The sequence below is a fragment of the Bacillus bingmayongensis genome (genome assembly GCF_000299035.1).
Taxonomy (GTDB): domain Bacteria; phylum Bacillota; class Bacilli; order Bacillales; family Bacillaceae_G; genus Bacillus_A; species Bacillus_A bingmayongensis.
In genome coordinates this window covers 114,560-172,230 of the sequence record NZ_AKCS01000005.1, presented here as the reverse complement: position 1 = coordinate 172,230, position 57,671 = coordinate 114,560, and the positions used below count along the sequence as shown (strand labels likewise).

Here is a 57,671-nt window from a genome sequence, read left to right as displayed (position 1 = left end):
ATAAAATCAATGAAAACTGCTTCTTTACATTTAAGAAAGGGTGTTGCGAAGCGGCTTCTTCAACATATAATTGAGGAAGCAAAGCGACGTGGTTACCAGAGGTTAAGTTTAGAAACAGGATCTATGGATGTATTCAAACCAGCTAGAAATTTGTATACAAGTATAGGATTTCAATATTGCAAACCGTTTTCGGAATATAAAGAGGATCCAAATAGTGTGTTTATGACAATGGAATTGATATGTAATTAAATAGTTTTTAATATGTATACTGCTGTTTTTCAAAGTTATATAAATTAAATGTTAGTTTAAAATAAAATTCAACTTCACCCCTTTGGATAAAATTATCTAAAGGGGTATTTTCGGTAACAAGGTATTTAGTTATATTTACAGCATATCATCCCATGAACTTTGACCATTGTAGGATATACCATGCTGCTCTTCCGCCATTTTCATAGGGTCCTCGTGAGAAAGAGTAAATACCATTTTTGGTTTTTCATCTTTAATGTACAAGATGTAAATAGTATCGTGGATCAGATCTATTGGTTGACCCGGGATTTTTTCAAGGCGCATCGTACCCTTTGTTTTCACCATTGTATAGTAAGGATTGAGAGGAATCTCTTCAACTGGGGTCGTTTTGACGAATTGAAAACCCAAGGAATGTAAGTATTCCTGACTTTTTTCAGTCCCTGCCAGATAATCTTCTTTTGAGACTATCTGAAGAGCGCCACTAGGATCGGCACCCACCAGGGGATTACTTACATGAGGAGCCAGAAGATCTGGCTCAAACGCATTATGCGCCCGATTGAACTCCTCAAAGTATGTTCGGATTTTATCACTTACTTGATTCATGGTTCTTCACCAATCCTTTCTTAATCAATAAAGTCTTCTTTTTCCCGTTTTTATCCTCTCTTTTTCTCAATCATCCTATTTGAGAGAGAGGGTGGTTGAGAACTTTATATGTGTATTCTATTTTTGTAAGGTTTACATTATGTAACAATATCGAAATTCAACATATCTACGAACCTAAAAAATCCAAAAAGGATTTTTTTATTTATAAGGAGTACGGTCACATGCCTATCAAGCTAAGAAAACAAGTTACCTTAAAAACGAAAAATGAGCTACATTGCTTATAGCAAAATATAATAAGCTAAATTTTATTTTTGAGGACTGCAAAGGATCAGCTTGATACAAATTGGTGATATTTCAGTAAGAAATGTGCTCATTTTCTTACTACTGGTAATAGAATTTATGTAAATAATCAAAGAAACATCTTTATTTAATGAGAATGTATATCCACTCCATTTGCAATATTGTCGTAATAATCGTAAAGATAATTCCGAAAAAACAGAATTACATTCTGGTTCTAAGGACATTTCTAATTGTTTGATTGGATTTTAAGAAAGAGTGAGGTAAATACTTTTAAAGTAATATAAAAATAAAATTAGGTATCTTTATGCGTGTTAAATTAGCATAAATAGGCATATGTAGAGAGTTTAAATCTATTTGGATTTAAAGTGTTGTTAATCCTAAAGAAACACGAATTATTCTAATTATTAGTACAATTAGAATGTAAGATTTAATTGGAAAGAAGGGGTTATTGTGAAAGAAACAATTAGTAGTTATGAAGATTTATTAAATATGTTAGATTCATTATTACGTGAACCAACTCAATTTTGGGATGATTTTTATTCAAATCGTGAAAAAGGAGTACCCTTTTTCACTAATAAACCAGATGAGAACCTAGTTAATTATTTCAAGAAAAAATTACTTAATCCAGGAAAAGTTCTAGAACTTGGATGCGGTCCAGGCAGAAATGCAATTTACTTTGCTGAAAAAGGATGCTTAGTTGATGCAGTAGATTTATCACAGGAATCAATTCAATGGGCAACCGAACGTGCAAAAGAAAAAAATGTAAATTTTATTAATAACAATATCTTTGACTTAGAAATTGAAGAGGGTACATACGATATTGTGTATGATTCAGGATGCTTTCATCATATTGCACCACACAGAAGAATGAATTATATAAATTTGGTGAACAAGGCTTTAAAACCAGGTGGTTATTTTGCAATCACTTGTTTTGTTCAGGGTGGAGAATTAGGTGGGGCAGACATAACGGATTGGGAAGTATACAAACTACAAAGTCTTAAAGGTGGATTAGGATTTACAGCTGAAAAACTTAGAGCCATCTTTAGAGACTTTTCTGAGGTAGAAATACGTAGAATGAAAGAGATAAATCAATCAAATACAGTATTTGGTGTCTCTGGACTGTGGACAGCTTTATTTATGAAAAAGGCTTACTGAATAGTAAGAAGAATTAAGTGAATATAAAGCAATATCAGAGGATGAAATATCTTTTTTCAAAAAAGAAAACAAAGTCTTTCTGATAACTCAACATTTATATAAACTATTTTATAAAGCAACATGAAAACCCCTCTCGTATATAAAACGGGAGGGGACCATTATATTGAGTTTGTATGTACAAAGCATTAGTTTACTTTCTTTATAAATCCTTTGTAATGACGTTTTACAAGCTGACTTTCTAATGTCTTCATTGTTTCTAGTGCTACCCCTACAATGATAAGTAAACTTGTACCACCAATTTGAGCAGAAGGTGGTAAAGTAGCAACCTTCGTGAATACAAGTGGTAAAATTGAGATAGCGCCTAGGAAGATGGCACCAATAAACGTTAAACGATATAAAATCTTTGTTACATATTGTTCTGTTGATTTACCCGGACGAATGCCTGGAACATATCCATTTTGTTTTTTCAAGTTCTCCGCCATTTGCTCAGGATTTACTTGAATAAATGCATAGAAGTATGTGAAAGCAATAATGAGACCAACATAAAGTGTCATGCCAAATGGGTGTGCAAAATCTAGATTTGTACTTAACCATTTGGAAACATTAGAGTCCGGGAAAAGCTGTGCGATTGTCCGCGGTGTCATGAGAAATGCAGAAGCAAAGATTACTGGGATTACACCAGCACTATTTACTTTAAGAGGTAAATGAGTATTTTTCGCTCCTTGATATTGATTATTCCCTGAAACAGCTTTTGCATATTGAATAGGTATTTTTCGAATTGCCTGTTGAATATAGATAACACCGACAACGATTGCTAAAATAACTAATCCAATCAATACGATTTTGACAATATGCATAAAGAGTTGATCTCCGGCATTTTGGAATTGCTGTAAATAAATCTGATTTACTACATTGGGAATTGCCGCAACAAGTCCTGCAAAGATAAGCATTGAAATTCCGTTACCTACGCCGTTTGCAGTAATTTGCTCACCTAACCAAAGTAAAAATGCAGTACCAGCAGTTAGCACTGTAGCGATAAATAAATATGTAGTCCAGCCTGGATTAGAAATTAACTGTCCGCCTGCTATATTGTTAAAGCCAATAGACATTCCGATGGCTTGAATGAATGCGAGAATGATTGTAAAGTATCGGGTAAATTGAGCTGATTTTTTGCGGCCCATTTCACCCTGCTTTGCCCACTCTGTAAATTTTGGTACAACATCCATCTGTAACAGCTGTACAATGATGGAAGCTGTAATGTATGGCGTGATACCTACAGCAAAGATTGAGAAGTTTTGCAAAGCTCCTCCGCCAAATACATTAAGCATACCTAAAACATTGGCTTGATCTTGTACTTTTAATACCTCTGCGTTAGTATGAGGAACTGGTATAAACGTGCCAATTCGAAAAACAATTAACATCGCAAGTGTAAAAAGGATCTTCCTTCTTATCTCAGCTACTCTCATAAAGTTTGAAATCGTACGAAACATCATGTCGCCTCCTGTATTTTTTATCAGCGTTCTTAATGAAAGAAAACTGATTTTTATATCCTGATGAACAACCAACAATCCTCCTTCCGTGTAGAATTCATTCGACAAATGGATTTTCATACATTTTGTAGTGTTGTTATGGATATAAAAAATACAGATCTTTTTATAAGCGAAAGATTAAATTTCGTAATCATTCAATAACCATAATATAACTAAAAAATAAATAAATGTACATAGATAAGGCCGAAAAGAGTGAAAAATACAATCATAGAGAACTTATACATTATTATCTGTGCAGATTAATCATTGCTTATACGAACTAACAGGAATTGATGAATATATTTTAAAAGATTTACCTTGGTTTATCAGAATGCATCGATTAGTGACCTTTGCGAAAGTGATACAAACAGTTGATATTGTAGAATCATCGAAAACTTTACAAAACAGTTAGGAGAGACATATATTTTAATGAAAAGTAAAAAACCTAAGAATAATGGTATAAAAAATACCGTTATTCCTTTGTACTTGTCCAATTTATATACATGATTTTATACATTGTTGTTATAGCGGGGATTCTAAAGATCTTTGCGATTTTTTTGGTCTCTTTTTTTGTATGAAATCTTGTATAGGATAGTGAAATACCACTTCTTTGAAATATAGACTATGAAACAAGCAATTCTTGTATTTAAACATAGAATATAATGAGTTCAATATAGACTATGAAACAAGTAATTCTTGTATTTAAACATAGAATATAATGAATTCAATATTTCTAGAAGGAGGTGTTTTTAAATGTCTCATCGTCATGAAAAATGCGTATGTGAACAGTTAGTAACTTTACCATTAGGTACAGAAGTAGATATTTTTTTAAGTGGAAATACAATCGAAGACGTTATTTTTGTTAATTTCAATATGGAAAATTTTTGTGCAACTTTTGTAGATAATGTAACAGAACCAGGAACTGTGATTGTTTTAGATTGTAGAGATATTTTAGCACTTCGTATTGAATAATTAGATAGAAAAAAGAGCTTTGAAAAAAGCTCTTTTTTCTTTTTATAATTAAAAAGAAAAAAAATATTTTTAGTTAATTGTGATTATACTGATACAATGATGCAATTTTATGGAGATGAAAATCTAGCTGCTTCAAAATGTGTTCCTTCGTTATTCAAAATAGTCATATTTCCTCCGCTAATAATTGTCCATACTTGGACTTTATCCCTTTTATTTAATTGTAGAATAGTACTTATTCTTACGGCATAAGGTCGTCCAGCTAATTCTGGCACAAAATGGTGATCTTCTTTGACGATATCAATATCATTTACACGTATTAACATTGTTGTAGTACGAGAAGTATCAAAAGGAAATTTAGCAAGAAATGCTGCACCTGCAGTAATAATATATACTCCCTTTCTTTGAGGAACAAAGGTTGAATCGGATATATTATATTCATTTTTTAAATCAAATTGTTTAGTTTCATACGTAATCTGTTGAAATCGTTCAATAATTACATTCTGGTTAAATGCTTTTACAGCTCTAAATGCGGATGGTCTAATTAATTGTAGTAAAGTCACTATAGGATTCCCCTCCCTTTATTATTAACTTATGAATTATATAAAAAGAGTGATTGGACAAGAATTCTGGGGGATTGAGATTTTCTTTTTCCTCTTTTTTGTATAGATTCTTAAATTGATAGATGGAAAAGGTAATGAAACTTCTCTTTGGGGTATCGTCACCTGTCCATCAACTTAAATAATGAATAACCCCGTCCACCTTGCTAATATTTTGAAATGCTCACAAAACAAAATTATTATCTATCCACAGTTATCTATGAGAATTTTGTTCATTTTTATCGTTTTTGGGGCAACCTGTTCTGTTAGATTGATGACAATGGGGTATTTCTTTTCACTAGCTTGATTGGCATGGGATACCGCCAACATTTTGAAAAAAACATGTGAAGTAAAATAGATATGAAAAATCCAATTCTAACCACATATAGGTTAGAATTGGATTTTTTTGATTCAAATATCTAAGTTGTATTTTGGTATCTCTGTATAGCAAACCAAAGAAGTCCAATGAATAACCAGTATGTCATGAGTCAGGAGGGATGTCCATTCATATTATTTTAAAATGTAATCTTAAGATTACATTTTAAAATATTCTGCTATTGAACGATCATTGAATATCTTCATTTAACTAAACACCTCTATGTTAAATCCACCTGGGGCTTTAACATAGAATGTCCAGCGATGAGTCCTTTTTGGCGGTTTTACATCAAATCCATCATTCTTCAAGTGTTGATAGATCTCGTTCACCCGTTCTTCACTCTCCTGCGAAAAACCTATATGAAAGGATTTCGGGTAACTGACCTGAGTACCTTTCATCAAAGCGAGCAATAATCCATCTTCGTCTAACAGTACAGCGAATGAATCGCCATGCGTACTCTTAGTTTGTAGGTTGAAATATTTCTCCAAGAACTTTCGAGCAGCGTTAACGTCAGTGACCGTTAGATTGATATGGTTTAGTTTCAAAGGTTCCACTTCCTCTCTATAGTTATAATACCTTCATCCCTATATTCACTTTTTAAAAATGCTCTCCCAAAACGGGAAGTTGTTAAGAAAAAATACTCATAATCAAAACAGTATAATCCTTTAAAATCTTTGAAAGCTTTTGTTGCTTACATGTTTTATTCTATAATTGACTATTAATAAATAAAAAGACATTTTAATATATCTCTTTATATACTCGAGTATATGAATGAAGGAGTGACGAACATGGAACTGCTGCAACACTTCAAGGGATATTAAAGAATGCGTTAATAAAGGTAATTAATGATACCGATGTTGCGGGGAGAGTTGCTAAGGTTGGTGATATGACTCTTTTAAAGCGTAGTTTTTTTCGATTTACTGGTGATACTTCCTATAGTAATATTGTGCTATGAAATAATAAAATATAATGAAAACTTGAATTGAAAGAAGGAGCCAGCAATGACAATTATCGATAAATTAAATCTTAACAAATATACAAATATGGTGGTTGTCAACCAACCGGAAGATTACGATGTCTTTACTAAACAAGCAACTACTCTTTCAAACGATCATGATGCTATTTTCGTTTTTGTAGAAACAATTGATGAGATGGTACAGCACACGCAACTTATTCTTAATAAACAACTATTACTTGAAAAAGGCTATTTATTTTTTGCTTATCCGAAAAAAGGTAACACTCGTTATGAAACTTTTATTCACAGAGATGAAATATTTCCAGCAATGAACGTTGGAGAAGATGGATACGTAGATAATAGTGATATCAAGTTCGCACGAATGGTAAGTATGGATGATGTCTTTACTGTCGTTGGTTTGAAACGCGAAAAAAAGAAAATTAAGAAAACATCTGCTGCTAGTCAATGTGTTGCTGATTATGTAGAGAATATTAAAGATGTAGAAGCATTATTAGCTGATCACCCAAATGAACTTCTGTTTTATCAAGGTTTAACACCAGGATATCAAAAAGATTGGGCACGTCACATATTCTCAGCAAAGCAGCAACAAACACGTGAAAAGCGTGAGCAGCAAATGATTGAAATCCTTTCACAAGGATATAAGTCACTTGATTTATTCCGCAGAAAGAAGAAATAAAGAAGTTTCAGTAGTGGAACTGGAGTATGTCAAAATGACCTAACTTTTTAAAGATTGCAGTCTCCATGCCCCATTAATAGTAGATATGTATGTTTAATCTCAAGATGTAAAACATATCCTTGATTTCATGTTATAAATAAGGAATCAAGGATATGTTTTTTTATGAAATTCGATTTTCGATATTAAAATACATAATGATGACAAAATTAATAGAATGAAAAAGTTGAAAAAACCTCTCCTTCAAGTATACTGAATATGGTTCAGGATTTATGAGAGTTGCTTTTTTACAGCATCTAAAATGTGTAGAACCTTTATACAGTAAATAAAACTTAAAAGAATGAATAAGAAAAGGTGTTTGAAATGAAATCGTATATTGTAGTTGGAGCTGGAATTTTAGGAGCGTCTACTGCTTATCACCTTGCTAAGACAGGAGCTCATATTACATTAGTTGACCGTCAGGATTTAGGGCAAGCAACGGATGCGGCGGCAGGAATTGTATGTCCTTGGCTTTCACAGCGTCGTAATCAAGCTTGGTACAAAATTGCCAAAGGCGGGGCGCGATATTATGCTTCTTTAATTCAGCAATTAGAAGATGACGGCGAAACAGATACAGGGTATAACCGGGTAGGTGCTATTAGCTTACATACAGATGATAAAAAGTTAGATCAAATGGAGGAGCGAGCGTATAAGCGACGTGAGGATGCTCCGGAAATCGGTGAAATCACTCGTCTATCGCCAGAGGAAACAAATAGTTTATTCCCGCCATTATCTGAAGAATATGCTGCAGTACATATAAGTGGTGCTGCTCGAGTAAATGGAAGAGCGCTTCGTCAGTCTCTCGTAAATGCTGCGAAAAAGCATGGTGCTATTTTTATAAAAGGCGATGCTGTTTTAGTTCATGAAAATAATCATGTCAAAGGTGTTACTGTAAATGGTGAAACAGTAACGGCAGATCAAGTGATTGTTACAGCAGGAGCGTGGGCAAATGAATTGCTAAAACCACTTGGGGTTAACTTTCTTGTGACTTTCCAAAAAGCACAAATTGTTCATTTACATATGCCAAATATGAATACTGAAAGCTGGCCAGTTGTTATGCCGCCAAACGATCAGTATATTTTAACCTTTGAAGATGGCCGTGTAGTTGTGGGAGCAACACATGAAAATGATACTGGTCTTGATTATCGTGTTACAGCGGGTGGTTTACATGAAGTCTTTGATAAGGCATTGTCTGTGGCACCAGGGTTAGAAAATAGTACGATGCTGGAAACGAGAGTTGGTTTTAGACCATTTACACCAGGATTTCTCCCAGTCATTGGTCCGTTACCGAAGTTTAAAGGTATACTAGTTGCGAATGGTCTAGGTGCTTCTGGATTAACAGCGGGTCCATACTTAGGTTCTGAACTTGCGAAACTTGCTTTAGGACAACCGATAGAATTAGATTTAAGTCATTATGATGTAGCTGGTGCAATTGAATAGTTATTAGATCTAGAAACAAAAAAGATTAGGAATAACTACCTAATCTTTTTTGTTGTTTCTTTCTACAATGTCCGTAGTAAATTTTATATGTGCAGAGGGAATTTTGAGTATGTTGGAGAAAAGCTATATGGATTGTAATTTTGAAATAGATAGCATCAAAAACATAAAACAATTACACATAGAATTTTAAAGGATTAAGGAGTTGCCATAAATGTATAACTATAACGTTGGGATAAGAAGACCAACCATTGAAGATTATGAAGAGTTAAATCAATTGTTTCATACAGTCATTATGGATACGTTTGCTAGAGAAGGTTTATCGGAGTTGGCTGATGACATAGAAAATGAACTTGAAACTAAAAAGCAGTACTTGAAATGTGACTTTGATAACGATGGGAAAAATCGATATTTTTTGATAGCTGTAGATAAACGTTGTAATAAAATTATCGGCACAATTGAATTTGGTCCATCCAGTAAACTTATTAATAGTTGCACAGATGGCGCATTAAAAGACTTGTATGAACTAGGTACTTTATTTGTACTTCCGAATTATCAAAGACGCGGCATCGGAAATTTACTTTTAAATGTGGTACTCCTTACCTTATTAGGTAGAGGGATTAAAGAATTCTGTTTGGATAGCGGATATACTAACGCACAGAAAATATGGAAGAAAAAATTTGGAGAGCCTAACTTTTTGCTAAAGGATTATTGGGGTAAATCATATGATCATATGATTTGGAGAAAATGCATAAAAGATATACCTATAATATTTAGTAGATAGTAAAAGTTGTTTTTTAGCAAATCGTTTGTACAAATCTAATTAAATTGCATTTATAATCAACACGAATAGCTTTTCTTACATACTTGTGCTATTATTTACCTTTATAATAAAAGAGGACGTGAAGTAACTTGATTAAAATTGATATACCTGCAGTTGATGTTTCTATAACAGAAAGAAAACAAGTGATAAAAGGAGATGAGCCAAGAATTACTCCAATTCATGGATTCATCGATTTCCACTTGTTCCCAAGAGATAAAGGCGGCATTTTTATGTTTTATAATATTAATGACGAACTTCTCTTTGTTGGGAAAGCACGTAAAATAAGACAGCGTATTAAAAAGCATTTTGAAGACAATGTTTCACCAATTAAAGCACATCGTGATGAAGTATACCGCATTGATGTATGTATTGTAGAAGATCCAACGGAAAGAGAAATTTACGAAACATATATTATTAATGAGCTTCAAGCGAAGTATAATGTTGATAAGGTATTTTATAAATAAAATAAGAGCAATTTAAAACATGATCTTAGTACTATATTAAGGTCATGTTTTTTTCGTTAAACAGATAGATGGTTATTGTATTTGTAAGAATATAATTAAACGACTTTATTATTCATACACAATTGATTGAAATAAAATACTAATTTTAGGAGGAATAAAATGCATGCGAATAAAGATAAACAAAAAACAGTAGCACTTATAATTGCTTCACTTATTTTTCTTGGTTTTACTTTAATGGGTTTGTATAATTTCGCAAGAACAAACCTTTTTTATGTAAATTTAGCAGGCTTATTAATCAACAGTTTCATGTTATTTGTAATAACTAAAACATTGTGTAAGAAAGTAGTTTAAATCGGAGAGAGGCACTCGTGAGGGTATCTTTTTTATGTTTATTTACTATGTATTCTCGTTTAGAAGTAAAAAACAATCAATAGCAAAAGACCACCTAGTTGGAGTTCGTTAAGCATATTAGATGTATTTCGTGATTGTTTCTGGTAGATTTAAATAAACTGTACATAAGAAAGGAAACGATAGAGTGAATAGAACAGTAGGTTTAAAACAATTTGAATTAACCCGTGGAGCATTAGTTAAATTTATGGAAACGTTGGATGCAAAAACTGCGGATAAGCAGCCGGAGGGCTTCAACAACACAATCCGTTGGCATATTGGTCACGTGTTAACTGCAGCAGAGTCTTTCATGTTTGGAAAAGAGTTTAAGCATTTGCCAAGTGAATATTCTGGTCTGTTTGGATATGGCACAAGACCATCTGAATGGAAAACAGAAGGACCTTCATTAGAAGTGTTAATGTCTCAATTGCAAGAACAAGCACAGCGCATTAATGGAATTCCGGAAGAATCATTTGAAAAGAAACTTTCAGAGCCATTCTTAGGATTAGGAACGGTAGGTGAGCTTTACGGTATGATGCTGTACCATGAAGCAGATCATATCGGTCAAATGAAAGCGATGAAACGTATTATAGAAGCGAAAAAGTAACAAAATAAAAAAAGCCCTACCGTTTTGAAAAAGGTTTAATCGTTTATAAAAAAGAAAAAACCGAAATCGCAGATAGATTTCGGTTTTTTCTTTTTGAGCAAACAGAGAAGGTTAGTTTAAATACGAAATTAAGGAAAATGCGGTATCGTTGTAATATTACTGCATAAACAAGGAGCCGTTAGTTTCAAAGGAAAACAAATTTCAGTATATTAAGAGCGTGTATGCGCTCTTTTTTTGTCTGAAAAATCCCTATACCTCGTATTCCTTTTCCTTTCTTTCATAACAGGTAAAAATAAACATATACTGGTACAAGCAAACAAGAAAGGAGATCACCATGAACTGGTTAGAAGCCTTTATATTAGGAATTATTCAGGGGTTAACGGAATTTTTACCTATAAGCAGTACCGGTCACTTGTATTTAGGAAGACATTTATTTAACTTAGATGAAGCTGGTCTTTTCTTAGACACGATGCTTCATATTGGTACATTGCTAGCAGTGTTTATTTATTATAAAAAAGAGTTTATCTATTTAATTAAAAATCCATTTTCAAAACTTACTTTCTTACTTGTTATTGGAACAATTCCAGCGGTCGTTATCGGTCTATTATTTAAAGACTTCTTTGAAGAGATTTCAAAAACAGGTGTAACAATTGGGTGGGAATTTTTAGTGACAGGTTTGTTTTTATATATGGCAGAGAAACAAAAAAATGGACGTAAGAAAATGGATGACATTACATATCAAGATGCTTTCATTATTGGTTCGTTTCAAGCGTTTGCTATTTTTCCAGCAATCTCTCGTTCTGGTATGACAATTGTCGCTGCACTTTGGAGAAAATTAGATCGTGAAACAGCGGCATATTTTTCATTCTTATTATCAACGCCTGCTATCGTTGGAGCTATCGTTTTACAATCTGTGGACGTATTCCAAGGGAAAGCTGAAACCATTTCAACTACATCGTTAATCGTTGGTACTTTATCTGCGGCATTTTTCGGATATATTGCAGTATCTTGGATGATCCAATACTTAAAACAGCATTCCCTTAAAGTTTTCGCGTATTATGTATGGGCTCTAGGTGCTTTAATTTTAACTTTACAGTTCACTGGCGTATTTTAAGGAGGAAGAAATTTTAAGAAGCACAGTCAAGCAGTAAACTTATTTTATGATGGGGCTTGCTGGTGAAACATAATTACATGTTAGTTATTTGTTTACGCAGTACTTGTAATGAATGGGAAAGATGAATAAATGTTGATAAAAAAATCCTGCTGTGAAATTTTATAGCAGGATTTTTTATTTTATGATTCTATTAATATGCCAGGAGAATACAAAGGAAAATAAAAAATCATATTTTCGCATCATGAAAGTAGCGGAAATATCTTTCGGGAGGTAAAAAATGTTAGAAAAAGCAATAGTTATTGGTGGTAGTATAGCTGGAAAACTAGCAGCAAAAGCTTTATCTGATTTTTTTCAAGAAGTAATTATTTTAGAAGCAGGCGAAGAATGGCGTGAAAAAAGCCCTCGAAAAAGAGTACCTCAAAGTCATCATCCGCATGTGTTATTAAAGGGTGGTGAAGTAGCAATTGAGAAATTATTTCCTGCAATTACGACCCAATTAAAAGAAGATGGTGGCATTGTAAATAATTTTACGGGAGATTTGAAATGGCATCATTTTGGTTTATGGAAACAACCATTTATTGGGGATTTGAATGCGGTTCAACAAAGTCGTCCTATGCTTGAGTGGCATATACAACAAAGAATGAGTCAAGTAACTAATATTACAACAAAGTATGAAACAATGGTTGAACAATTAATAGTAGATCGACAGCATAACAAAATCTCTGGAGTAAAAGTACGGTGCATGAAAACAGGAAACAAAGAAAATTTCCAAGCAGATCTAGTTGTGGATGCAAGTGGATTTGGTTCGAAAAATATAGAGTGGTTAGAAATACATGGAATAGAAGTAAAAGAAGAAAAAGTATGGATTCAATTATTTTACGCGACTAGGGTATTCCGTCTAAAACAGAATGAACGCCCTGATTGGTGCAATTTACTTATTTCTCCTAGCTTTCCTGAAAATCCTTATGGTGCCTTTATTCAAACTATTGAAGACAATCGATATTTCGTGACTTTTAGCGGATACGCCAATGAGAATGCACCAAAAACAGATGAAGAATTCCTTGCATTTGCTCATAAGTTACCTGCACCAGATGTCATTCATTTTCTTGAACAAGCAGAACCGATTACAGATATAAAAATACATAAGATTCCTTATCAAGTACGTCGGCGATTTGATTTAGTGAAAAATATGCCAGAAGGATTTTTAGTAATTGGAGATGCTCACTGTCGCTTTGATCCAGTTTTTGGACAAGGAATTTCTGTCGCTGCTATGGAAGCTGTAGAGCTACAAATGAGTTTAATGAAAACAACATCGCTACATAATGGTTTTACTCGAGAATTTTATAAGCGTATTTCTAAGATTATTGCAACTCCTTGGGAAATGGTAACAACAGAAGCATTTCGCCATCCCAAGATAAAAGGAAAAAAAACTTTTATACAACCATTTCAACAATGGTATACGAAAAAAATATATCAACTTTCCGCAAGTAATACAGACATTTATATTCGTTTGGTTCGGGTAATGAACCTTATTCGTAGTCCTCTACATCTTTTTCATCCTAAGGTATGGTTTGCTATTCTTACGGCTCGACAGAAATAGAGGAGGTTAATCCTACTACAAGCAGAAGGAAGTTAACTATTAAATGTCGAATTTATAATAGTTAATTGATCAAAAAGGAATGAGTCATGAATGGAAATATACATAGAAAAATTAAAGGAACAAGATGCGGAAGAGTTGTTTGCTTTTGAGTGTTATAACAGAACCTTTTTTGAAAAGACGGTACCAAGTCGTGGTGATGATTACTATGTGTATGAGACGTTTCAGTGCAAACACGAGACATTGTTAAAGGAACAAAAAGAAGGCATTTCCTCCTTCTATCTCATACGGAATATGGAAAAGACCATTGTTGGTCGAATAAACTTAGTAGATATAGAGAAAGATAAACAATTGGGATATCTTGGTTATCGTGTAGGAGAAGCTTTTATTGGAAAAGGAATTGCAACTAAGGCCATTCAATTACTTCTAAATCAAGCAGTAAACAATCAAATTACTGAAATTCATGCAAAGACAACCAATAATAACATTGCTTCACAAATCGTATTAGAAAAAAGCGGTTTTTCAGGTGCCGCAATTGATAAAACAGTTTTAGAGCTAAATGGTCAAAAGATTAATTTCATTCATTACGTTTGGAAACATACTACAATATGATAAAAGAAATTTTAAAACAAAAGGGGAACACTATAATGAAGGACTTACGTTATCCAATTGGGAAGTTTACTCATGAAGGAAATGTTACGGAGGAAATGGTAGAAAAGTGGATTCAAGAAATTAAAAATCTCCCTACAGAACTAACAAAGGCAATTAAAGATTTAGATAAAGAGCAGTTAGATACACCATATCGAACTGGCGGATGGACAGTAAGGCAAGTTGTTCATCATGTTGTTGATAGTCATATGAACAGTTATATTCGTTTTAAATTAGCACTTACAGAAAATAACCCGACAATTAAACCGTATATGGAGGAGAAATGGGCAGAGCTCCCTGATTCAAAATTACCTGTAGACGTTTCCCTTGTATTATTAGATTCACTACATAAAAGATGGATAAATTTATTAAACTCTTTAGAACAGGCAGATCTTGAGAAAACTTTTAATCACCCAGAATCAGGTGAAACAAGACTTAATGTGGCAATCGGATTATATGCGTGGCACGGTCGTCATCATACTGCACATATTACTTCTTTGCGGGAACGATTAGGGTGGTAAAATTGTTATGGAAATAACACTAGAAAGAGCGATAGATTTTGATGCAGAATCTATTTTTAATATTCAAGTAGAGGCATTTATGCCGTTATTAGAAAAATATAAGGACTATAAAACGAATCCTGCTAATGAAACGATTGAGAAAGTAATTGCAAGAATAAACAATCCTACCGGTGGATTATATAAAATATTAGTTGATAATATTCTCGTGGGAGCTATTTGTGTATTTTGGAAAGAAAAGACGACGCAATTCTGGATAAGTCCTATGTTTATTCTGCCTAATTATCAAGGGAAAGGGATAGCTCAAAAAGTACTCGTTTTAATAGAGAAGATGTTTCCACAAGCAACTAGTTGGGAATTGGCTACAATTTTAGAAGAAGAACGTAATTGTTATCTATATGAAAAAATAGGTTACATTAAGACGGGGTTAAAAAAGAAGTTGAATGATAATACAACACTTGTTTATTATCAGAAGGCATTATAAAAATAGTTTTTAAAGGGATAGATAAAACAGAGTAAATCTGTATCGTATATCCCTTTATTTTGGTCCTATAAAATACAATAAAGTAAAATGTTTTTGTATTTTTAAAAGAAAATAATGCATGTTGTTCCAAAAAATACGGGGTTAATACTTTTAATTTTGCATAAAAATACAAGTTATTATTTTGTTGTATATTTTACTAATGCTTTTTGGACACTTAAAATACTATCATCATCTTTAAATTCTTTTGTAATCGGTTCGTGCATACTAGATACCCAAATTTTAAGTTCTGCATCTAAATCAAAATGACCTGCTGTTTCGATGCTAAATTGTGTAATGCTTTTATATGGAATAGAATGATATTCTGTTTTCTTACCAGTTACACCTTGTTTATCTACTAAAATCATTCGTCGATTTGTAAATACAATTAAGTCTCGAATCAATTTATATGCATACTCAATTTGTTCATGATCAAGCATAATCCTTTGTAAGTCACGCTCGACATTTTCTGTATTTGTATCAGATGCATTTCCTAAAATACCACTGAATAAACCCATATGAAATTCCTCCTTTATGATCTATGGAATGAGTTTCTTTTATTGTATCACGTTATAGACTAAGAGATTCTTACAATGCAGTAAGAGCTTTTTAAAGCAAATGCAATGATTTTATTAACACTTCATCATAATATCTTATGCTAAAATATAATTAATAAAATCAAGAAACAAGTGCAGAGGGAGTATACATGAAAAACATCGGTTTAGTATTAGAAGGCGGAGGCATGAAAGGGTTATATTCGGCGGGAGTACTTGAATACTTTATGGAGAATGATTTATTTTTTCCATATGTAGTTGGAGTATCGGCTGGAGCATGTATGGGCGCAACGTACCTATCTCGCCAAAAAGGGAGAAATAAAAAAGTAAATACAGAATTAGTGTCTGATTATCGTTACATATCTTATCGAAACTTAATACGAAAACGGGAATTGTTTGGTATGGACTTTCTCTTTGATGAAGTGCCTAATAAAATTGTACCGTTTGATTTTCAAACTTTTTTAAATACAAATGAGCAGTTTGTAATTGGCACAACTGATTGTGAGACAGGACAAGCTGTCTATTATAATAAGCAAGAGCACGGGGATGATATATTAAAAATCATTCGTGCATCAAGTTCTGTACCATTTATTGCTCCGGCTGTGGACTATGATGGTAAAAAACTTTTAGACGGGGGAATCATTGATCCTATTCCTATTCGAAAAGCACAAAAAGATGGATTTCAAAAGAACATTGTTATTATGACAAAGCCAGAAGGATATGAGAAAAAACGTAATAAGTTTTCACCGATGGCAAAATATTTATATAGACGATATCCGAAAGTAGCTGAGCTTTTAGTAGAGCATTATCGGTTTTATAATGAAACCGTTTCTTATATGTCTTCAGATGAACAAAAAGAAAACTTTTTTGTAATTCAACCAAGTATGCAGCTTCCTGTAAGTGGGATTGAAAGAAATAAAGATAAGCTTGTTAATTTATATAATCTTGGATATCAGGATGCCAAGAATCAGTATGAGCGGTTATTAGAATGGATAGAGAAATGATAACTATAGGGGTGAACAGTTGATACTAGGAAAAAAAGTAATTTTTGAAGAGTTACAGAAACTACATGATTCTTTACATCAGCCATTTCCATATCGTGATGTACGTAAAATGCGTAAAGATTTCAAAGAAAAATTTGATGAATCTGATTGTTTAAGTGCTGACCTTAATATCTACTGGATGAATATTGCAGGAACTTTAAGTTATGTCCTAAATGGAAAGATAGAAAAAATTCCGTTGCATCAAATTCAGTTACTTCGCGTATCATTTTTTGAGCGATTTAAGCAATTTTGTTTTCTAGAGAAACATATTGAAAATTACCTATTATTCTATAGAGACTATATGTATTATGAGAAAGCACGTAAATTATTACTTTACTACCTTGCTGAGTAAGAATGGAAACACACAGATTATATTGATTGTGTGTTTTTTCTGTTCATAAAATATACAACATTAGTACCTTATTTATATAGGAATTTATTTATTAAGAAAGAAGAAGTAATGTAATACGTAAAGGGGGGAAGAGGAATGAAATCAATACTAAGCCCTAAGATAGCAGAACTTACAGGTCAATTAAGTAATGGAGATACACAAGCTTTTCATACATTTTTAGATAAAATCAAAGCAAATGAGACGCCACTTATAGAATCTTGTCCAATGAATGATCAGTATCATCTTATTACTTACATATGGTTAGGGGATAAAGAAACAGAAAATGTATATGTGTTTGGTAGTTACCCTGGTTGGGACCTTAATTCTAATCAACTAGAACGACTTTCAGACACGAATTTATGGTACAAAACGTTTCGAACGAATGAAAAGTTTATTTCTACCTATCACTTTTCAGTTAATGATTATTTTGAACACAATTGGGTAGCGCGTAGTGAACAATATCAGTTAGATCCATTTAACAGTAATATATTTGGAGAAGGAACAGATAGAGCAGCTGTTTTAGAGATAGGAATAGAAATGTCGTACGATAAAAGATTTCCTAAAAATTATAATCCTCAGGGAGAAGTTGAAACATATTCTTTTTACAGCTTTATTTTAGGTAATACACGAAAGTTATATATTTACACACCTCATGATTATTCTCTTACATCCAGCCTTCAAGAACTTATCATCACATTCGATGGAAACTCATTTATGCAAAATCTTTCAGCACCAGCAACACTTGATTATTTCATTCATACACAAAAGATTCCTTCGTGTATTGTTGTTGGGATTGATCATGTAGATCGATTGAATGAGCTTACCTACAACTACAAAATGAACTCATTTTTAACAGAAGAGCTACTTCCTTGGATTCAAACGAAATATCATGTACACAAGGATCCATCGCATATAACAATTGCTGGCTTAAGCCTCGGTGGTCTAGCAGCGTTTTATGCAGTACTTCAGAATCCTCATATTTTCGGAAATGTGCTGTCATTGTCAGGTTCTGTACATTGGAAAAAAGACGGGTATGAAGAAAATCTTCCTTGGGTTGAGAAAGAATTTTTATCAATGAATAATACGTTACGACTTCGTATGTATATGGCAGCTGGCACCCTTGAGAATGAACCGCTTTTAAAAGCTAATAGAAGCTTATATAAGACACTTAAAGAAAAAGAATATCAAATTACCTATAGTGAATTCCAAGGCGGTCATGACGAAATCTGGTGGCGAGAACAACTTGCTGAGGGTTTATTAGCATTAAATAATTCAAGAGCGCTATCTTAAAAAGAAATGAGGAGGAAAAATATGGATCAAAAAGATTTAGATAAAGAGTTAAAAAATCAGGAGATTTTAGTAAAGGATGAGACGGTTTGGGATTTCACGTATGAAGATCATATTAGTTCTATCGTTAAGCGAGCAGAAAAATCAGGAGATTTTGATGACCTACCTGGAAAAGGCAAACCACTTAATATTGATAAAAGCCTTTCGTATAATCCTGAAAAACAACTTTATAAAACATTGAAAGATAATCGTGTTTTACCTAGGTGGATTGAGCTTTCAAGGGAAATTGATCATTTAAAAGAAAAACTAGAAGAGAAGAATATAAGTTCAAAGGAAGCAGCTAAGTTAGTTCGAATGATTAATAAAAAGATTCTAGAACACAATTTGATTTGTCCACCATCTGTGCAAAAAATGAGAGTGAAATTAGAGCGTTAAAGAGTTTTTTAGAGATGCAATTCATTTAGAAGAAATCAATGATGATAGCACAAAAATGAAATTTCATAATTTCTCTATATCTATTAAAGGTTATAGCAAGATTTTTAGTACGAAGAGTCAATATAACTTACAAAGTTAAGTATGAATTAATTCAAAAATCTTCCTGGAAAATCAGGGGGATTTTTTTGTAAATAGCGTAGGTTATGTTAACTAAACTGAAAAATACAACCAAAATAAGCAATTTACATTGATAAATACAAAATTTAACTATATTAAATAAATAAGATGTAATGATAAAGAAATCAATAATCAATCGATAAAAAACTAAATGTGTATATGAATGCAATTTAATAACAAAAATTCTTTAACGAATTACGTTATAATTTTTTGTTCATCAATATGTTTTGTAATCTCAGCGAAATTTTTATTCTTGAATTGCTGTAGAAAAATGTTTAGTCGTAAATTTACTATAAAAACTCTAGAAATTTAAATGAACAGTATATAAAGCGTATTTCATAAAAATTTCCGTTTCATCTCATTTTGTATAGTTTACTTGTATTTAGAGACAGAGAAAAACTTCTTTTCTATAACTGCCTATAATATATATTATGTTAACTAGTAAAAAATAAGTAACTTATATTTAATGTTAATCGAACCCCTACTCTGTGTTTAGCTGTGTTTTTTATTTTTTAATATGCAATCAGTTCTGGTGTTTGTGGGATTGCTTAGCATTCGAACTACATGTCCATCTCCATCAAAATATCCTCTAATAAAATGATGCAGATGCTCTTGTGGGACAAACGGGAATTGTACATCGTATGATTTACAAGGCATAATTCCGTGTAAGTTCATTAGATCTTTTTTCATTATTTTGCTATTCAAATTCAACATGTAAACGCCAGTTTTTTTGTTTTGGTATAACGTTTGATTTGAGTTGAGTTCTGTTTTTATATCTTCTAAAATTCTGGATTCTTTTTGAGAAATGCTCACGGTTTGGTTATCCTTCATTATGACCCCATCAGCAATGAAAAATCCTAAAATATACGCCATATTGTTAGACCAATACTTAAAGTAATCTTCATTCAAATTATATTTACGTTTCCAGCTCCCTCTCGCTCTTCTTTCAACGTTGTTATCTGCTAAGACCATACGAATATACCTTGGAGTAACATTAGCTAATTTCGCAATATTTGATGTGCTCTCTCCTTCTAAATAAAGCTTAATCATTTCTGCTGTTTCCAGTGTGCATTTAGACTTCTTTTTACTCCTTTCATTCATGTTGATTCGCTCCTTTCAAAGATATAAATTAAGTGCTGCGCCCCTTCCTTTATATCATATAAAAGAACAAATGTTCCATCTATTGTTATCTATCGTTTTGTGGCAGCTATGTAGCATTTTTCCTAGAGTTCTCTTCCGACGATTCTTTTTACACCTTTGAATTTATAGAATTTTTAAATTAAATAGAATCATCGCCCTTTTCTTCTTGATTTGTATAAACTCCACCCGTTAGTATAAATATATAAATTTAATTGTTCCTATTTTGTTTAAATGAATCATAGATGATTAGATTTATGCGATAAGGTTTATAAAAATTTAGGAGGGGTATGTGTGTTTTCGAAATGGAAAAAAGGATTAGTAACTACTTTATTTGTACTAACAACGTTTTCGACAGTAGCATCTGCTGAAGAACTGCCTGCAGATCAACAAAAGTGGCAGAAATGGGTTGGTGAACATGCAGTCAAATTACAGGAACCGACTGCTAGTACTACTGAGGATTTGTCATTTTTAAAACAAACTTTACAAGACAAACGTATTGTCTTACTAGGTGAATCTACTCATGGTTCAACCGAAATGAATCAATCAAAAGTCCGGATGATTAAATATTTACATGAAGAAATGGGATATGATGTGATTGCGTTTGAATCAGGCTTTGCAGAAGCGAATGCTGTATATCAAAACATAGATGATTTAACAGCTGAGCAAGCAATGAAGAAAGCTATTTATGGAGTATGGCATACAGAAGATCTAGAAGAATTATTTCAATATATAAAAGAACAGAAAGAAAAAGGAACGCCCCTTATTTTAACGGGATTCGATATAAATATCCCGTGGAATGCTTCAACTGCTACTTTTGCAACATTTGCAAATGAATGGATTAGTAAATTGGATCCTGAAATAGGGAAACTACTCGTAGAAGCAGAAAAAGAAATTGTGAAATATCGTTCTGTCTCTTCTTATGAAGAGTTCCAAACAATGCAGAAACCTCTTTTAAGTAAATATGAAAGAGTAAAAGAATTTATCCAACAACATAAGAATGAATTACAACAAGTAGTTTCTAATGAATCCTATGATGTAAACCTTCTAGAAAAAACAATTAATATTCGAATTGATACACTCAAAACACATATTTCATATGAGGTGAAAGAAAAACCTGGTATGGATTATACATTTTATTCTCGTGATCAAAAAATGGGACAAAATTTAGCATGGTTAAGTGAAATGCAGTTTAAGAATAAAAAAATAATTGTATGGGGGCATAATTACCACATAAGAAAACAGAATTCTAAAATGATTATGGGTTTTCCGTACACCAAAAAATATCCTAATATGATCGATGTTTTACCGAAGTACTTGAAAGATCAAATGTATTCCGTAGGGTTATATGCATATAGTGGAAGTAGTTTAAATGACCAGAACGATAAGATTGAATATGTAATTGATAAACATCAGGCAAATAGTATTGAAGAAATTTTGAGATCCGCTCAACATCCGCAAGTATTTGTAAATTTAAAAGATGAGAAGAATCGTCCTGAAACGTCCTGGATGTACTCACAGATTATAGGACAATATTGGGGAATATGGCCTGAATATATGATTCCTAATCAACATTATGATGGTATACTCTGGTTAGAGCATATTAGTCCTTCGCGAATTAAATAAAGCAAAAAGCGCACCAATAAAATAGATGGTGCGCTTTTTTATCTGAAGATGAACAAGAAAAGATGCTGTATATAGATATCTAATAATCTTATGAATCAATCAATTCAGATGGAATTACTCCTTTTCCTCTTCATCTGCATCTCCATAAGCAAAAACCTCAAAAACGAATTCACAAAGACCAACAACTACTTCCCCAATTACTTCGTGCATTTTCTTTTCCTCTCTCTTTTAGTAAATTTATTTTAAGTATATAAAAGAAGTATTTTGGGGTACCATTCAAGAAGGTGACATAAATATTACAAATTTGTAAGAGTTTGATGAAAATGAAGTTTAAAAGTATCTAGCAAGTCTGCTTTATTTTTTTACTCCTAGATTTCTTCGGGTCTTGATATATGTATTTCTCCACCTGTAATTTTCCCAACAAAGTTAATAAAAATAGCATGGTGCCCTTTTTCTTCAAAAAATGCTTCACTTATTGAGAAAATTCCTTCTACCTCTATATCTAACCCTGTTTCTTCTTTTACTTCGCGAATTGCTGCTTCTTCTAACGTTTCACCAACCTCAACTGCGCCGCCTGGTAAAGTAAAATAAGAAACATTTGCTCCTGTATTTTTCACCATCAATACTTTTTCTCGAAGCTCATCATAAAGTAATACGTAAGTTACAGTTACTTTTTTCATATAAACCTCCTTAGTAGATTTCCAGTATACAGTTCTATATAAAGTGTTGTATTCCCTTGCTAGTAAATTTAAAATTTTATTATATGGAATATTAAGGATATCTATTGTTCTTATTTAAAGATATAATAGTAGAAAAAATGATTGTGGATGGATGAAATGAAACCCCATAAAAAGAAAAGACGTAAAAAGAAACGACATAACCGGAGAACGTTTAGGGAATTTTCAATTCAATGTTGGGTTAACATCAAAAAATGCTTTAAAGTATTATTTATTTTAAGTTTTTTATTTGCATTTGTGGCATTTGGTTGTTACATAGTGGATTCAATATCGCATCGAGAATTTACAGTGTACCTTGCTTTGGCTTTTATAATTTGCTTTGTGTTATCCTATATTCTAGGGTATATTATCAGCAAAGTTAAGGACTGGAATTTTTCAAATGCAGATGCAAATATTGATGGAGATATTGGAGGTTGTTTAATAACTCTTATTTTATTTATATCGTTTTTGTTTTTATTTGGTGTAACGTACCATAGTGTGAATTATATTATTTATAAAGCAACTGGGAATAAAAAATTTAAATCTCTCTAAAAAGAGCCCTAATAGGAAGGGCTCTTTATTACAGCAAATTCTATAGGGATTAAGCTACTTTTCGATATAATTTTTGTGTCTCTTTCTCTTTGCTCGGAGGTCGAATTAAAATGGCGATAATAAAGGATATAATACATAGTATACCGATTGTAATGAAAGTTGGCTGAAATCCACCTAACAACGCTCCAATAAACGAACCTGCAAGTGCTCCAAAGCCAAATCCTTGATATACGATTCCATAATTTGTACTATGATTTTTTAAACCGAAGAAATCACCAACAATTGCGGGAAATATGGTAATATTTCCTCCGAAACAGAATGCAACACTTGCAACACAAGTAAAATAAATCGCGTAGTTTACATTCATAAAACTGAGTGTAAAAACAGATAAGCCAATTATTATAAAAGTTGCTGAAACAATTTTCAATCGACCTATTTTATCTGATAATGTTCCAAGAACAATTCGGCCCACAGTATTAAAAATCGCAATCATTGCAACTGCATTTGCCGCGGTTGCTGCACTAAGGCCTACGAGTTGAACTCCGATATCTTTTACCATACCGATTAAATATAAGCCACTCATGCACGATGTAAATAGCATGAAAAATAATAAATACACTTGTTTTGTACGTAACATTTCTCTAGTTGAATAATCACTACTTACAGTTTCAGATGATACTGTTTCATTCGTAGCGGCTTCACGTAAGAAGAAAGATCCCGCAAGTACTATAATCAAAACGATTATGCCCCAATATAAAAAAGCTTCCGATACACCAACTGTATCAATTAGCCTGCCATTTACGTATTTAAAAATTAAACTTCCCATTCCGTATGCTGAAACTGAAATACCAGAAATTAAACCTTTACGATTTGGAAACCATTTAATTAAATTTGATAATGATGTGATATAGGCTGTACCATCTGCATAACCTACCACGACACCAGCTAGTAAATAAAGTAATGATAATGAGGAAACTTGTGAACTAAGTATTAATCCAATCCCAAGAACAATTCCTGCGGTTGCGATAAGTTTACGAAGTCCCATCCTTTGTTGTAATTTACCTGCAAATAAAGTTGAAAACGATAAAGAAAAGCTGGTAATTGAGAAAGTTATAGCCACAGCATGAAGTTCCCAGCCAAATTTACTTACTAAAGGTTGATTAAACAAACTCCATGTATAAATCGTTCCAAGACCAATTTGCACAATAATTGTGCCTAGGACAATAAGCCATGGATTTACAGATGCTTGTTTCATGCGAACTGTCCCTCTCTTATCATGACATGATTTATCACAATTTAGTATATCCATGATGATATGCAAGATACAGATTTCAAACTGGAAATTAAATTAGAGTTATTATATAAAATAAACAAAAAGACACTTCGTTCAGAAGCGCCTTTTTGTCAATTAGATTATATACGGATTTATTGTAGAAAAGCTGTGTTAAGATAAGACATTTTCAAATGCTTATATACATATAGTACCAGATGATGTCTTTATTTTTATGAGGCTTAAGATGTATTTTTCTTTCATAAAAAAGTCTTATAAAAAGCAAAAATTAATATTCGATTTCCTCATAATCTTTTGGTTGCGGGACGGTTTGCATATTTGACGCGTCTTTTGGATCACTATAAATCGCGTTTTGCTCAATGCTTGTGTCTTTGATGTTTTGTTTTTTACTTCTATTAGTTTGTTTTTTCATAAGGGTTCACTCCTTTTCTGTATAAAAGTAGTTATACCCTAATTTAAATATTTTTACTGGTATGTAAAAGATCGTTTTGCAAATATATCAGCGACTAAATTGCTAAATTCTCGTAAATAATACAGATACTTGTCTCCCCCATAGTTATATCTTTTGTTATACATTTTAGCAACGACAACATTATACTCGGGAATAACTAAAATGGTGGGCCCTGTAATGCCCAATATTTGATAGGAACCTTTAGGGACCCTTTCACCAAGTTCGCTTTGTAAAGCTGGTGTGTTTTGAACGTACCAAAAGCATCCGTTTTGTGGTAAATCTCTATTTTGATATGTTGGACTTTGGACACTTGTTGCGATTTCAATGACCTCTTTCGGTACAATTTGTTTTCTATTAATATACCCTTTATTTAAATGCAAATTCCCCCAATAGGCAAATTCTCTGGCAGAAACAAAAAGATTCTTTTCTGTTCCGTCATCTAATATCCCAGTACTACATACTCCTTCTTCATGAGGATTTACTATTATCTTTACCAAATTTTCGTGATACTTTGTTCTCCATCCAGTCTCTTTAAAGCCTGCAGGTATAAAAATTCGTTCTTTTAATAACTCAGGAAAGCTTTTATTATATAGTTGATAAATAAGGTGTGTCATCATACGTATGTTAATATCTCTATATGCCCATCCTTGTCCAGACTCAAATTCTCGATAAATAGTTCCGTCTCTATTCTCATTTAAACCATGTGAATGGGTTACTAAATGTCTTATGGTTGTCTTACCAAGCAAATTTTTGTTATAGTCTTCAAAGTAATCTGCTGCATAGTCGTCGAGATGCTTTATTTTTCCTTCATATAGTGCATAAGCAACTGCTAAACCTAAGTAACTCTTTCTAGCGGAAGCGACATTAAATTGTGAAGAAACGGTTACCTTTGGACTATTTGGAGAGTTTGAATGGTTACCACTATAATATTCTAGTACTATTTTATTATCTTTCATAATACAAAGTGCTGCTGCAGAACTACAATTCCGTTCTTTTATATCTTCTATCCATGAAACTAATTTCTGATATGTATCCAATGTATTGTTCACCTCTATATGAAATCTATATCAAATATTAAATTCGTTGGAAACAGAAACTATCCTTTAATTTGTCTATTCTACAAAGTGAAAGAAAAGTGCTTTTGCAATTCAATCATGTATATGCACTTTTCTTTCATATAAAACGTTACCTATGTTTCGAACTTAAATGAACCACCAGCTCCAGCAACCAAAACAGCCAAAACAGCCGAAACATCTGAAACATCCACCACAACGTCCACATCCGCCACAACGTCCGCAACCACCGCAACGTCCACAACCACCGAATTGACGAGCACCTTCTTGAACATAATAATATGGATATTGGTTTTGTTGATCCCAATACACAACATTTCCAGACTGATAATCATTTAGGTTTAATGATTGTAGTTCTTGTTGAAACTCATTCATTTTTATGACCTCCGTTTATAAATTAAGCTTCTATCCAGCAAAATTCATCGATGCTTTTCTATATTTTTTGCATGTTTAATCTGCGTAACATAGGACAATAAACTAATTTCAATACGTACAACAACAAAATATGAGTTTTTACTGGGTAGTGTAACTTGTTCGGGTGCCTATTTTTAGATAGCTTGTATGTTGGATTCATCTTTATAAACGAAATGATAAGAGAGAATTTAAAAATATGAAATTAGACAATGGTATTTAAATTCATATGAATTTTTCATTTGTAAATATAGGAAGTAATCTTACATTCTTTGTAGGAACATGGGCTGAGGTTTATTTCTTTCATACAATCGAGGCGAATCAGTTATTTTACTTGATCGTGATTATAGCTTTCTTTAGTGGTTATTAAGAATAAGCTGGGTACTTATGAAGTACTTTTATTAACACTTAAGTACCCAATATCCATCCTTAATACTTTATAAATTGCTAATCCAACAATTTGATAAATCTTCTTTTTGTACCTTTTCTATTAATCTTTGAACAGAAGGTTCGGGCATTATTTTATATGTAATTAGATTTTTATTATTAGGAATGATCCAATGAAAAGCCAGGTGAGACTCTTTAGAAATCGGTGCTATATCACTATGTAGGTCGTTACTATCGACTTCGAAAACATGGTTAATTTCATAATGAAGTGTCTCGCTATCTTGCCACTGGTTTTCAATCACTCCTAAAAAGCGCTTAACTTCACAATCTATACCTATTTCTTCTTTAAATTCTCGAATTAATGCACATTCTGCAGGTTCTCCTAATTCAACATGACCACCTGGTAGAAAAAAATGATGCCCTTTGTAATTTGCTATTAAAAGCTTTTTATCCTTTATAATTATCCCTCTTACAATATGATGAAATTTTGTTTTCAATTAAGATTCCCCTCCTTTTGTAGTAACTGTTTTATAGCATTTATTTTTATTAAATCTTTATTATTATTTTTTGTTCTTCTATAACCAATTACACTTGTTCAAAATACTCATTTAATAGTGGGATAATATAAATCATAGGTGTTTCGTAAGGGTGAATTCGATGAATAACCGCAAGTGCGTCTTTTACAATTTCTTGTTTGCACCTTATTTCTACTTTACATTCTTGGCCTTCGCATATTTGACCAACTTCTCCATTATAAGGTAATGAGTTTTCTAGCGGCCTCCAATATCCTTTAACAGTGCTGTAAGATAGACAATGATCATAATTTCCTACCTTACAAGCATGAACTTTATTTAGTTCATCTCGCAGAGTTTCAATGTATTCTTCTGGAATATATATTTCGATTTTTACTTCGTTAAATTTCATACTTTGTTTCACGCCTTTTCTTAATTAAAGTTAAACAAATAAACGATATACTTGTTCTCCATCATAAACATGACCAATATCTACAAAACCAGAGCCTTCATATAACATTTTTGCTGGAATGTTCTCTTTATGAACAGTTAGTCGAATTTCTTTGCACTGAGAAAAACGATTAGTAATCCATCTAATCATTTCAGATAGGGCTGCTTTACCATATCCTTTTCTTTGGTAATTCTCATCGATCATAAATCCGTTAATCCAATACATGTCCGATGTGTTTGGTTCAAAGGCATGCATAACAAAACCAACCATAACATCGTTATCGTATATAGCAAATGGGATATATTCTACATTGTCACCATCTGGTTTAATATATACTTTTGCAATTGATACAGCTACAGCTGGTACAAACTGACATTGTTCCTTAGATACTTGTAATTTCAGTGCTTCTTCCCAGTTTTCTCTTGTTACAATTTTTAATTGTATGTTCATCTTATAACATCCCTTTTGCAAAATAGATTATTTGACATTCTAAAAAACCTCCAATCTGTAATCTTCTTTCTATATTCAGCGAACTGTGGTATTTCCCTTTTTAAATTAAGACTAAAAAATGTAAGAACCTGTTTAAAGTGATTGGATTTTTTCCGTTCTTTCTTCACGAGTATTTATAGATTTTATATGAGTAATTAAAACTCCAAGCATGGTAATACCCCCTCCGATTATGGCCATGAAAGTTGGTATTTCTCCTAACCAAATCCAAGCTACAAAACCTGCAATCACTGGTGTTAAATAAAGAGAACTTGTTGCTTCGGAAGCACCTGAATGAGATGTAATGTAAGCTAATGCTATATAGGGTAATACAGTTGGAAAAAGACCTAAATACACAGCGCTAAGAGTCGCTTCTATAGGGGCTTTTATTATTTCTTGATGGATTCCTTGTAAAAAGATAAGCATAAATAAAGTTCCAGCCCAGATTGTATAGGTTGTAAATGCCAAAAATCCGTATTTTTTCAAATATGATTTCTGGAAAACAAAAAATAGACTTTCTGAAAATGCTGCTAATAGTATAAATAGTACTCCGCTATTTAATTGTAGTAGATCTCCACCACCTAATGATAAAAAGGCTACTCCAATCATGCTAATTACACCGCCAATCCATCCACTTAATCTTAATTTTTCACCAAAAAATATAAGTGCAAGAATTGCAGTAAATATAGGAGTAACTGATATAATTAGACTCGCTGGTCCAGCAGCAACACTTTTTTCTCCACAATTTAATGCGAGATGATATACAGTAAACCCTAGGCCACCTAATATGAAAATTGCGGGTATGTCTTTTAATTCTGGTAAACGCATTTTATTTATAACTGCAAAGATAAGTAACACAAAAGAAGCTATTAGCAAACGCAATAATGTTAGATGTTCTGGTGAAAATGCCTCAAGTCCAAAACGAATCACTGGAAAGGCTGTTCCCCAAAGAATAATAGTAAGACCGTGTGCAGATAAAATACGAAAATCCCATTTTTTGTTCTGCATTTCTTTCCTCCCTCTCTTAAAAGCCAACCAATTTTCTTTTACCAATTATTTCTTTCCATCATATTCAATAGTTGATACAATGTCTTCAACCAGTTATTTATGGAAAAAACCAACCACTTTGTACTTTTATGATGAATAAGGGGAGTTTTTTAGCATGGACAATAACAAATGGGATAAACATCTTCCAAAATACCAACAGATTATTGATTATATGAAAGAAAAAATTGCAAACGGTGAATGGCCCATTGGAAGTAAAATCCCAAGCCAACGAAAACTAGCAAAGTTGTTTCATGTAAATCGAAGTACGGTGATTACAGCATTAGAAGAACTAATGGCAGACGGCTTAATTAGAGGGCAAATGGGCATGGGGACAATTGTAACGAATAATACATGGTCATTATTAGCAACTGATCCCCCGCCTAATTGGAACGAGTATGTGAAAGCAGGTTTACATAAACCTAGTAAATTAATGGTTCAAGAAATTAATGAGGCCGAATCAAATAAACAATTCATTCATCTTAGTAAAGGCGAACTTGCTTCTGATATTTTCCCATTAGAAACAATGCAGTTAGTCATACAAGAAGTATCTAAAAAGCTTACTGTTTTCGGATACGAAGAACCAAAGGGGTTTCTACCTTTACGTGAAGCTATTAGTAATTATGTAAAATCATTTGGAATTCATGTTTCTTCATCTTCAATATTAATTGTCTCTGGAGCCTTACAAGCTTTACAATTGATATCTGTTGGTCTTCTACAGAAGGGATCCACAGTTTTACTTGAACAACCTTCTTACCTCTATTCGCTTCATGTATTCCAGTCAGCAGGAATGCATTTATCAGGGGTATCAATGGACCATCAAGGGATTATACCAAATAATTTATCTAGACGAAATAAATACACTGGAGAGAAAACTATTTTATATTCTATTCCTAGTTTTCATAATCCAACAGGAACTGTAATGACAGAAGTTCGGCGGAAAGAACTTATCAAAGTATGTGAGAAAGAACAACTCCCTATAATTGAAGATGATATTTACCGTGAGTTATGGATTGATGAACCATCTCCTCTCCCATTAAAAGCAATGGATAAACATGGACATGTATTACATATAGGTAGTTTATCAAAGACGCTAAGTCCAGGTTTAAGGATCGGATGGATTATTGGTCCTGAACCTGTAATTGAACGATTATCAGATATAAAAATGCAAACGGATTATGGTTCTAGTTCTTTATCACAAAGAGTTGCTGCGGAATGGTTATCTAGTGGGTTATATGAGCGGCATGTAGAATCTGTGAGATTGCAGTTAAAAGAGCGAAGAAACGTGATGATTCAAGCATTAAATATGTATTGTAAAGACATCGCAACGTGGGTTATTCCTAGCGGAGGATTTTTTATATGGCTAAAGATACAACCTAAAATTCCAATGAGAAAACTATTTTCAAAAGCAGTATCTAACGGAATACTTCTTAACCCAGGGCGTATTTATGAAGAAGAATCCGATCAGCATATTCGACTATCGTATGGCTATGCACCTATAGAAGATCTTACAAAAGGAATCTACCAATTAAGTAAAATGATTCGAGAGTTAATGGAATCATAGAAAAGTCCTCTTCTTTATTGGAAGAGGACTTTTGATTTATAAATATGAACTATCATATCAGTAATATATTATACTAATTTTGCCTTTGTTCCAGATGTAAAATCAGTATAATAAATTTCATATAGAGCATTTCCAGTTACACTGAATGCATCTTTTCTTTTAACATGCTTTCCAGCTTGAACTGTTTCAGTTAAGGAATCAATTGGCTTTCTATTTTCTATAATTTTAGTACCTGCTAAGTCAACAAACCGAATTCTCAATCTGCGAATCGTTTCCGTACCCCTTATTCACTGTAAAGTGTTTTATTTAAAATTTTCCTTATAAAATCTGTTTTCCCCTCACAATAACCATCAATATCATATCGATAATTTTCCACCAATCGATATTTCAGTTCTTCATATTCTTTTCGTGCAGCCTCGTTAGCTGATAAATAATCCCGTAACGCGATATGTTCTAAATAACCTTTCCCATCCTTTGGACAAACATAAAGGTGATACTTCATGAAATCATCTTTATAGGTTCTTTGGAAAGCTTCACGTCCTTCAACTCCTAGATTCCCTTGATGTTGATAGCCTTCTTTTTCTAATCGTTGTATGATGACTGGTAAAATATCGTAACTATCTATAATTACATCAATATCAATAATCGGTTTCGCTGCTAAACCTTCAATAGAAGTGCTCCCTACATGTTCAATTCGTAAAATTAAATCACCGATATAACCTTCAATCATCTTTTTAATTTTCTTATATTCCGTTTTCCATTCAGGGTTATAAGGCATAATTTCTATTATTCTTGTTTTTTCAGCCATTATCGTCTGCCTCCTTACCGTAATTTCATTTTTTTCTAATAAAATAAGTTGTTCATACGGATCTCCATCAATCCCTAGAACTTTTTCAAAAGCAGGTTCTGTTTTTATACCTCGTTCTTTTAAATGTATATTTTAAATTACATCAGCTAACAAAGTATGATGAGAATTATTATAGGTAGAAGATGTTCTAGAAACACCTTAATTTCAATATATTAAGTCGAATCAAGGCTATATTTTAAATCAAAAATATTAAAATGACAAAGGAGGAAATTTATTGGATATCTTTCACATACTTTTAATAATTCATATTTTATTTGGAACCATTTGTTTAATTTCAGGAGCGATCGCAATGTCTGTAAAAAAGAGAAAAGGAACTCATACAGAATGGGGTGAAATTTACCACGCATCTTATGTTGTAGTATTCATTACTGCAGTTATCTTATCTATTTTACATTGGAATGAGATTGCTTATTTGTTTTATGTCGCACTTTTTTCTTACTCATTTGCTATTTATGGCTACCTTGCGAGAAAGACACGCTGGAAAAATTGGATTCACCATCACATTAGAGGTATGCTAGGTTCATATATAGGTGCTGTAACAGCTCTTCTAGTGAACATAGGGAATTCTATACCGATTTTAAATTTACTTCCTAAACTATGGTTTTGGTTTTTACCTACATTGATCGGTGCCCCACTTATAATAAATGTAGTAAAAAAATATAAGAAACATACAAACGAGTAAAAAGCATTATTAATCTCTGAAAAAGTAGAATCGCTATTGATTATTCAATAAAAATGGATGAGTAAAGTGAAGTAAAAAAGAATCCAGATATTATCTGGGTTCTTTTTTTATTTTGTGTTGGTTTTGAATAGACAATCTAAAAAAGTAGCAAACTTTCTTAGATTGTCTGTATTGATTTTATAATGCTTATACTCTTGAAGTGTGTTCCAATATAGCGTTAATCATATTAGCCCAATCGTCGAAATGAATTTCATGACCGGTTCCCTCTAGTGGTAGTAACGATGCATTAGGAATTTCATTAACAAGAGCCAAAGCATGCTCATACGGAAGTACCGTATCTTCTGTGCCATGAATAACTAGCGCAGGTATATTTATTTCTTTTAATTTCCCCTCATAGTAATCATCACCTTTAAGCAGTGCATGATTAAACATACTGAGTAGATTATTTGCTCGTTTTACTTCTTTTGTTACCTGGTTCGTAACTCTTTGTTCATCAAATTTATGCTTTAGCCCACATAGTAATGCTGATCCTCTAACTAAATAATTCACAACAGATTCGTTATCTGTCCAATCCAAATTACTTCTATTCGCATGATAAGCAAGAATTTTTTCATCCATTGGAGGTAAATTTCGATTGTTCTCATCAGACCCATAAATACTTGATGCAATCAAAGTCATCGTTAGAACTCTTTGAGGGTGCCTTACTGCGATAATTTGAGAAATCATACCTCCCAAAGACATGCCAACAATATGTGCTTGATTAATATCGTATGCATCGAGCACTCCAACAGCATCATCCGCCATGTCTACCACAGTATACTGAGAACTTCCTGGCTCGTAGGTAACAGAACGGCCAACATCACGATGATCGTATCGAATAACATATAACCCTTTATCGGCTAACCTTTGGCAGAATTCTTCATCCCAGTAAACCATTGAACACATTGCGCCCATAATCAGTAAAATCGCTGGATGATTGGGGTTTCCAAAACTCTCTGTGCATATATCAATTCCATTAATTTTATTTATCTTTTCATTCATGATTCATTCCTCATTTCATTCGAATTTGGTCATTTTAAAAAAGGTACACCCAAACAACCCAAAATTCACTAAAAAAATGAATGAGTATAAATGTAATGTACCTTAAATTAACGGAAACGAATGAACTTAATAATCATGATAAGCACTCTCCTTATAAGAAATGAATAAGGGGTTTTAGCCCACTATTTATTATAATATATTTTTTGAATTTATGTTAATCTATTCCATTATTGAGGAACAAAACTGAAATAAAAATGCCATATTATAATTTTAATATGGCATTTTTATTAATATTTTTTATAAAATCTTGAAATTACATACTGTAAACGATCCGGATAATTTGTAAACATGCCATTTACACCCCATCCAATCAATTTTTCCATATCTTCCTCTTTATCCACTGTAAATGGATGAACTTTTAACCCTTGATTATGTATCTTTTGAATAACTTCAGCATCAAGTGCTTTATAATTCATTCCTAAACCGATGCAGTAACTTTTATAATCTTCTAATTCTGTATTTGTCAGTCCTGCTGCTTTTTTATACGTTAATAGTTGTACCAGAGGAATACTAGAATTTAGACTATGAATTTTTTCTAAGCTTTCTTTACTAAATGACTGTATAATTACCTTTTCTTTTACAATGGTCGGATCACTTAATTGGTATCGATTAAGTGTTTCTAACAGTTTTTCCTCCATTCCGGGATAGTCCTCTGGTGATTTTGTCTCGATATAATAACGAGCATCATGTCCAAACGTTTGAATAACTTCTTCAAGTGTTGGTACTTTTACGTCCTTAAATTCTCCTTTTGCTAAATTAGGATATTTTTTATTAAAAAGCTACCAGCATCAAGTCTTTTTATTTCTTCTAATGTATGATCTTTAACAAGTCCTAATCCATTTGTTGTTCGATTTAATGTTTCATCATGCATAGCAATTAAGTGCCCATCTTTTGTCATTTGAAGATCTATTTCTATATAATCCCCTTTTAATTGTTGGCCTAATTTGTAGGCTGGTATTGTATGTTCTGGAGCATATGCGGATGCTCCTCTATGAGAAATAGTTATTACGTTACTTGATTGATTCTTAGCTTTTGTATACTTTTTTTCATTTATTTGCTGTAGAATGGCGATGCTTATTCCTATCAAGAAGCAAATGGTCGTAGTAAAAAATGCTTTTTTCATAGTAATATTTTAACTCCTAGTTTTGTACTCTATTTATATATATTACACGGTAAAATTTAAGTGCGTATAAATATGTTATTAAGGTTTTGTAACAAAAGTATGCAGTCTATATAATGGATAATTGCATAGCTTATGTTTTGATAAAAAATAACCATCCTTTAAGGTTTGAATATACCTTAAAGGATGGTCTATTTAATACGATTTACAATTCAATATTTTTAGGTACTTCCCTTATACCTTTAATTGGTAAGCAAGAACCTATTAGTACAATTATAGCACATCCAATAAACATAACAGGTAATCCGTATACAGCAAGTAAAGATAACGTACCAAAAATAATTAAATCCAGCACAGAATCAAGTACTGATAACAATGAAATTGTTGTTGCGCGTACATGTGATGGAATTATATCATTACTCAGCTGTGAATAAATCGGATATCTTATTGCTCTTACAAATCGTAATATAATAAATGCACCTAAGACGATCCATAACGTATTTCCAAAGCACGCTGCTAATAGTAAACCTCCGACAGCTAATGCGCCTGAAAAATTCAATAAAAATATACGAGAGAATTTTTGGGTTAACCATCCTATAGAAATGGATGCAAAATATCCGCCTATTGCAGCAACTGCATACAATATACCAATAGCAAAAACGGGAACTCCTGCATTTTTTAAAAGTAGTTGATCATAGTTGTCAAAAACAGCACTTGCTGGAATAAATACAAGTGATATATTTAAGAACATGATGAGTAATTGTGGTGCTTTTTGAATAACTTTTATTCCATCAACCACTTGTGAATACGACGACTCATTATATTCAAATCCCGCCGCCGGATTTTTTATGAATAGAAGTAAAATCAATTCAACGAAATGGAATAGCAATCCAAGTGTAATTAAAATTAGAAATTGCTCTTCCTTTAAATCTTTAGCAAAATAAGATCCAAAAATCACGGCAATCAACATTGAAATAAAGCTCGCTGATTGAATTTTGCCCATAGCTTTATCCATAAGATGTTCTTCATTTGTTTCTTTTAAAGATTCATATATTAAAGCTTCATCAGCACCTGAGAAGAAAGTGACTGATAAACCATTTAATAAGCTATATAAACAAAATAGCCATATATTATCGGCAAAGAACAAAATAGAAATACTTATAATCTTTATGCAAGCACCTGTTATAAAAGAGAGTTTTAAACCGAAACGATCTGCAAAAACGCCTGCTGGTACTTCTCCAATTAGAACCGCTCCACTCCAGCACATTAATATAATGAAAATATTTGAAGGAGTTAATCCTCTTTCTACATAAAACAATGTCATAACGGCTTGTAAAAAGCTAATTGTTCCAAAAAAATGGACCCAAAATAAAATAGAAATATTATGATTTGCCAGCGTATACTTATTCAAACGTTCTCCTACTTTCCAATTTTTATATTCTTTGCGGAAGCAGGAGTGTTAAGTTAGCTTAAATGCCTTTCACTCCTCTTCCTTCATTTGAGAATGTTTTTAAAGTTTCTAACATGCTAATTCCTCCTTACATTTAATTAAGAGCATCGTAACAAAAATTCTTAATATTTACAAAATAAAATTATAAACTGGATAAGATTGTCGAAATGGAAAAAGTGGTATATAATAGGCAGTAACATTACTAGTAATTATTTTAGGTATTCCTAGAATAAAGGAGCGATACATATGAAAATTACTATTTATTTCGGAAGTCATGAAGATCAAGATGTACGTACAATGGATTGTCATTTAGATGTAGACGATGCAGAAGAACTTGTCTCTGTTTCATAATATAAATTACAAATAAAGTGGGTTGAAACCTGTTCCCTATCACGTTAAAGACACCTTTTAAAAGGTGTCTTTTTTATTGTTTTTTGGTTAAAATCCCTTTACTTTATAGCGATTAAATAGTAAAATATAAATATACGAACAAACGTTCTTTTTTATTTCAATCGTACTTGAAGGGATGATTTTTACAATGGCTCAAAACAAGCGCAGAGGAAGAAAAAAGCATACACCTACTATCTCAAATACAGGCTTTATCGGTTCTGTGTTTATTGATACATTGGAACTACAAAAAAAATCCTATTATTTCGCCCGTAAAAAGTTACAAATTGTCCATCATGTATTAGATGGTCTTGCAGGAGCAACAAGTTCTTTATTTAAAGAGCATAATATATCTGCACATATGTCTTGTGTGTATTTACATAAACAAAAAAAAATCGGCTTTGTTCTTTCAACAAAGCCTTTCGAACAAGCTGATGGTGTTGCTTATTTTAAAAACTACTTAATCGAAAAGAATTTTTACGACAATCAAGACGCCGAATTTCAAGAAGTATTTAATACCGGCTTTATCGGGGTTGTATTTGCTGATCTATCTAGTATTGAACGATTTAACTTTGATTTTGAAATGAGCATGCTATCAAAACTAATGAAGGATATGATAATTCCTGTTAAGGAGCTTTTTTTACGTCATAATACTCCGGCTTATATCTCTACTTCGCATTTAGAGGAACAAAATAAATTAGGGTTTGTTTTATCTGTAAAACCTTATGATGAACGTGCAGAAGCAGATTTATATTTTGAAACATATTTAAAAGAACGTGGCTTATATATTGGTGATGAAGAAGACGAGATTGATAAGATTGTCATTCGAAAAAAAGTCGAGTTGATATAGAAAAAATGCAGGATATATTGCAATCCTGCATTTTTTATTTGAAAGTCTCATTATCTAAAATAACAACATAATCGTTAGTCATTCTTCCAGCCTCTTTTGTATAACTAACAAGTCGTTGTATATTATCACAACACAATTTCGCTCCCCATACAAGTAATGGAACACCAATAAAATCAATATGCAACCTTCTTGAAAACAATCCCCCTAACGTCATAGGAAGCGGAACTGTTGGTGATGTATTTGAAAAAATGATTTTTTCATTGTTTTGATATTGATGTTGAAGAATCTCCCCTAAATTTTTCATAGCTGGAACAACTATCTTGCATGTCCCGTGCCCTACTGTGTAAACCGGATTTCCTTCTTCATCTCGCCCGCGAAAAATGATTTTTCCCATATCGGAAGTTTTGAGTTTATTAAAATAGTCCACATTTAAAATTTCTTCTTTAGTCAGCCTTCGATTGGTTGGAAGTTTATTTAAATGGTATGCTGCTGCAAGTGAAGTTGTATGTGTTCCGCCAAAGTCAGTATATATATAAATCATCATATCATCCCTTGTCATATGCATTCAATGTATATTAGTATCTCCATTTTAATATTTACTAATCATGGAATGATATATTTTTATATCTCATTTGTTAATTCTCGATATTTCCTCCATATATAATAGCTTCTACTAATAGCGGTACCAAGTGTCATACATAAAAAAGTATTTGTTAGTACGTTTAATGTATACTGTGTACTATTAGAAAACACACTTTGCTTAATAAAAAGTTTTGCAATTAAAATAGACAATAAAATAATAGTGCTTAGCCAAGTTCCTTTTCGTAACACATTTCCTGTTTCACTATCTAATCGAAAGGTTAATACTCTTCCCCTTATAACACCGATACCTAAACCAATTGAGAAATTGGAAAGAAAGATTACACTTTCCCATAAAGTGATCGATTTCATATTCATAATCGATTGACTCGTAACGTATAGAAGTAAAGCTGGAACGAACCAAAGTCGATTTTTTTTTACTTTCCATTCTTTTCTTTGTATTAAAATTACGATAAAAATAATGAGAATAATCTCCATATTATCCTCCAATTCCATACTATAATAATAAAAATTATATTCATTGTTTTTTGTTGGATATACAAAAACATTAAACATTTATTACATTTTAAAAGAAAAACTGAACAGAAAAAACACTATTCTTTTGATTTAATAAAAAGAATAGTGTTTTACTAGTTATAATTTATTGCTAAACAAACAGTAGAATATAGTTCGTTATAGTTATTTCACAGCCTGAACAGATACTGGTTTCCACCCCTTATTTTCTACCCAATCAATATATACTTTATATTTTTTATTGCTTTGCTTATCTCGCACATTACCGTAAGCTTTATTCGTTCCATTATTTCCGATAAAATCATAAATGAGTTGTGATTCAGGAACATCAACAGCATAGGAAATTGCTTTTTTCATCTCATTCCAATCTGTCGTTCCCTCTTTAAATTGCATGGCAGGTTTTGTCCCTTGCTCTGTACCAATTGGCTTCCATTGCTTATTTTGTTCTGTTTGATCTGCATTTTTGTCTGGTTGATTTTTATTTATTTCCTCTTCATTAGCCTTCTGCTCTTCAATTGTATTATTCTGTTGTTCTTCTTGTTTTTTTACTTGATTTTCATTGTTCTGTTGTTCTTTTACATTTACTTTTGAGCTTTCTGTTTCTTGATTTTGCTGTTCTATTAATTTTTGTTTTTCAATCTCTTTGTTTTCTTGTTCTTTTGATAATTCTTCTTCTGATTGTTTTGTTTCTCGATCATCTAATTTATTGTTTTTCTCCTCTTTAGATGCTATTTGGGCTACTTTTTTCTCTTCTGGATGCTCTTTTCCTTTTGTTTGAGTAGTGAAAAATAATTGATAAGATATCATGCCAACTGTCAATAACACTAAACTTAATCCAATATTCACAAAACCGCGTTGTCGACGAATTTGTTGTTTTTCTTGAAACCTACTTTCATTTCCCATTCCTGAAACCTCCATATAACTTTTACAGTGAAACTGTATGCATTGTTGATTATTTTAAACTCTAGTAAGTTTATTTTCATATTTTACATTTAGATAAACTTTAAGATTCATATGTATAATCGTTAAAACATTGCCCATAATCAATTAGATACACTTCTTTTATCTAAAATAATCATTTTAATACACATGCTTTTCTATATTACATTTTAATATTCAGAATATCAATAATAAAATTAATTTTAAACGAGAAAATTTCTATTATTTTTATTACAAGTGTTAAATTGCTCAACTACGCATCTATTCTTATAAAACAATTTAAAAAATCGAATATAAAAAGGCGTACTTTTAGATTAGCACGTCTTTTTATATTTCTATGATTTATATTTCAAATTTCCTGATATAGAAGCATTCAAACCTTAGAGAATTTAGATACATACTAACTAGCCAGTATTTATTAGCTTCTAGTCTGTATGATCGAACTTCCATAAAATCCATCCTAAATAGCTATAATATGTTAAAAATTTTTTCTAACCTTTTCATCATTCTCATCTTTCATTAATACAACCCCTGAAAACTCTACCTTGTCAGTGATTTCTTTTATAGCCTTATCAATTTCTTTCTTCATTTTTAGCATGATATCATTCCTCGTTTTTAAGTGATTTTTTTCCTTAATACCTTCAATATTTAAACGATAACTCTCTCTATTTCAAATTTCTTTAGAACTTAATGGATGAGACGAATAAAATTTTGTCTTTGATGGTAATAAATTTAATACACATAAAACAATTGTTATGAATAGCATTATAAATGCACCAGCAATCACTATCACTTGAATGGAAATGAATTTTGTAGCAATGCCAAAAACAATGGTTATAAGAATGGAGAGGATTGCTATAAGTAATTCATACATACTCCCCACTCTCCCCATCATATTTACAGGTACATTGTTTTGATAAAATGTATAAAATCCTGTATTTGCAAAAGCCATAGAAAAGGATAGGATAAAGAAACCGATAGCTGCCATAAAAAAATGATTTGAGAAAGCATAAACCATATATCCAACTGAGATGAATAATGACCCTGTACCAATTAAAAATGAAGTAGCTAATTTCTTTGTGAAAATGGTGTTTACTAGGGCTCCGACAATAAAGCCAATACCAGCAATACTTACTAGAAATCCATATTGACTATCTGATAATGAAAGAATTTCTTTAGAAAAAGATAATTCAAGCGAATCCATCGCGGCGACTAATACCATCATTCCATGAAATAAAAAGTAGATTAATACAATGTATACGTATCGCCTACTAAAGTTTAAAACAGTATTCCAATCTTTTTTTAATAATGTAAGAGACAATTTACTATTGGATGCATCAAAAAAGTTTTCTTTCTCAATGTTAGGCATAAGTAATGTAATTAATCCTGATACAAATACAGCGATAGCATTCATATATATAGCAAATCCTGGTGTGCTGGTCATTAAAAGCATCCCCGCTATTGCAGGTCCAATGAGAGATGCTCCAGACCCTATTAAACTACGAAGTGAATTAAAGCGTTGCCTTTGCTCTGATGGAATCAATTTTGTCATATATGTCATAGCTGTTGGCTCATATATTGCGCTAGCCATACTGATAAAGAAAACTATCACATAAATGAGCCAAATAGATGGAAGTAAGGGTATAACAGCAATGAATAATGCACGATATATATCAAGATGAATCATTAATTTACGTTTATTTAAACGATCTATTATGCTGCCCGTCCATGCATTTGTAAATAACGTAGCCAATGGCCTAATAACGTATAATGTAGCTACCGCTAAAGGTGAACCTCCCATGTTATAAATAACAATATTCAGTGCGATTAAATAGATCCATGCACCAAGATTCGCAATGCCGATTCCAGACAATAAAAGTGTTGGATATTTCCATGATTCTAATGTTTTTTTCATTTTATTATCTCTCTTCTAATAAATTTTTTTAGTCGTTTTAATTTTGTCCAATAAAAAAATCCCACCCCCAAGACGTTAAAGTCTTGGGGGCGAGATTTATCATCGCGGTGCCACCCCAGTTTATTAATATGTCACCATATTAATCTTATCAGGTACGACATTTCAAAAATGCTTATACCTTAGCTCTATAACGGGAGCTCCCGTCACACCATCCCCTTTTTTAGGTTCCTGTGTGATGCTCAGAGGCTTGGTTCAATAAAAAATTCTTGCTCCTTTTCAGCTAATGGAGCTCTCTGTGAAGAATTTATTTTATTTACTCTTCTCTTCATCGCATGTAATTTTTTAACATATTATCACAGGTGCTTGATATTGTAAATCGAAAAGTAAAAATAATCAAATTATTTATTCCATTTTCATTTTTGCTTTACGAGCAATACAACAAACAAAACGCATTAGTTTTTTATGAAGAAACGGAAAGAGTGTAAAACATATATCGATTGTTTTTCTTAAAGGCATTGGACAAATAATCAATTGATTTCGCTCTATACCTTTAAGGGCAATTTTTGCAAACTTCTCTGCTGTTATTGGCTTATTCACTTTTAATTGTTCCATAATGAGTGCCCTAGCCATGTTAATTGCTTCTGCTTTTTGGAATATGGGAGTATCCACAAAGGTTGGACATAATACACTCACCTTAATACCATACGTTTCCGCAATTACTCTAATTGGTTTTGTTGTAACATATTCAGAGCTATTCCGATTTGCAAGTGTTTCTGTAAATTCTTTGTGTAAATCAAGATAATATACGTTTTTATATTCTTGAGACAATGAACAAATAGCTTTTCCTAGTTCATATGTTTTTAGGTGATACTACAACTACTTTTTTTGACCTATTAAGAATCTTTTCAAGAACTTTTTGATATTGTTCAGTAAACCCTTCTTGGTTTGATACCGCTGGTTGCATCTTTACACTGTTTGATTCGATTATATAAACTTGTTACTGTTTCTCCAGGTTTTCCTAAGTTATAAAACGTATCGTTTGGAAATTGACCTCTTAATATTTTGCAAAAGGAAATGCCTGGTCTTCCCTCAGTTAAGCTGTCTCCAAATAACGCTATTTTCATTCCTTTCTCCTCCATGATTTATATTTCCCTTTATGAAAACGAAATAAAAAACGAGAATGAATTAAGAATTCTTTTTAGAAATAAATAGCAAAAATATAGTGATTGCTTCTTCAAATAAATGTTTTAATTTTTCAGTTTCAACTTTTTTTTTAGCAACTATTAGAATAAAAAATGTGGTATTTACGGAAAATAGATATTTATATTGGCTTAGCGGTTTAAATTATTTTATTCTCTTATAAATACGGTGCGTGAAATTGCCTATTTGCGTGAACTTTAAATTCGTGTTTTTAATTCTCTTTACATATATTTGTAAAGAGAATGGAGGAATATTAATGAGAATTGCTTACACAGAAACTGATGTGGACTTGTTAGCTCGTCTAATGAGAGCGGAAGCAGAAGGAGAAGGACAACAAGGGATGCTGGATGTTGGAAATGTAGGTGTGAACAGAGTGATGTGCAATTGTCTAGACTTTAAAGGAATTACAAATATTCAACAAATGGTGTACCAACAACAAGGCGGAAGTTATTCATTCGAAGCTGTGACAAAAGGATATTTTTATCAACGTGCAAGAGAAGTTGATAAAGAGCTGGCAAGAAAATGTCTGGAATACTGGAGAGGACATCCCGCAACCAATTCTCTTTGGTTTTTTAATCCCACAGGAAATTGTCCGCCTGTTTGGTGGAATCAGACATTAGCAGGACAATACAAAGAACATTGTTTCTATCAACCAACGAGTTCTGATTGTCCCAAAGTATATGCTGGAAAATAAGTGTTTATATTTTAGAGTTTCAAAGATTTACTACGAATAACGAAAATTATGTAAATAAAAATGGATATACCTTTAAAACATTTTTTACATTCATCTTTTCTTTCAAAAGTTAACCAATAGAAAAAGCCTTCGCTATGTTTCATGTACTAGCAAGGATTTTTCTATTGGTATTTCCCTAATCAATCGCTAAATCTGCTTATGAATTATTTGTAGTTCTTCAAAAAGAATTATCGTCCAAATCCTCTTCAATTAATCCATGATTCATGTTTTTACCGTAAAATATTTCATCCATTTCTGTTTTTAATTTTTTTGTAATTTCCTCTTGTTCTTTTACGGATAATTTTTCTTGTGTATATCCAAATAGATAATTGTTTAAGTCAAATTCTTTTAGTTTACATTTTGTATGAAAGATATGCTCTTGATAGACATTAACATCAATCATATCATAGAGATTTTTCACGTTATTTGGAATGTAATTTTGGATGGAACTTATTTCGTGATCAATAAATAATTTGTTACCTGTTATATCTCTTGTAAATCCCCGAACACGGTAATCGATTGTCATAATATCTGTATCAAATGAATGGATAAGATAATTTAATGCCTTAAGAGGTGAGATTTCACCGCATGTAGCTACATCAATATCTGCTCTAAAAGTGCTGATTCCCTCATCTGGATGATATTCAGGATAGGTATGAACCGTTATATGACTTTTATCTAACTGCATGACAACCGAATCAGGAAGAGGTCCAGGAGATTCAGTGAATGATTCCGTTGGCACTTCTACCACCGGGCCTTCTGATACTAATATAGTTACGCTTGCCCCTTGTGGTACATAGTCTTGTTTAGCAATATTTAGTACATGTGCTCCTATAATGTCCGAGACATTTTTCAAAATCTTGGTTAGTCTGTCTGCATTATATTGTTCATCTATGTATTCTATATAAGCTTCTCGTTCTTCTTTTGTTTTTGTATAGCAAATATCATACATGTTAAAACTTAATGATTTTGTGAGGTTATTAAATCCATGTAATTGAATCCGTTGTTCTGGTGTTAGTTTCATGATAAAATTCCCCATTCTTTTGTTCAATAATGTTTTATAAACCCTTTATGCAATATAATTCCATACTACAACTTTTTCATGCATACTCTTTTGAATTAGAATCGTTTGCAATATATTAGTTATTTCTAATTCAATGATGGCAACCATGTGGAATAAATACATAATTTATTTTTATTGTAAAAATACGGTAAATGAAATTTGAAATAGCAATGGTGTAGAATTTGAATCAAGAAACCCTTATGACTAGATTAATCAAAAAAAGAAAAGATGTACAAGCTCACGTCAGCTTGCACATCTTTTCTTTTTCTCTATGCTCAGGACTAATTAAATACTGTGTTAATTTCTATAATTACTCTCAATTATATTCTCAATTTAAACATTATTTATTTAAATCTTTTTTGGTTACTTCACTTCTAATGTTTACATCTTTTGAGAATTCAGTATCGTTTTTTAGGTTATTCGGATATTTGTTTTTGCGTTTTCGATTATCATTTCGATTAGTCATAAATTATCCTCCTCTTATTAAGATTCGTACCTATTTTGTACAAAAGGAACTATTTAATACAGATTACTTCGTAAGTGTAGTCTCATATTATTTTATAAAAAATTTATTCATTTCTTTAAGGGATACAAAAAGTGTATGTTTTGTTCATCGTTTTAATCTTTTTAGTCTAATGCACTATGAATCGATGATGTTTACAACCACTTTTCCACTTTTTGTGAACTTTCTTTTTGACAAAACACGTTCTTGTTGGCGCATACTACGCTTATTGGAGGTGACAATCATGGGACACAATCAAAACCCGTTTACAACAAAGAAGCGTAATGCTAACGGACAATACGATAAAGAAGCGCACAGTATCGACAGCCATGGCAATTTTGTACCTAACACACCAACGAATGACGCTGTTATTCGTGCTGAAAGACCGAAGAAAAAATGAAAAAAGCCCTGGATTTTTTTCAGGGCTTTTTTCATTTTTAATAATTTTTACTGATATCATTTACTAATAAATAACAAGTAAGTGGCATTCTCTTTTCGGTGGCCCATCAAGAATACTTGCTACCTCTGATTCTGTATGATTATTCCCCTCTTCCATCGGCGTTACTACTCGAGTATCCATTATTGATGGAAGAAGCGATTATTATTAGAAAACAGTAATAAAATGAATTCAAGAAGCTTACACGTTATGTTTAAGCTTCTATTCAACCTGCGAAATTAAGATTCAAATTTCACCCAATTTGATACAAGACGTTCATATTTTTCCAAGCTGTTTGGACATGATAAAGAATGAGGTGATTGTTATGAAAGACGAGGTATTAGAATTAGTACCAGAAGCGGTAAAAAAGTTACTCCAGAAAAAAGTTAAAGATGGGAACCACTGCATCATTGATTTGATTATTGATGATGTAGCTGCATATGAATTTGAGCCGGAGCAAGTAATCCCGTGCATCATGGCTGCCTATTATGTTTACGAGTCCACGTCCTATCCTAATGAAATGGAGGAAGAATGGAAGATAAGTTTAATTTTTCACGCAGCTATTCGTTCAGCAATGAAACTTTTGTCTTACGGTAAGTATAAAGCGAAACGATCGGAGAGTGGATGGATGAGGTATACAAACCCTTGAACTATCCCCATTTGGAAGTAGAGATTCCTGCTAACTAACGTGTTCACGGGAATCTCTTACTTAGAGATAAGATTTTTAACAACATATTAATACATCAGCTATATTCCTATCCAGTTATCAGGTCACTCTATAAAATGTATCATTTCATTAAATAAGAGAAGAAACTATACTTAATTAGCGCTTTCATCTAATTTCCCTTGTGCTAATGAAATGATTTTTTCAATATATGGAGATTTTCCCTTTGTATATGCAACTCGATCAAATGGATATTTCGCAGCGAGGTCCTGCTTTACTTGTCTATATTCTGCACGAGCCCACTCATTCTTTCTCAGAAACTCACGAAATAGCAGGTTATTATTCCATTCCTCACTTTCATACATATAGACATGTAAATGATGCGTACCCGCTCTCCACTTCCCTTTTCTAAAAAAACGCCTATTTGGGAATTCTTTATGAAATACATATTCATACCCTATTGTTTGAAGTGGGTCTATCCACCGATTAACTACATTTAAATTTTCTACACCTATCATCATATCTATAAGTGGCTTTGCACCTAAACCTTCTATTGACGTACTTCCAATATGTTTAATCGCTAAAATTTCCTTTTTTAGTAATGTGATAAATTTTTCTTTCTCTTTCATAAATTCCGTATGCCAATTTGAATTATATGGTTCAATGATAATTTCTTTATCCATCTTTTGCTCCTTTCATACTCAGTATCTAACTTTATAAGCAATCTTTTTTAACTAATCGAAACAGGACTTTCATTATTTCCCTCGAATATATTAATGTTTAATCTGATTATACAAAATAAGAGGTGTAAAATGAACGAAATTCCTATTACAATTCATTTAGATGACGTCACTTTTCAATTAAAAGAACAACAAGACTTCAGTTGGCTTGTAAACCTTGGTAAAGTATTTGCAGTTTTTGATCAACAAGATTCAGGAAATATTTGCTTTGGTATTGAAAAGGAAGGAAAGAAAAGTTTTGTTAAATTTGCTGGGGCAAAGACAATAGAGTATACAGGAGATCCAGTTGATGCAATTGCGAATTTAAAACAAGCTATGTTAATTTATGAAGACTTAAAACATAACCATTTAGTTGAATTAGTAGACCATTTTGAAGTACCGAATGGCTATGTGGCAATCTTTAATTGGTTTAACGGGGACTGCCTTCATTCACATTGGTCATTTCCACCACCAGCGAAATATAGTAATCCAGATTCCCCATTTTATCGCTATAAACAGTTATCAGTTGAAGAACGTCTTATTTCACTAGATCATATTTTTTCTTTCCATGTTCATGTTGAAAGAAAAAATTATGTAGCAATTGATTTTTATGACGGTAGCATTTTATATGATTTTGAAACAAATACAATGAAGATTTGTGATATCGACTTATATAAAAAGAAACCTTATATCAATACAATGGGAAGACTTTGGGGGTCATCACGATTTATGTCACCAGAGGAATTCGAATTAGGCGCAGTAATTGATGGGAAAACGAATGTATTTAATATGGGAGCGATCGCTTTTGCACTCTTAGGAGGAGCTAAATGGGAAGCAGGAAAAGAACTGTATGACGTAGTATCTCGTGCGGTAGAAAAAAATAGGAATCAGCGTTATGCATCAGTTAAAGAGTTTTATTTAGAATGGGCATCTACTCGTAACAAACTAAGTATGAAAAAGTAACAAACCTCCTCATTGTAGTAAAATAATTAATACATGAAGAAGTTACATTTTTTCTGTATAATACTTATAGTACTGAAAACTACAATAATGAGGCATGCTAGATGAATTTTATATATATCAATCAAAACGTATTAAATAATTTGCTTTATATTTTAAGTAGCGTCTTTGTTTTTTATTTTATATATAATAACGGAATGTTTTTAAAAAAATACAAAAAGATTCTTATTATTATATGTACCAGTGTACCACTGATTTTATGCATGAAATACCCTATATACATCGATGAAAATTGCGTTCATGACTTAAGACAGATCCCTTTTTTAATTGGTACGCTTTATGGTGGTTTACCAGTTGGGATTGCCTTATTAACTATTATGTTATTGATTCGATTTATTTTTTATGGTGTGAACTTTTTAACGGTTATTGTTTATATTACAATGCTTATTTTCACTGCCTTTTCTTCTTCTAAATTTAATCAATTAAATAGAAAGAAAAAGCTTATAATGTCTATGACTTTACCTTTTATACTGGCCTTAATTACAACCTATATCGTTGTGATTTTATCAGATTTTCCAGTTACAAAATCATATATTATTTATTTTATTCTACTGCCTCCAATTGTCATGCTATTTGTTGTATACATGAACGAAATTTTACGAGATGCAGTTCTTATGAGATCTAAATTAGTAAAAATGGAGAAGATGGAGATTGTGAGTCAACTTGCTGCGAGTATTTCACATGAAGTGAGAAATCCTCTTACTGTAGTAAAAGGATTTACTCAGCTCCTGAAAACTCCAGATTTATCACAAGAGTCGCGAGAACAATATATTGAACATATTCTTGGAGAGCTAAACCGCGCTCAGGTTATCATTGATGACTACTTAACATTTGCTAAACCTGCATCACAAAAACTTGATACCATTGTAATAGATCAAGAATTAAAAAGAGTAATAAGTATGATGATGCCATTATGTAATATGAATTCTATAAATATTTCTGAGGAATTAGTGACAGGTTCCATTACCGGGAATACACAACATTTCCAGCAATGCTTTTTAAACTTAATAAAGAATAGCATTGAAGCGATGCCAAATGGTGGAAAACTAAGTGTTGAGTCATCTATTTTTGAAAACAAAGTCACTATTGTCATTAAAGATAGCGGAATTGGTATGACACAAGAGCAAATACATCGATTTGGCGAACCATATTTTAGTACAAAAACAAAAGGAACTGGTTTAGGTACGATGGTTGCAGTAAAAATCATTGAAACGATGAATGGCACTTTAAATATAAAGAGTATCGTTAATAAAGGAACCACTTTAACGATTATATTTCCGCAAAATAATGAGATTGCTTAATAAAATAACATCTTGATTTAAAAGGAGTTCCTATGCTCCTTTTTATTTTTTCTATAAAAAACTCAATCCGAAACAATCACCTGTACAAAAAAATTTGAAATGTTAAGTATAAAAAGGAGCATGATAGCTCCCTTCCCATTGAATTTCTGACACAATAGATGTATGTAACTTCGAAACAGATTTACCTTTTTATGGGTAAAGAAAAAGTCTCTTTCCTATTCATCTCAGTATGGATAAAAGCAAACTGCTGAATCATTTCATTTAAGTGCTTCGCTGCCTTTGTAGGAATTTGATGCTTTACGTTATCAATAAATTTTAATTCATTACATGGCAATTCTCCATGCAGTAATTTCGCATGACTATAAAATACTTTATCTTTCTTACCATAAACCAACAAAACCGGAAGCTGAATATTTCTAAGCTGATTCGTACAATTATAATGCAAACTATAACGATAATACTGCTCTATATTTTTGGCATTCCCTTTTCGGGCTTCTTTAAACATCTTTCTGAACAATTTATGTGTATTTGAATTGCCCCATGAAATAGACAATGCTAAAAATGAAACTGCACCCGCTTTTGCAAGTTTCACGCCAAGTGAAATCTTATTCTTTAAATATCCATCCCTCACTTCTGACATTCCCCCGATTAGAATACCACCTAATGCTCTTTCAGAAAAAGCCAGCAAAAATTCTAATGCGACAGAGCTTCCAGTCGAATATCCGCATACAAGTGCTTTTTCAATCTCCAAATGATCCAACAAACATCTAATGTCTTCAGCAATCAGCCGATAGGTTATCGGTTGTTTTGAATACTGACTCCTTCCGTGCCCTCTAATATCAAAAGCAATCACCTTAAAATTTCGGGATAATTCCTCTATTTGGTACTCAAAATTCATATAAGTAAGTACAGGAGGATGAATAAAAACAATAGGAATCCCTTTTCCCTTAACGATATAATACAGACTACTACCGTCCACATCTAACATTGGCATGTATATAATCACCTCAACAATCTGAAATCATTCCCGACTCTTTTTCAAAAAAAGTAGCCCTAAAAAAATGACGCATACTAAAAATTTATTTTAGTACATGAACATTCTCCTTTTATTATTAATTCCTTTATAATTTGTTAGCCATAAGCTGGCGATGATATTCTGTTATACGTTCCTGATAACGTTGAAGCTGATTTTCGTTTAAAAAAATGAATTTAGTTGCTCCTCAAGTTTTTTTATCTTTTTATTTAGATAGAAAAACAGATGGTTTGTTGTTTTAAATGTTGTGCTATAAATCACCTCTTACAGTACACTTGACGATGTGTCTTTTCACTCACTTTTGTTATTATGTGGTATTTCTTTTTTTCTATTCTGGCAACTATTTAGAATAAATTATGATGGATTTTGTTCCATAAATTACATAGAAAATGAATATCATCCCTTTTAATCTCATCTACTGTAACTTCATCTCATTGATTAATGTAAATGAATTTAAAATCCTTATTAATCTGTACTTGTTGTTCTTTGTAATGAGTGAGCCTTACAAGTAAACTTATGGTTTTTAGGAAAAAGAATCAAAAAGGATTAGCATCATAAATGCCTATAAAATATTGCAACATAAATCATGTGAAATTAAACTTTGTCATTTCGGTAACATTTTGATTTAAATCATAGCGGTACCACTCTTCACGTACTTATTCATTAAGTTTTTTATTTGTAAAACTCAATTAGAATCAATCACCGGTACACAAAAATAATTCAAAACTCTAGAAACTTTCTATTGAAAAAAGGAGCATGATAGCTCCTTTTTCATGTTGAATCTCGTATTAATACTAAAAAAAGTATCTTTAATAGTTTTTCTGATTACATGATTCTGTGACGAATGATTAAAAAATCGTATGTGTTTTAATACCCTCCGCCCCAGCAGCTGCATCCAACAATAATTAATAAAATAAATAACACAACTAATAACGCAAAGCTTCCTCCAAAACCACAAGAACCACCGAAACTCATATTTTCTCCTCCTTTTAGTATAAAGCTAATGGGTAATTAATCGTTTATTAACGGGTTCGTATTATACAGTATGTATCTATGTGATTTTGGAGCATGTCTTGATAAAATTAAAAAGACACTCCGCTGAGCGCCTAAATTTTATCCCCATAATAACGAAAAAACTTACAATGGATACCAAAACCCTTTGAAAACATTGAATTTTAGATAAATGGCAAGTAATAAAATTATAATGCCAATAATGAGTCCTATATAATCCTCTTGTTTTGCCTTTGTTGTAAAATACCATGTTCGCTTCTCTTTTTTTCCGAATCCTCGTAAATCCATCGCATTTGAAACGGTATCGATTCGCTCTAAAGATTGAATAACAAGTGGCCAAAAAATGAGTACCCGGTTTTTAATACGTTTCCAAAAATTTGCCTCTCCTCTTTCAAATGGTACACCTCTGGCTTCTTGAGCGTGTTTAATCAACTTGTATTCCGCTTGTATATTTGGTATGTAACGTAGCGCAATGTTTATTGCATAGGCAATCTTATAAGGTAAACCAATTTTATATAAGCTGCTAGCGAACTCACTTGGGTGTGTCGTGTATATGAAAATAAGTGTAAAGGGTAATAACGTAAAATACTTTAATGAGAGCGTAAGAGCATAAAATAATGTTTCGAATGTAATCGTAGCATATCCAATATGTAAGAATGCAGTACTTGTACCAGTTAACTCAGATCCATGGATTGGTGTAATTAATAAAATCATCACTGAATTTAGCATACTAAATGTGAAAAAGAAACTAAAAATAATGCCAATTTTTCTTACAGGGATTTTAGCAACCACTAATCCTAAACAACCAATGAAAAACAAACATAGTAAGATACGAAAATCAAAAAATATAAACGTAAGAGTCATCCAAATTATAAATAATAACAATTTAATTGCGCCATCCATACGATGAAAATATGTATGATTGTCTATATAAAATAAATCTGATTTACTCATAATCCCCCCTCCTTTTTGCTTCCATATACATTTGTACAAAAACTTCTGGGAAAGGAACTTTACTTAATTTTGCTAATGTTGTTAGCGAACTCTCCTGTAAATTAGCTTGTTGTAATATTATTCTGCTTGCTAATACGATTGGAACAGTATCATCAGCAAGTATTTTCCCTTTATGAAGGACAACCGCACGATCTGCATATTCTAAAGCTAGGTTCATATCATGTGTAATAAAGATAAATGATATGCCTTGTGTTGCTAATAGACTTATACAAGACATAAATTGTTTATAATGAAAATAATCTTGTCCTGCTGTTGGCTCGTCTAATATGATAAGCTTTGGATTCGATGTTAAAACTGATGCAATGGTAAGCCTCTTTTTTTGCCCGTAGCTTAACGCTTGAATCGGCCAATTTCGAAATGGATATAACCCACAAACTTGCAATGCATCTTCCACTCGTTTATTTATTTCTGCAATAGAAGCCTTCTGTAAATTTAATGAAAAAGCAACTTCATCCCAAACTGTAGCTTGTGTAATCATGTGATTAGGATTTTGCATGACGTATGAGATTACTTCTCCACGCTTACGAATAGACCATGAAGTTATATTTTCATTATCAATTACAATTTTTCCTTCCTTAGCTTTGTTCATTCCCGTTAATATATGGGCAAATGTAGATTTACCTGCACCATTATGACCTAATAATGCTAAAATTTCTCCCCTTCGTATAGAGAGTGTTATATCCTTTAATGTAAAATTTTTGTGAGAATATGAAAATGAGAGATTCTCTATTTCACATAAGATTTCTTTTTTTTGTTGTTTTTTAGAAGCAGTAGAGTTCAACATCCATTGTTTTACCGTTTTATTTAACTTCTCATTATTTAAAGTTTCAATTGGATATATTTCTTCATTTGAAATATTCATTTTTAGATTTTTTAACGCTTCAATATATACAGGTTCTCTTAACCCTACAGATTGTAAAATATTTGTTTGTAAAATCCTTTTTGGTGAATCGATTGCTACAATTTCCCCTTGTTCTATTAATATGATTTTATCAAGGTCTAATTTTAATATTTCTTCTATTCTATGCTCAATAATAACAATTGTTTTATTTAATTGTTGATGTACCTTTTGAATAAGTTCTACTGTTTTCAAACTACTTATGGGATCTAAATTTGCTAATGGCTCATCAAATAGTAATATGTCAGCATCTGTCGTTAGTAGTCCAGCAAGAGAGACAGTTTGTTTTTGACCACCAGATAATTCATGTGGGCTTCGGGAATGAAATGTATGCATCTGTACTTTCTGCAGTGAGTCCATAACAACAGCCTTCATTTTCTTCTGTTCCACGCAATCGTTTTCTAACGAAAAAGCAACGTCTTCCCCTACAGTTAAACCAATAAACTGGGAGTCTTGATCTTGTAAAATAGTTCCCACATGCTTACTTTGCTCAAAAATACTGCCTTTTCGTGGATCTTTACCACATATTGAAATTCTTCCAGTGCTTGAACCTTCATAGAAAAAAGGGATAAGCCCATTTATACAATGGGCCAATGTTGATTTTCCTGATCCACTTCGGCCGGCAATCAACACTTTTTCTCCTGGATAAATATGAAATGAAACATCCCTTAAAGTAGGCTCTGTTACCCGCTGGTATTGAAATGTAAATTGTTCAAAAGAAATAATCGGATTCATAGTAATATCCCTACTTTTCAATTTTTAAATGTGTATGTTTTTTATTTGCTTTCGCTAATCCAAGTGTAATTGGTAAACCAAGAATTAAGAAAACAAGGACATCTGCAATCGTTGCACCAAGTACTTGAATAACAATTTTATCGAAAGGCTCTCCCATGAGGATAATATCGAAAGCACCGGCAAATATAATTGCAATGACAATCCCAATTAAACCTGTTACAGCAAAATATGAAATATCACGATTATGGAATGTTCCATTTTTTACGCTGAAACTTGTTCGCTTTTGTACAAGTCCCATCGTAAATCCAATAATACCTGAACTAATTACCCATCCCCACCATATTCCCCATCCAGCAATCGTATCTGTGACCGTATGACCGATAAGCCCGATCAAAAGTCCTGCAAATGGCCCGAAAATTGCACTAAAGATCGTTAATATAGCTATGGCAGGCTTAATAAATGTGTTTGGAGCAATTGAAAACCCCCACAGACCTAATACACCATATATTGCAGAACCAATTCCGATTGCTACAACTAATTTTGTAGATAATTTGTTCATATGAATTCCCCTCTCATTCTAGTTAGTTTCTATTAGTCCTATGTAAAAAAATACTAAATTATGAGTCTTCACTACCCTCCCCCCAATAAAAAATGACCTCTGCTATAAGAGGCCATTTGCATATGAATATATGATCCTCTTATCTTTCAAAAGACAATCTGTCCTTTTTGCGGAATTAGCACCTTCCTATTTGTAGTAAATAAGGGTTGCTGAGGTTTCATAGGGCCGTTCCCTCCACCTCTCTAGATAAGTATTCGTTTGTAATTTGTATTATTGTACTAATGCAAATTAATTTCAATATTTTTCTTATTATTTTTACTTTTATGTGAAATTATCAAATAAATCATTGTATTCTTATCGGAATTATGGAATAATTAACGTTACAAACATGTTAGCGGGAGGAATTGGGCATGAAAGTAATTGGATTAATTGGTGGATTAAGTTGGGAATCAACATCTCTTTATTATAAACATATTAATACGCTAACTCTATCTCAATATAATCATAATGCAAAGCTTGTTTTATATAGTATGGATTTTGGTGAAGTGACAAATTTATTACAAAATCAACAATATGAGGAAGTGCAAAATCAACTCGTTCAAGTAGCAAAAAAAGTAGAATATTCTGGTGCAGATTGTATACTTATGTGTTCAAATACAGTACATCAATTTGCGGAAGAAGTAGAACAAGCAATATCTATCCCCCTTCTTCATATTGGTGATGTAAGTGCTGAAGAAATTGTTGAACATGATGTGAAACGGATTGGTTTACTTGGAACAAAACAGACAATGGAACAAGATTTTTACAAAACAAGACTAGCTAATTATGGTATTGAAACAATTATTCCGAAAGAAGAAGAACGAAATTTCATTCATCATGTCATTCTTCAAGAATTAAGTAAAGGCATTATTTCACAGCAATCCAAAGATTGTTTCTTACAAATCATTCAAAAGCTCATTGGAAATGGTGCAGAAGGAATTTTATTAGGTTGTACAGAAATACCGCTACTCATTTCACAGAAAGATCTTTCTATCCCTGTATTTGACACTGCTTTTTTACATGCTAAAACTGCAGTACAATTCGCTGGATAATAAAGAAAAGAAGCTATCTTACAAATGATAAGATAGCTTCTTTTCTTTATTATTTCTCTATATTAATTGGAAAATAATCTCCTCATTAATCTCTATTGCAAAGCGCCTGTTATAGAGGGCATAGCTGAATGAAAAGTAACCTGCTCACTTTGAAACAGGGGTAAATAAATAGTAACCGATGTTCCTACTCCCACCTCACTCATAATACTAATTCTTCCTTGATGACTTTCAATAATTTTATAACTGAGCATTAACCCAATACCCGTTCCTTTTTCTTTCGTACTATAGAAAGGTTCTCCAAGCCTTTTTATTCTTTCTTCAGGAATTCCTACGCCCTCATCAACCATATTAATAATAACTTCCTCACGCTCTGATTTTTTCACAAAAATAGAGATTTCCCCTCCATCTGGCATTGCTTCAATTGAGTTTTGTAAAATATTAATAAAAACTTGTTTTAATTGATTTTCACAGCAATCAATCATTAATTCTTCTGGTTCTATATGCAGATCAATTTGAATATTTGTCATGATTGCCTTTGTGTTGATTAACGAAACGACATTTCTTAATATCGAACAAATATTTTTCTTTTCAGTTGGAATGACATCAGTCTTTGCAATCGATAAAAACTCATGTAGTATAGCTTCAATTCTCTCAATTTCTGATAGCATAAGATCAAAATATTTATCTTGTTCTCCTTGGTTAATTTGAAATAATTGAATAAATCCTTTAATCACTGTTAACGGATTTCTTACTTCATGAGCTACGCCTGCAGCTAATTGTCCAATCGCTGCAAGTGTATCTGATTTATTCAATAACTCCTCAGTCTTTTTGCGTTCTGTAATATCCCGAACAATTATCATAATTTTATCTTTTAACATTGGTAAACACCTAGCTTCAAAAAAACTAATACTCCCCTTGAGTGTAAGCGGGTATTCGACTATAACTGTCGACTCCTTTTGTTGTACTTGGTGAATTGCTTCACGAAATTGCTGTGCTACAGGTGATGGCAAGACTTCGTAAAACTTCTTCCCCATAAACGATTCTGCAGGTACATAAAACTTAGCTGTTGAACCGGCTTTATAATCTATAATTGTTCCATCAGCTTCAGTTACAAAACACAAATCAGGTAATGCTTTGAAAATAAGCTCTAACTCAGAAGTTTGTTGTTTTAATTGCTCTTCAATTCCTTTTCGATGAGTAATATCAACGCCAACTGCCCAATAACTATAACCAGGTACTGGGAAATGCTCTGAAATATTTGACCACATGATTGTTTTTATTTCTCCATTTTTGCATGTTAAATTCATTTCCCAATCTCGAAAACTTTTTCCGCGAGTAGAAAATTTCTTTTGGATTTGCTTGCGATAGCTTTCATCAGGGTATAGCAATTCAAGTGCTTTTGGATTTCCAACAATTTCTTCCGCAACATAGCCCGTTACAAGCTCGCATTCACGATTCCATAATATGAAATTTCCATCTTTATCAAGAGCATCGACTAAAATAGGCATATTTTGCAAAATGGTATGTAGCTGTTCTTCTTTTTGAGAAAGTAAATGTATATTTTTTGTTTGGTTTTGAAGTTTATTCATTGCACTATCTACAATGAGATTTGAAAGCATTTCGAAGTATTTTTGACAAGTACGGATGTCATTTTTTGTTGAATAAGCAACAAATGATCCAAGATGTTGCTCATGTAAAAAAAACGGAATTTCAATCTTTGTAAGTTGTATATTTTCTTTTTGATCGATACCGAATGAAAAAACACATTCCATATTTTGATCAATAAGTTGATGCGAAATATTTGTTAATTTATAAAATTGTTCTGCCATGGTTTCTATTGTGTTCACATCAATGAGTTCCAATAGCCGAGCATTCATCCTCTTTCCACCTCTATATGTAAAATTAATACCATTTTTTATTCACGCTTCTCCATTATACGAATAATGTTCTCGTAGGTATATAGTAGAAGCATAATTATTCAAATAAATTTTATTTTTCAATAAAAAATTGTTTAAAATGGTGTATAATTCAATTGCCATAAATGTGATATTCACAAATAATTCACAAAATATTAAAAAAAACACACAATTCTTCCGGTA

At 32.2% G+C, this 57,671-nt stretch carries 60 protein-coding genes, 5 pseudogenes, 1 riboswitch and 1 other annotated feature (1 of these 67 cut by a window edge); of the genes and pseudogenes, 29 read left to right on the top strand and 36 right to left on the bottom strand.

Annotated elements, in window-relative coordinates; genetic code table 11:
- Positions 1-249 carry the 3' portion of a GNAT family N-acetyltransferase gene (locus Y7E_RS0100970; RefSeq protein ID WP_017149445.1) on the top strand. 216 nt of this gene lie to the left of the window's left edge, so the window shows 249 of its 465 coding nt (coding positions 217-465); its start codon lies off the left edge, out of view; its stop codon occupies positions 247-249.
- A 135-nt stretch (positions 250-384) separates the two neighbouring features.
- Here Y7E_RS0100970 and Y7E_RS0100965 read toward each other — a convergent pair whose 3' ends face one another.
- Entirely contained in the window at positions 385-849 is a 465-nt protein-coding gene (locus Y7E_RS0100965) for a hypothetical protein (protein ID WP_017149444.1), read from the bottom strand.
- 750 nt (positions 850-1,599) lie between these two features.
- On the opposite strand from Y7E_RS0100965, the gene Y7E_RS0100960 reads away from it, so the two are divergent.
- Positions 1,600-2,304: a class I SAM-dependent methyltransferase gene (locus tag Y7E_RS0100960; protein WP_017149443.1), complete on the top strand. Its 705-nt coding sequence runs from the start codon at positions 1,600-1,602 to the stop codon at positions 2,302-2,304.
- Between the two features lie 185 nt (positions 2,305-2,489).
- On the opposite strand, the gene secY is transcribed toward Y7E_RS0100960, so the two are convergent.
- Positions 2,490-3,794 carry a preprotein translocase subunit SecY gene (gene secY / locus Y7E_RS0100955; RefSeq protein ID WP_017149442.1) on the bottom strand — a complete coding sequence of 435 codons (1,305 nt, stop codon included), beginning with the start codon at positions 3,792-3,794 and terminating at the stop codon, positions 2,490-2,492.
- A gap of 292 nt (positions 3,795-4,086) precedes the next feature.
- Here secY and Y7E_RS34020 point away from each other — a divergent pair, with 292 nt between their 5' ends.
- Both Y7E_RS34020 and Y7E_RS0100950 read left to right on the top strand, forming a co-directional pair.
- The gene (locus tag Y7E_RS34020) at positions 4,087-4,245 is read left to right on the top strand and encodes a hypothetical protein (protein WP_237741325.1); all 159 of its coding nucleotides are present in this window, start codon (positions 4,087-4,089) and stop codon (positions 4,243-4,245) included.
- Positions 4,246-4,586: 341 nt separating this feature from the next.
- On the top strand, positions 4,587-4,805 hold the full coding sequence (locus Y7E_RS0100950) for a hypothetical protein (protein ID WP_017149441.1): 219 nt from the start codon (positions 4,587-4,589) through the stop codon (positions 4,803-4,805).
- A gap of 107 nt (positions 4,806-4,912) precedes the next feature.
- Here Y7E_RS0100950 and Y7E_RS34015 read toward each other — a convergent pair whose 3' ends face one another.
- A complete protein-coding gene (locus Y7E_RS34015) occupies positions 4,913-5,365 on the bottom strand; it encodes a hypothetical protein (protein ID WP_017149440.1) in 453 nt (150 codons plus the stop codon).
- A 618-nt stretch (positions 5,366-5,983) separates the two neighbouring features.
- On the bottom strand, positions 5,984-6,322 hold the full coding sequence (locus tag Y7E_RS0100940) for a VOC family protein (protein ID WP_017149439.1): 339 nt from the start codon (positions 6,320-6,322) through the stop codon (positions 5,984-5,986).
- 456 nt (positions 6,323-6,778) lie between these two features.
- Here Y7E_RS0100940 and Y7E_RS0100935 point away from each other — a divergent pair, with 456 nt between their 5' ends.
- From Y7E_RS0100935 to Y7E_RS0100885, 11 genes and pseudogenes are all read left to right on the top strand, one after another.
- Entirely contained in the window at positions 6,779-7,429 is a 651-nt protein-coding gene (locus Y7E_RS0100935) for a YdeI/OmpD-associated family protein (RefSeq protein WP_017149438.1), read from the top strand.
- A gap of 360 nt (positions 7,430-7,789) precedes the next feature.
- Complete coding sequence (locus Y7E_RS0100930; protein ID WP_017149437.1) at positions 7,790-8,905, top strand: NAD(P)/FAD-dependent oxidoreductase; 1,116 nt, start codon at positions 7,790-7,792, stop codon at positions 8,903-8,905.
- A 211-nt stretch (positions 8,906-9,116) separates the two neighbouring features.
- Positions 9,117-9,686 carry a GNAT family N-acetyltransferase gene (locus Y7E_RS0100925; RefSeq protein ID WP_017149436.1) on the top strand — a complete coding sequence of 190 codons (570 nt, stop codon included), beginning with the start codon at positions 9,117-9,119 and terminating at the stop codon, positions 9,684-9,686.
- A gap of 128 nt (positions 9,687-9,814) precedes the next feature.
- On the top strand, positions 9,815-10,189 hold the full coding sequence (locus Y7E_RS0100920) for a nucleotide excision repair endonuclease (RefSeq protein WP_017149435.1): 375 nt from the start codon (positions 9,815-9,817) through the stop codon (positions 10,187-10,189).
- A gap of 159 nt (positions 10,190-10,348) precedes the next feature.
- Positions 10,349-10,540 carry a hypothetical protein gene (locus Y7E_RS0100915; RefSeq protein ID WP_017149434.1) on the top strand — a complete coding sequence of 64 codons (192 nt, stop codon included), beginning with the start codon at positions 10,349-10,351 and terminating at the stop codon, positions 10,538-10,540.
- 184 nt (positions 10,541-10,724) lie between these two features.
- Complete coding sequence (locus tag Y7E_RS0100910) at positions 10,725-11,183, top strand: DinB family protein (protein WP_017149433.1); 459 nt, start codon at positions 10,725-10,727, stop codon at positions 11,181-11,183.
- Positions 11,184-11,517: 334 nt separating this feature from the next.
- Complete coding sequence (locus Y7E_RS0100905; protein ID WP_017149432.1) at positions 11,518-12,297, top strand: undecaprenyl-diphosphate phosphatase; 780 nt, start codon at positions 11,518-11,520, stop codon at positions 12,295-12,297.
- A 277-nt stretch (positions 12,298-12,574) separates the two neighbouring features.
- Positions 12,575-13,897 carry an FAD-dependent monooxygenase gene (locus Y7E_RS0100900; protein WP_017149431.1) on the top strand — a complete coding sequence of 441 codons (1,323 nt, stop codon included), beginning with the start codon at positions 12,575-12,577 and terminating at the stop codon, positions 13,895-13,897.
- A 90-nt stretch (positions 13,898-13,987) separates the two neighbouring features.
- Positions 13,988-14,506 carry a GNAT family N-acetyltransferase gene (locus Y7E_RS0100895; protein WP_017149430.1) on the top strand — a complete coding sequence of 173 codons (519 nt, stop codon included), beginning with the start codon at positions 13,988-13,990 and terminating at the stop codon, positions 14,504-14,506.
- A gap of 35 nt (positions 14,507-14,541) precedes the next feature.
- Entirely contained in the window at positions 14,542-15,063 is a 522-nt protein-coding gene (locus Y7E_RS0100890) for a YfiT family bacillithiol transferase (protein ID WP_017149429.1), read from the top strand.
- Positions 15,057-15,544 (top strand): annotated as a pseudogene (locus Y7E_RS0100885) (GNAT family N-acetyltransferase). The gene Y7E_RS0100890 and the pseudogene Y7E_RS0100885 overlap by 7 nt, the downstream one beginning before the upstream one ends.
- Before the next feature lie 176 nt (positions 15,545-15,720).
- Here the strand turns inward: Y7E_RS0100885 and Y7E_RS0100880 are convergent.
- Complete coding sequence (locus tag Y7E_RS0100880) at positions 15,721-16,098, bottom strand: PH domain-containing protein (RefSeq protein ID WP_017149427.1); 378 nt, start codon at positions 16,096-16,098, stop codon at positions 15,721-15,723.
- 188 nt (positions 16,099-16,286) lie between these two features.
- On the opposite strand from Y7E_RS0100880, the gene Y7E_RS0100875 reads away from it, so the two are divergent.
- The 4 genes from Y7E_RS0100875 to Y7E_RS34010 all read left to right on the top strand — a co-directional run bounded on the left by Y7E_RS0100875 (position 16,287) and on the right by Y7E_RS34010 (position 19,290).
- A complete protein-coding gene (locus tag Y7E_RS0100875) occupies positions 16,287-17,138 on the top strand; it encodes a patatin-like phospholipase family protein (protein WP_017149426.1) in 852 nt (283 codons plus the stop codon).
- A 19-nt stretch (positions 17,139-17,157) separates the two neighbouring features.
- Positions 17,158-17,529 (top strand): YxiJ-like family protein, encoded by a 372-nt coding sequence (locus Y7E_RS0100870; RefSeq protein ID WP_017149425.1) that lies wholly within the window; start codon positions 17,158-17,160, stop codon positions 17,527-17,529.
- A 135-nt stretch (positions 17,530-17,664) separates the two neighbouring features.
- Positions 17,665-18,858 (top strand): alpha/beta hydrolase, encoded by a 1,194-nt coding sequence (locus Y7E_RS0100865; RefSeq protein WP_017149424.1) that lies wholly within the window; start codon positions 17,665-17,667, stop codon positions 18,856-18,858.
- Between the two features lie 21 nt (positions 18,859-18,879).
- Positions 18,880-19,290 (top strand): DnaJ family domain-containing protein, encoded by a 411-nt coding sequence (locus Y7E_RS34010; RefSeq protein ID WP_017149423.1) that lies wholly within the window; start codon positions 18,880-18,882, stop codon positions 19,288-19,290.
- 669 nt (positions 19,291-19,959) lie between these two features.
- Here the strand turns inward: Y7E_RS34010 and Y7E_RS28850 are convergent.
- Positions 19,960-20,568, bottom strand: a complete 609-nt coding sequence (locus tag Y7E_RS28850) for an LAGLIDADG family homing endonuclease (RefSeq protein WP_017149422.1) — start codon at positions 20,566-20,568, stop codon at positions 19,960-19,962.
- 330 nt (positions 20,569-20,898) lie between these two features.
- Between Y7E_RS28850 and Y7E_RS0100850 the strand changes: the two genes are divergently transcribed.
- Complete coding sequence (locus Y7E_RS0100850) at positions 20,899-22,230, top strand: erythromycin esterase family protein (RefSeq protein WP_017149421.1); 1,332 nt, start codon at positions 20,899-20,901, stop codon at positions 22,228-22,230.
- 371 nt (positions 22,231-22,601) lie between these two features.
- On the opposite strand, the pseudogene Y7E_RS0100840 reads toward Y7E_RS0100850, so the two are convergent.
- The 9 genes and pseudogenes from Y7E_RS0100840 to Y7E_RS0100795 form a co-directional block, all read right to left on the bottom strand.
- Positions 22,602-22,910: pseudogene (locus tag Y7E_RS0100840) on the bottom strand (NUDIX hydrolase); the annotation flags it as partial.
- A gap of 637 nt (positions 22,911-23,547) precedes the next feature.
- Complete coding sequence (locus tag Y7E_RS0100830; RefSeq protein WP_017149417.1) at positions 23,548-24,753, bottom strand: L-lactate MFS transporter; 1,206 nt, start codon at positions 24,751-24,753, stop codon at positions 23,548-23,550.
- A gap of 304 nt (positions 24,754-25,057) precedes the next feature.
- Positions 25,058-25,201: a hypothetical protein gene (locus Y7E_RS33470; protein WP_017149416.1), complete on the bottom strand. Its 144-nt coding sequence runs from the start codon at positions 25,199-25,201 to the stop codon at positions 25,058-25,060.
- 53 nt (positions 25,202-25,254) lie between these two features.
- Positions 25,255-26,277, bottom strand: a complete 1,023-nt coding sequence (locus Y7E_RS0100820) for a serine hydrolase domain-containing protein (RefSeq protein ID WP_017149415.1) — start codon at positions 26,275-26,277, stop codon at positions 25,255-25,257.
- Positions 26,278-26,442: 165 nt separating this feature from the next.
- A complete protein-coding gene (locus Y7E_RS0100815) occupies positions 26,443-26,688 on the bottom strand; it encodes a heterocycloanthracin/sonorensin family bacteriocin (RefSeq protein WP_017149414.1) in 246 nt (81 codons plus the stop codon).
- Positions 26,689-27,161: 473 nt separating this feature from the next.
- Positions 27,162-27,608: an NUDIX domain-containing protein gene (locus tag Y7E_RS0100810; protein ID WP_017149413.1), complete on the bottom strand. Its 447-nt coding sequence runs from the start codon at positions 27,606-27,608 to the stop codon at positions 27,162-27,164.
- A gap of 88 nt (positions 27,609-27,696) precedes the next feature.
- Positions 27,697-28,035 carry a divalent cation tolerance protein CutA gene (cutA, locus tag Y7E_RS0100805; RefSeq protein WP_017149412.1) on the bottom strand — a complete coding sequence of 113 codons (339 nt, stop codon included), beginning with the start codon at positions 28,033-28,035 and terminating at the stop codon, positions 27,697-27,699.
- 30 nt (positions 28,036-28,065) lie between these two features.
- Positions 28,066-28,524: a GNAT family N-acetyltransferase gene (locus Y7E_RS0100800; protein ID WP_017149411.1), complete on the bottom strand. Its 459-nt coding sequence runs from the start codon at positions 28,522-28,524 to the stop codon at positions 28,066-28,068.
- A gap of 132 nt (positions 28,525-28,656) precedes the next feature.
- The gene (locus tag Y7E_RS0100795; protein WP_017149410.1) at positions 28,657-29,568 is read right to left on the bottom strand and encodes a DMT family transporter; all 912 of its coding nucleotides are present in this window, start codon (positions 29,566-29,568) and stop codon (positions 28,657-28,659) included.
- A gap of 154 nt (positions 29,569-29,722) precedes the next feature.
- Between Y7E_RS0100795 and pdxR the strand changes: the two genes are divergently transcribed.
- Positions 29,723-31,168, top strand: a complete 1,446-nt coding sequence (pdxR, locus tag Y7E_RS0100790; RefSeq protein ID WP_017149409.1) for a MocR-like pyridoxine biosynthesis transcription factor PdxR — start codon at positions 29,723-29,725, stop codon at positions 31,166-31,168.
- Positions 31,169-31,236: 68 nt separating this feature from the next.
- Here the strand turns inward: pdxR and Y7E_RS0100785 are convergent, their stop codons facing one another.
- The 3 genes and pseudogenes from Y7E_RS0100785 to Y7E_RS34935 all read right to left on the bottom strand — a co-directional run.
- Positions 31,237-31,428: a hypothetical protein gene (locus Y7E_RS0100785; protein WP_017149408.1), complete on the bottom strand. Its 192-nt coding sequence runs from the start codon at positions 31,426-31,428 to the stop codon at positions 31,237-31,239.
- Between the two features lie 23 nt (positions 31,429-31,451).
- On the bottom strand, positions 31,452-31,976 hold the full coding sequence (locus Y7E_RS0100780) for a GrpB family protein (protein ID WP_017149407.1): 525 nt from the start codon (positions 31,974-31,976) through the stop codon (positions 31,452-31,454).
- A gap of 54 nt (positions 31,977-32,030) precedes the next feature.
- Positions 32,031-32,105: pseudogene (locus Y7E_RS34935) on the bottom strand (DUF4269 domain-containing protein); the annotation flags it as partial.
- 145 nt (positions 32,106-32,250) lie between these two features.
- Between Y7E_RS34935 and Y7E_RS0100775 the strand changes: the two are divergent.
- Positions 32,251-32,718, top strand: coding sequence for a hypothetical protein (locus Y7E_RS0100775; protein WP_017149406.1), 468 nt, complete (start codon positions 32,251-32,253; stop codon positions 32,716-32,718).
- A 186-nt stretch (positions 32,719-32,904) separates the two neighbouring features.
- Here the strand turns inward: Y7E_RS0100775 and mle are convergent, their stop codons facing one another.
- From mle to Y7E_RS0100760, 3 genes and pseudogenes are all read right to left on the bottom strand, one after another.
- Positions 32,905-33,759 carry an alpha/beta fold macrolide esterase gene (mle, locus tag Y7E_RS0100770; RefSeq protein ID WP_017149405.1) on the bottom strand — a complete coding sequence of 285 codons (855 nt, stop codon included), beginning with the start codon at positions 33,757-33,759 and terminating at the stop codon, positions 32,905-32,907.
- A gap of 287 nt (positions 33,760-34,046) precedes the next feature.
- Positions 34,047-34,942, bottom strand: a pseudogene (locus Y7E_RS28845) (glycerophosphodiester phosphodiesterase).
- A gap of 202 nt (positions 34,943-35,144) precedes the next feature.
- Positions 35,145-36,350, bottom strand: coding sequence for an MFS transporter (locus Y7E_RS0100760; protein ID WP_017149404.1), 1,206 nt, complete (start codon positions 36,348-36,350; stop codon positions 35,145-35,147).
- Positions 36,351-36,915: 565 nt separating this feature from the next.
- Here Y7E_RS0100760 and Y7E_RS0100750 point away from each other — a divergent pair.
- Positions 36,916-37,626: a hypothetical protein gene (locus Y7E_RS0100750; protein ID WP_193352104.1), complete on the top strand. Its 711-nt coding sequence runs from the start codon at positions 36,916-36,918 to the stop codon at positions 37,624-37,626.
- A 34-nt stretch (positions 37,627-37,660) separates the two neighbouring features.
- Here the strand turns inward: Y7E_RS0100750 and Y7E_RS0100745 are convergent, their stop codons facing one another.
- From Y7E_RS0100745 to Y7E_RS28835, 6 genes and pseudogenes are all read right to left on the bottom strand, one after another.
- On the bottom strand, positions 37,661-38,167 hold the full coding sequence (locus Y7E_RS0100745; RefSeq protein WP_017149402.1) for a DUF3189 family protein: 507 nt from the start codon (positions 38,165-38,167) through the stop codon (positions 37,661-37,663).
- A gap of 80 nt (positions 38,168-38,247) precedes the next feature.
- Entirely contained in the window at positions 38,248-38,703 is a 456-nt protein-coding gene (locus tag Y7E_RS0100740; RefSeq protein WP_017149401.1) for a DUF1453 family protein, read from the bottom strand.
- A 201-nt stretch (positions 38,704-38,904) separates the two neighbouring features.
- The gene (locus Y7E_RS0100735; RefSeq protein ID WP_017149400.1) at positions 38,905-39,642 is read right to left on the bottom strand and encodes a YrrS family protein; all 738 of its coding nucleotides are present in this window, start codon (positions 39,640-39,642) and stop codon (positions 38,905-38,907) included.
- 706 nt (positions 39,643-40,348) lie between these two features.
- A complete protein-coding gene (locus Y7E_RS0100725) occupies positions 40,349-41,593 on the bottom strand; it encodes an MFS transporter (protein ID WP_017149398.1) in 1,245 nt (414 codons plus the stop codon).
- An 82-nt stretch (positions 41,594-41,675) separates the two neighbouring features.
- Positions 41,676-41,931, bottom strand: a binding site (T-box leader).
- A 64-nt stretch (positions 41,932-41,995) separates the two neighbouring features.
- Positions 41,996-42,307: pseudogene (locus Y7E_RS28840) on the bottom strand (oxidoreductase); the annotation flags it as partial.
- Between the two features lie 212 nt (positions 42,308-42,519).
- Positions 42,520-42,717, bottom strand: coding sequence for an SGNH/GDSL hydrolase family protein (locus Y7E_RS28835; protein WP_237741324.1), 198 nt, complete (start codon positions 42,715-42,717; stop codon positions 42,520-42,522).
- Between the two features lie 332 nt (positions 42,718-43,049).
- Between Y7E_RS28835 and Y7E_RS0100710 the strand changes: the two genes are divergently transcribed.
- Positions 43,050-43,487 (top strand): cell wall hydrolase, encoded by a 438-nt coding sequence (locus tag Y7E_RS0100710; protein WP_017149395.1) that lies wholly within the window; start codon positions 43,050-43,052, stop codon positions 43,485-43,487.
- Positions 43,488-43,704: 217 nt separating this feature from the next.
- Here the strand turns inward: Y7E_RS0100710 and speD are convergent, their stop codons facing one another.
- The gene (gene speD, locus Y7E_RS0100705; RefSeq protein WP_017149394.1) at positions 43,705-44,550 is read right to left on the bottom strand and encodes an adenosylmethionine decarboxylase; all 846 of its coding nucleotides are present in this window, start codon (positions 44,548-44,550) and stop codon (positions 43,705-43,707) included.
- Positions 44,551-44,929: 379 nt separating this feature from the next.
- Positions 44,930-45,055 (bottom strand): hypothetical protein, encoded by a 126-nt coding sequence (locus tag Y7E_RS34710; protein ID WP_017149393.1) that lies wholly within the window; start codon positions 45,053-45,055, stop codon positions 44,930-44,932.
- 280 nt (positions 45,056-45,335) lie between these two features.
- Between Y7E_RS34710 and Y7E_RS33465 the strand changes: the two genes are divergently transcribed.
- Positions 45,336-45,491: a hypothetical protein gene (locus Y7E_RS33465; protein ID WP_017149392.1), complete on the top strand. Its 156-nt coding sequence runs from the start codon at positions 45,336-45,338 to the stop codon at positions 45,489-45,491.
- A gap of 361 nt (positions 45,492-45,852) precedes the next feature.
- Positions 45,853-46,176, top strand: coding sequence for a hypothetical protein (locus tag Y7E_RS0100690; RefSeq protein WP_017149391.1), 324 nt, complete (start codon positions 45,853-45,855; stop codon positions 46,174-46,176).
- Between the two features lie 170 nt (positions 46,177-46,346).
- Here Y7E_RS0100690 and Y7E_RS0100685 read toward each other — a convergent pair whose 3' ends face one another.
- Complete coding sequence (locus tag Y7E_RS0100685; protein ID WP_017149390.1) at positions 46,347-46,874, bottom strand: GrpB family protein; 528 nt, start codon at positions 46,872-46,874, stop codon at positions 46,347-46,349.
- A 129-nt stretch (positions 46,875-47,003) separates the two neighbouring features.
- Here Y7E_RS0100685 and Y7E_RS0100680 point away from each other — a divergent pair, with 129 nt between their 5' ends.
- A complete protein-coding gene (locus Y7E_RS0100680) occupies positions 47,004-47,873 on the top strand; it encodes a protein kinase family protein (RefSeq protein ID WP_017149389.1) in 870 nt (289 codons plus the stop codon).
- A gap of 101 nt (positions 47,874-47,974) precedes the next feature.
- Positions 47,975-49,231 (top strand): sensor histidine kinase, encoded by a 1,257-nt coding sequence (locus tag Y7E_RS0100675; RefSeq protein ID WP_017149388.1) that lies wholly within the window; start codon positions 47,975-47,977, stop codon positions 49,229-49,231.
- Between the two features lie 181 nt (positions 49,232-49,412).
- On the opposite strand, the gene Y7E_RS0100670 is transcribed toward Y7E_RS0100675, so the two are convergent.
- From Y7E_RS0100670 to Y7E_RS0100650, 5 genes are all read right to left on the bottom strand, one after another.
- Positions 49,413-50,225, bottom strand: coding sequence for an alpha/beta fold hydrolase (locus Y7E_RS0100670; RefSeq protein ID WP_017149387.1), 813 nt, complete (start codon positions 50,223-50,225; stop codon positions 49,413-49,415).
- 906 nt (positions 50,226-51,131) lie between these two features.
- Positions 51,132-51,239, bottom strand: a complete 108-nt coding sequence (locus tag Y7E_RS31165) for a YjcZ family sporulation protein (protein ID WP_000007809.1) — start codon at positions 51,237-51,239, stop codon at positions 51,132-51,134.
- 162 nt (positions 51,240-51,401) lie between these two features.
- Positions 51,402-52,229, bottom strand: coding sequence for an energy-coupling factor transporter transmembrane component T family protein (locus tag Y7E_RS0100660; protein ID WP_017149386.1), 828 nt, complete (start codon positions 52,227-52,229; stop codon positions 51,402-51,404).
- Complete coding sequence (locus tag Y7E_RS0100655; protein ID WP_017149385.1) at positions 52,222-53,922, bottom strand: ABC transporter ATP-binding protein; 1,701 nt, start codon at positions 53,920-53,922, stop codon at positions 52,222-52,224. The genes Y7E_RS0100660 and Y7E_RS0100655 overlap by 8 nt, the downstream gene beginning before the upstream one ends.
- Before the next feature lie 10 nt (positions 53,923-53,932).
- Positions 53,933-54,481, bottom strand: coding sequence for an ECF-type riboflavin transporter substrate-binding protein (locus tag Y7E_RS0100650; protein WP_017149384.1), 549 nt, complete (start codon positions 54,479-54,481; stop codon positions 53,933-53,935).
- Positions 54,482-54,617: 136 nt separating this feature from the next.
- A riboswitch (SAM riboswitch) is annotated at positions 54,618-54,734 on the bottom strand.
- 157 nt (positions 54,735-54,891) lie between these two features.
- Between Y7E_RS0100650 and Y7E_RS0100645 the strand changes: the two genes are divergently transcribed.
- The gene (locus tag Y7E_RS0100645; RefSeq protein WP_017149383.1) at positions 54,892-55,572 is read left to right on the top strand and encodes an aspartate/glutamate racemase family protein; all 681 of its coding nucleotides are present in this window, start codon (positions 54,892-54,894) and stop codon (positions 55,570-55,572) included.
- A 92-nt stretch (positions 55,573-55,664) separates the two neighbouring features.
- Here the strand turns inward: Y7E_RS0100645 and Y7E_RS0100640 are convergent, their stop codons facing one another.
- Positions 55,665-57,449 carry a PAS domain-containing sensor histidine kinase gene (locus tag Y7E_RS0100640; RefSeq protein WP_017149382.1) on the bottom strand — a complete coding sequence of 595 codons (1,785 nt, stop codon included), beginning with the start codon at positions 57,447-57,449 and terminating at the stop codon, positions 55,665-55,667.
- Positions 57,450-57,671: the final 222 nt, after the last annotated feature.

Excerpts from the sequence above, each read along its gene's own strand:
- Y7E_RS0100710 (WP_017149395.1), top strand. The coding sequence starts at position 43,050 with ATGAGAATTGCTTACACAGAAACTGATGTGGACTTGTTAGCTCGTCTA.
- Y7E_RS0100725 (WP_017149398.1), bottom strand. The coding sequence starts at position 41,593 with ATGAAAAAAACATTAGAATCATGGAAATATCCAACACTTTTATTGTCT.
- Y7E_RS0100690 (WP_017149391.1), top strand. The coding sequence starts at position 45,853 with ATGAAAGACGAGGTATTAGAATTAGTACCAGAAGCGGTAAAAAAGTTA.
- Y7E_RS0100655 (WP_017149385.1), bottom strand. The coding sequence starts at position 53,922 with ATGAATCCGATTATTTCTTTTGAACAATTTACATTTCAATACCAGCGG.
- Y7E_RS33470 (WP_017149416.1), bottom strand. The coding sequence starts at position 25,201 with ATGAAAAAACAAACTAATAGAAGTAAAAAACAAAACATCAAAGACACA.
- Y7E_RS0100745 (WP_017149402.1), bottom strand. The coding sequence starts at position 38,167 with ATGATTTATATATATACTGACTTTGGCGGAACACATACAACTTCACTT.
- Y7E_RS28835 (WP_237741324.1), bottom strand. The coding sequence starts at position 42,717 with ATGAAAATAGCGTTATTTGGAGACAGCTTAACTGAGGGAAGACCAGGC.
- Y7E_RS0100750 (WP_193352104.1), top strand. The coding sequence starts at position 36,916 with ATGATTTTTACAATGGCTCAAAACAAGCGCAGAGGAAGAAAAAAGCAT.
- Y7E_RS0100875 (WP_017149426.1), top strand. The coding sequence starts at position 16,287 with ATGAAAAACATCGGTTTAGTATTAGAAGGCGGAGGCATGAAAGGGTTA.
- Y7E_RS0100905 (WP_017149432.1), top strand. The coding sequence starts at position 11,518 with ATGAACTGGTTAGAAGCCTTTATATTAGGAATTATTCAGGGGTTAACG.
- Y7E_RS0100900 (WP_017149431.1), top strand. The coding sequence starts at position 12,575 with ATGTTAGAAAAAGCAATAGTTATTGGTGGTAGTATAGCTGGAAAACTA.
- Y7E_RS0100680 (WP_017149389.1), top strand. The coding sequence starts at position 47,004 with ATGAACGAAATTCCTATTACAATTCATTTAGATGACGTCACTTTTCAA.
- Y7E_RS0100740 (WP_017149401.1), bottom strand. The coding sequence starts at position 38,703 with ATGGAGATTATTCTCATTATTTTTATCGTAATTTTAATACAAAGAAAA.
- Y7E_RS0100660 (WP_017149386.1), bottom strand. The coding sequence starts at position 52,229 with ATGAGTAAATCAGATTTATTTTATATAGACAATCATACATATTTTCAT.
- Y7E_RS0100890 (WP_017149429.1), top strand. The coding sequence starts at position 14,542 with ATGAAGGACTTACGTTATCCAATTGGGAAGTTTACTCATGAAGGAAAT.
- Y7E_RS0100950 (WP_017149441.1), top strand. The coding sequence starts at position 4,587 with ATGTCTCATCGTCATGAAAAATGCGTATGTGAACAGTTAGTAACTTTA.
- Y7E_RS0100915 (WP_017149434.1), top strand. The coding sequence starts at position 10,349 with ATGCATGCGAATAAAGATAAACAAAAAACAGTAGCACTTATAATTGCT.
- Y7E_RS0100795 (WP_017149410.1), bottom strand. The coding sequence starts at position 29,568 with ATGCAGAACAAAAAATGGGATTTTCGTATTTTATCTGCACACGGTCTT.
- Y7E_RS0100925 (WP_017149436.1), top strand. The coding sequence starts at position 9,117 with ATGTATAACTATAACGTTGGGATAAGAAGACCAACCATTGAAGATTAT.
- Y7E_RS0100895 (WP_017149430.1), top strand. The coding sequence starts at position 13,988 with ATGGAAATATACATAGAAAAATTAAAGGAACAAGATGCGGAAGAGTTG.
- Y7E_RS34010 (WP_017149423.1), top strand. The coding sequence starts at position 18,880 with ATGGATCAAAAAGATTTAGATAAAGAGTTAAAAAATCAGGAGATTTTA.
- Y7E_RS0100865 (WP_017149424.1), top strand. The coding sequence starts at position 17,665 with ATGAAATCAATACTAAGCCCTAAGATAGCAGAACTTACAGGTCAATTA.
- Y7E_RS0100670 (WP_017149387.1), bottom strand. The coding sequence starts at position 50,225 with ATGCCAATGTTAGATGTGGACGGTAGTAGTCTGTATTATATCGTTAAG.
- Y7E_RS34710 (WP_017149393.1), bottom strand. The coding sequence starts at position 45,055 with ATGACTAATCGAAATGATAATCGAAAACGCAAAAACAAATATCCGAAT.
- Y7E_RS0100800 (WP_017149411.1), bottom strand. The coding sequence starts at position 28,524 with ATGAACATACAATTAAAAATTGTAACAAGAGAAAACTGGGAAGAAGCA.
- Y7E_RS0100685 (WP_017149390.1), bottom strand. The coding sequence starts at position 46,874 with ATGGATAAAGAAATTATCATTGAACCATATAATTCAAATTGGCATACG.
- Y7E_RS0100830 (WP_017149417.1), bottom strand. The coding sequence starts at position 24,753 with ATGAAACAAGCATCTGTAAATCCATGGCTTATTGTCCTAGGCACAATT.
- Y7E_RS28850 (WP_017149422.1), bottom strand. The coding sequence starts at position 20,568 with ATGAATGAAAGGAGTAAAAAGAAGTCTAAATGCACACTGGAAACAGCA.
- Y7E_RS0100930 (WP_017149437.1), top strand. The coding sequence starts at position 7,790 with ATGAAATCGTATATTGTAGTTGGAGCTGGAATTTTAGGAGCGTCTACT.
- secY (WP_017149442.1), bottom strand. The coding sequence starts at position 3,794 with ATGTTTCGTACGATTTCAAACTTTATGAGAGTAGCTGAGATAAGAAGG.
- Y7E_RS0100640 (WP_017149382.1), bottom strand. The coding sequence starts at position 57,449 with ATGAATGCTCGGCTATTGGAACTCATTGATGTGAACACAATAGAAACC.
- speD (WP_017149394.1), bottom strand. The coding sequence starts at position 44,550 with ATGAAACTAACACCAGAACAACGGATTCAATTACATGGATTTAATAAC.
- Y7E_RS0100965 (WP_017149444.1), bottom strand. The coding sequence starts at position 849 with ATGAATCAAGTAAGTGATAAAATCCGAACATACTTTGAGGAGTTCAAT.
- Y7E_RS0100880 (WP_017149427.1), bottom strand. The coding sequence starts at position 16,098 with ATGGGTTTATTCAGTGGTATTTTAGGAAATGCATCTGATACAAATACA.
- Y7E_RS0100735 (WP_017149400.1), bottom strand. The coding sequence starts at position 39,642 with ATGGGAAATGAAAGTAGGTTTCAAGAAAAACAACAAATTCGTCGACAA.
- pdxR (WP_017149409.1), top strand. The coding sequence starts at position 29,723 with ATGGACAATAACAAATGGGATAAACATCTTCCAAAATACCAACAGATT.
- cutA (WP_017149412.1), bottom strand. The coding sequence starts at position 28,035 with ATGAAATTTAACGAAGTAAAAATCGAAATATATATTCCAGAAGAATAC.
- Y7E_RS0100815 (WP_017149414.1), bottom strand. The coding sequence starts at position 26,688 with ATGAATGAGTTTCAACAAGAACTACAATCATTAAACCTAAATGATTAT.
- Y7E_RS31165 (WP_000007809.1), bottom strand. The coding sequence starts at position 51,239 with ATGAGTTTCGGTGGTTCTTGTGGTTTTGGAGGAAGCTTTGCGTTATTA.
- Y7E_RS0100935 (WP_017149438.1), top strand. The coding sequence starts at position 6,779 with ATGACAATTATCGATAAATTAAATCTTAACAAATATACAAATATGGTG.
- Y7E_RS0100650 (WP_017149384.1), bottom strand. The coding sequence starts at position 54,481 with ATGAACAAATTATCTACAAAATTAGTTGTAGCAATCGGAATTGGTTCT.
- Y7E_RS33465 (WP_017149392.1), top strand. The coding sequence starts at position 45,336 with ATGGGACACAATCAAAACCCGTTTACAACAAAGAAGCGTAATGCTAAC.
- mle (WP_017149405.1), bottom strand. The coding sequence starts at position 33,759 with ATGAATGAAAAGATAAATAAAATTAATGGAATTGATATATGCACAGAG.
- Y7E_RS0100780 (WP_017149407.1), bottom strand. The coding sequence starts at position 31,976 with ATGGCTGAAAAAACAAGAATAATAGAAATTATGCCTTATAACCCTGAA.
- Y7E_RS0100675 (WP_017149388.1), top strand. The coding sequence starts at position 47,975 with ATGAATTTTATATATATCAATCAAAACGTATTAAATAATTTGCTTTAT.
- Y7E_RS0100645 (WP_017149383.1), top strand. The coding sequence starts at position 54,892 with ATGAAAGTAATTGGATTAATTGGTGGATTAAGTTGGGAATCAACATCT.